General features: G+C 61.8%; 49 protein-coding genes, 1 tRNA gene and 1 pseudogene (1 of these 51 cut by a window edge). 30 read left to right on the top strand and 21 right to left on the bottom strand.

Translation table 11 applies throughout. From position 1 onward, the window contains the following. Nucleotides 1–135: 135 nt before the first annotated feature. Nucleotides 136–3,516, bottom strand: a complete 3,381-nt coding sequence (locus CO666_RS11655) for a DEAD/DEAH box helicase (protein WP_097612283.1) — start codon at nucleotides 3,514–3,516, stop codon at nucleotides 136–138. Nucleotides 3,517–4,036: 520 nt separating this feature from the next. On the opposite strand from CO666_RS11655, the gene CO666_RS11660 reads away from it, so the two are divergent. Then, nucleotides 4,037–4,819 (top strand): helix-turn-helix transcriptional regulator, encoded by a 783-nt coding sequence (locus CO666_RS11660; protein ID WP_097612284.1) that lies wholly within the window; start codon nucleotides 4,037–4,039, stop codon nucleotides 4,817–4,819. 117 nt (nucleotides 4,820–4,936) lie between these two features. Here the strand turns inward: CO666_RS11660 and CO666_RS11665 are convergent, their stop codons facing one another. Further along, the gene (locus tag CO666_RS11665; RefSeq protein ID WP_097612286.1) at nucleotides 4,937–5,251 is read right to left on the bottom strand and encodes a hypothetical protein; all 315 of its coding nucleotides are present in this window, start codon (nucleotides 5,249–5,251) and stop codon (nucleotides 4,937–4,939) included. A gap of 387 nt (nucleotides 5,252–5,638) precedes the next feature. On the opposite strand from CO666_RS11665, the gene CO666_RS11670 reads away from it, so the two are divergent. From CO666_RS11670 to CO666_RS11690, 5 genes and pseudogenes are all read left to right on the top strand, one after another. Continuing rightward, a complete protein-coding gene (locus tag CO666_RS11670) occupies nucleotides 5,639–6,661 on the top strand; it encodes a UDP-glucuronic acid decarboxylase family protein (RefSeq protein WP_097612288.1) in 1,023 nt (340 codons plus the stop codon). A gap of 1 nt (nucleotide 6,662) precedes the next feature. Then, nucleotides 6,663–7,646, top strand: coding sequence for a UDP-glucose 4-epimerase GalE (galE, locus tag CO666_RS11675; RefSeq protein WP_097612289.1), 984 nt, complete (start codon nucleotides 6,663–6,665; stop codon nucleotides 7,644–7,646). Next, entirely contained in the window at nucleotides 7,643–9,511 is a 1,869-nt protein-coding gene (locus CO666_RS11680) for a glycosyltransferase family 2 protein (protein ID WP_097612291.1), read from the top strand. The genes galE and CO666_RS11680 overlap by 4 nt, the downstream gene beginning before the upstream one ends. Nucleotides 9,512–9,548: 37 nt before the next feature. Further along, nucleotides 9,549–10,066: pseudogene (locus tag CO666_RS11685) on the top strand (DUF995 domain-containing protein); the annotation flags it as partial. 6 nt (nucleotides 10,067–10,072) lie between these two features. Next, nucleotides 10,073–11,044: a glycoside hydrolase family 26 protein gene (locus CO666_RS11690; protein ID WP_097612295.1), complete on the top strand. Its 972-nt coding sequence runs from the start codon at nucleotides 10,073–10,075 to the stop codon at nucleotides 11,042–11,044. A 154-nt stretch (nucleotides 11,045–11,198) separates the two neighbouring features. On the opposite strand, the gene CO666_RS11695 is transcribed toward CO666_RS11690, so the two are convergent. Then, nucleotides 11,199–12,485 carry an ABC transporter substrate-binding protein gene (locus CO666_RS11695; protein ID WP_097612297.1) on the bottom strand — a complete coding sequence of 429 codons (1,287 nt, stop codon included), beginning with the start codon at nucleotides 12,483–12,485 and terminating at the stop codon, nucleotides 11,199–11,201. A 143-nt stretch (nucleotides 12,486–12,628) separates the two neighbouring features. On the opposite strand from CO666_RS11695, the gene CO666_RS11700 reads away from it, so the two are divergent. Genes CO666_RS11700 through CO666_RS11710 form a run of 3 tightly spaced genes read left to right on the top strand, consistent with a single transcriptional unit; the run spans nucleotide 12,629 to nucleotide 16,529 of the window. Next, nucleotides 12,629–13,660, top strand: coding sequence for a LacI family DNA-binding transcriptional regulator (locus CO666_RS11700; protein WP_097612299.1), 1,032 nt, complete (start codon nucleotides 12,629–12,631; stop codon nucleotides 13,658–13,660). A 5-nt stretch (nucleotides 13,661–13,665) separates the two neighbouring features. After that, the gene (locus CO666_RS11705) at nucleotides 13,666–15,522 is read left to right on the top strand and encodes a DUF2264 domain-containing protein (protein ID WP_097612550.1); all 1,857 of its coding nucleotides are present in this window, start codon (nucleotides 13,666–13,668) and stop codon (nucleotides 15,520–15,522) included. Further along, a complete protein-coding gene (locus CO666_RS11710) occupies nucleotides 15,519–16,529 on the top strand; it encodes a hydroxyacid dehydrogenase (RefSeq protein ID WP_097612301.1) in 1,011 nt (336 codons plus the stop codon). The genes CO666_RS11705 and CO666_RS11710 overlap by 4 nt, the downstream gene beginning before the upstream one ends. 29 nt (nucleotides 16,530–16,558) lie before the next feature. On the opposite strand, the gene CO666_RS11715 is transcribed toward CO666_RS11710, so the two are convergent. The 5 genes from CO666_RS11715 to CO666_RS11735 form a co-directional block, all read right to left on the bottom strand. Further along, nucleotides 16,559–17,836, bottom strand: a complete 1,278-nt coding sequence (locus tag CO666_RS11715) for a Gfo/Idh/MocA family protein (RefSeq protein ID WP_097612302.1) — start codon at nucleotides 17,834–17,836, stop codon at nucleotides 16,559–16,561. 40 nt (nucleotides 17,837–17,876) lie between these two features. Next, entirely contained in the window at nucleotides 17,877–18,707 is an 831-nt protein-coding gene (locus CO666_RS11720; RefSeq protein ID WP_097612304.1) for a sugar phosphate isomerase/epimerase family protein, read from the bottom strand. A gap of 29 nt (nucleotides 18,708–18,736) precedes the next feature. Next, nucleotides 18,737–19,900 carry a dihydrodipicolinate synthase family protein gene (locus tag CO666_RS11725; RefSeq protein WP_097612306.1) on the bottom strand — a complete coding sequence of 388 codons (1,164 nt, stop codon included), beginning with the start codon at nucleotides 19,898–19,900 and terminating at the stop codon, nucleotides 18,737–18,739. Nucleotides 19,901–19,903: 3 nt separating this feature from the next. Further along, nucleotides 19,904–21,052: a Gfo/Idh/MocA family protein gene (locus tag CO666_RS11730; protein ID WP_097612307.1), complete on the bottom strand. Its 1,149-nt coding sequence runs from the start codon at nucleotides 21,050–21,052 to the stop codon at nucleotides 19,904–19,906. A gap of 131 nt (nucleotides 21,053–21,183) precedes the next feature. Next, entirely contained in the window at nucleotides 21,184–21,861 is a 678-nt protein-coding gene (locus CO666_RS11735; protein WP_097612308.1) for a TetR/AcrR family transcriptional regulator, read from the bottom strand. 203 nt (nucleotides 21,862–22,064) lie between these two features. On the opposite strand from CO666_RS11735, the gene CO666_RS11740 reads away from it, so the two are divergent. From CO666_RS11740 to CO666_RS11770, 7 genes are all read left to right on the top strand, one after another. Then, nucleotides 22,065–23,351, top strand: a complete 1,287-nt coding sequence (locus tag CO666_RS11740) for an ABC transporter substrate-binding protein (protein ID WP_097612310.1) — start codon at nucleotides 22,065–22,067, stop codon at nucleotides 23,349–23,351. 6 nt (nucleotides 23,352–23,357) lie between these two features. Further along, on the top strand, nucleotides 23,358–24,317 hold the full coding sequence (locus tag CO666_RS11745) for a carbohydrate ABC transporter permease (RefSeq protein WP_179869664.1): 960 nt from the start codon (nucleotides 23,358–23,360) through the stop codon (nucleotides 24,315–24,317). Beyond that, nucleotides 24,310–25,197 carry a carbohydrate ABC transporter permease gene (locus CO666_RS11750; protein WP_097612312.1) on the top strand — a complete coding sequence of 296 codons (888 nt, stop codon included), beginning with the start codon at nucleotides 24,310–24,312 and terminating at the stop codon, nucleotides 25,195–25,197. The genes CO666_RS11745 and CO666_RS11750 overlap by 8 nt, the downstream gene beginning before the upstream one ends. Further along, entirely contained in the window at nucleotides 25,197–26,294 is a 1,098-nt protein-coding gene (locus CO666_RS11755; protein WP_179869666.1) for a Gfo/Idh/MocA family protein, read from the top strand. The genes CO666_RS11750 and CO666_RS11755 overlap by 1 nt, the downstream gene beginning before the upstream one ends. Nucleotides 26,295–26,319: 25 nt before the next feature. Beyond that, on the top strand, nucleotides 26,320–27,396 hold the full coding sequence (locus CO666_RS11760; protein WP_097612315.1) for an ABC transporter ATP-binding protein: 1,077 nt from the start codon (nucleotides 26,320–26,322) through the stop codon (nucleotides 27,394–27,396). 62 nt (nucleotides 27,397–27,458) lie between these two features. Next, entirely contained in the window at nucleotides 27,459–28,334 is an 876-nt protein-coding gene (locus CO666_RS11765; RefSeq protein ID WP_097612316.1) for a phosphotransferase, read from the top strand. Beyond that, complete coding sequence (locus CO666_RS11770) at nucleotides 28,335–30,785, top strand: GcvT family protein (protein ID WP_097612317.1); 2,451 nt, start codon at nucleotides 28,335–28,337, stop codon at nucleotides 30,783–30,785. 234 nt (nucleotides 30,786–31,019) lie between these two features. Here CO666_RS11770 and CO666_RS11780 read toward each other — a convergent pair whose 3' ends face one another. Both CO666_RS11780 and uxaC read right to left on the bottom strand, forming a co-directional pair. Beyond that, nucleotides 31,020–32,477 (bottom strand): mannitol dehydrogenase family protein, encoded by a 1,458-nt coding sequence (locus CO666_RS11780; protein WP_097612318.1) that lies wholly within the window; start codon nucleotides 32,475–32,477, stop codon nucleotides 31,020–31,022. Then, a complete protein-coding gene (gene uxaC, locus CO666_RS11785; protein WP_097612319.1) occupies nucleotides 32,474–33,889 on the bottom strand; it encodes a glucuronate isomerase in 1,416 nt (471 codons plus the stop codon). Before uxaC ends, CO666_RS11780 begins: the two co-directional genes overlap by 4 nt. Before the next feature lie 180 nt (nucleotides 33,890–34,069). Here uxaC and CO666_RS11790 point away from each other — a divergent pair, with 180 nt between their 5' ends. Then, the gene (locus tag CO666_RS11790) at nucleotides 34,070–34,279 is read left to right on the top strand and encodes a SlyX family protein (RefSeq protein ID WP_097612320.1); all 210 of its coding nucleotides are present in this window, start codon (nucleotides 34,070–34,072) and stop codon (nucleotides 34,277–34,279) included. A gap of 45 nt (nucleotides 34,280–34,324) precedes the next feature. Here CO666_RS11790 and CO666_RS11795 read toward each other — a convergent pair whose 3' ends face one another. Then, nucleotides 34,325–35,806 (bottom strand): NAD-dependent succinate-semialdehyde dehydrogenase, encoded by a 1,482-nt coding sequence (locus CO666_RS11795; protein ID WP_097612321.1) that lies wholly within the window; start codon nucleotides 35,804–35,806, stop codon nucleotides 34,325–34,327. A gap of 64 nt (nucleotides 35,807–35,870) precedes the next feature. After that, nucleotides 35,871–37,151: a 4-aminobutyrate--2-oxoglutarate transaminase gene (locus tag CO666_RS11800; protein WP_097612322.1), complete on the bottom strand. Its 1,281-nt coding sequence runs from the start codon at nucleotides 37,149–37,151 to the stop codon at nucleotides 35,871–35,873. A gap of 164 nt (nucleotides 37,152–37,315) precedes the next feature. Between CO666_RS11800 and CO666_RS11805 the strand changes: the two genes are divergently transcribed. The 3 genes from CO666_RS11805 (at nucleotide 37,316) to CO666_RS11815 (ending at nucleotide 40,610) form a co-directional block, all read left to right on the top strand. After that, entirely contained in the window at nucleotides 37,316–38,125 is an 810-nt protein-coding gene (locus CO666_RS11805) for a MerR family transcriptional regulator (RefSeq protein WP_097612323.1), read from the top strand. Nucleotides 38,126–38,210: 85 nt separating this feature from the next. After that, the gene (locus tag CO666_RS11810; RefSeq protein ID WP_097612324.1) at nucleotides 38,211–38,837 is read left to right on the top strand and encodes a ribonuclease D; all 627 of its coding nucleotides are present in this window, start codon (nucleotides 38,211–38,213) and stop codon (nucleotides 38,835–38,837) included. A 228-nt stretch (nucleotides 38,838–39,065) separates the two neighbouring features. Beyond that, nucleotides 39,066–40,610 (top strand): hypothetical protein, encoded by a 1,545-nt coding sequence (locus CO666_RS11815; RefSeq protein WP_097612325.1) that lies wholly within the window; start codon nucleotides 39,066–39,068, stop codon nucleotides 40,608–40,610. Between the two features lie 93 nt (nucleotides 40,611–40,703). Here the strand turns inward: CO666_RS11815 and rpsA are convergent, their stop codons facing one another. After that, nucleotides 40,704–42,407 carry a 30S ribosomal protein S1 gene (gene rpsA, locus CO666_RS11820; protein ID WP_064681614.1) on the bottom strand — a complete coding sequence of 568 codons (1,704 nt, stop codon included), beginning with the start codon at nucleotides 42,405–42,407 and terminating at the stop codon, nucleotides 40,704–40,706. A 176-nt stretch (nucleotides 42,408–42,583) separates the two neighbouring features. Then, on the bottom strand, nucleotides 42,584–43,231 hold the full coding sequence (cmk, locus tag CO666_RS11825; protein WP_097612552.1) for a (d)CMP kinase: 648 nt from the start codon (nucleotides 43,229–43,231) through the stop codon (nucleotides 42,584–42,586). A 337-nt stretch (nucleotides 43,232–43,568) separates the two neighbouring features. Here cmk and CO666_RS11835 point away from each other — a divergent pair, with 337 nt between their 5' ends. The 5 genes from CO666_RS11835 (at nucleotide 43,569) to CO666_RS11855 (ending at nucleotide 46,338) form a co-directional block, all read left to right on the top strand. Next, complete coding sequence (locus CO666_RS11835; protein ID WP_097612326.1) at nucleotides 43,569–43,952, top strand: TIGR02300 family protein; 384 nt, start codon at nucleotides 43,569–43,571, stop codon at nucleotides 43,950–43,952. A 148-nt stretch (nucleotides 43,953–44,100) separates the two neighbouring features. Further along, nucleotides 44,101–44,176, top strand: a tRNA-Ala gene (locus CO666_RS11840). A gap of 101 nt (nucleotides 44,177–44,277) precedes the next feature. Next, the gene (locus tag CO666_RS11845) at nucleotides 44,278–44,577 is read left to right on the top strand and encodes a GIY-YIG nuclease family protein (protein ID WP_097612327.1); all 300 of its coding nucleotides are present in this window, start codon (nucleotides 44,278–44,280) and stop codon (nucleotides 44,575–44,577) included. Between the two features lie 181 nt (nucleotides 44,578–44,758). Further along, a complete protein-coding gene (locus CO666_RS11850; protein WP_097612328.1) occupies nucleotides 44,759–45,481 on the top strand; it encodes a YoaK family protein in 723 nt (240 codons plus the stop codon). Nucleotides 45,482–45,549: 68 nt separating this feature from the next. Beyond that, on the top strand, nucleotides 45,550–46,338 hold the full coding sequence (locus CO666_RS11855) for a YdcF family protein (RefSeq protein WP_097612329.1): 789 nt from the start codon (nucleotides 45,550–45,552) through the stop codon (nucleotides 46,336–46,338). Nucleotides 46,339–46,424: 86 nt separating this feature from the next. On the opposite strand, the gene CO666_RS11860 is transcribed toward CO666_RS11855, so the two are convergent. Beyond that, a complete protein-coding gene (locus CO666_RS11860) occupies nucleotides 46,425–46,898 on the bottom strand; it encodes a hypothetical protein (RefSeq protein ID WP_097612330.1) in 474 nt (157 codons plus the stop codon). Nucleotides 46,899–47,010: 112 nt separating this feature from the next. Between CO666_RS11860 and CO666_RS11865 the strand changes: the two genes are divergently transcribed. Next, a complete protein-coding gene (locus CO666_RS11865) occupies nucleotides 47,011–47,646 on the top strand; it encodes a trimeric intracellular cation channel family protein (protein WP_097612331.1) in 636 nt (211 codons plus the stop codon). A 24-nt stretch (nucleotides 47,647–47,670) separates the two neighbouring features. On the opposite strand, the gene irrA is transcribed toward CO666_RS11865, so the two are convergent. Next, on the bottom strand, nucleotides 47,671–48,090 hold the full coding sequence (gene irrA, locus CO666_RS11870; protein WP_097612553.1) for an iron response transcriptional regulator IrrA: 420 nt from the start codon (nucleotides 48,088–48,090) through the stop codon (nucleotides 47,671–47,673). A gap of 301 nt (nucleotides 48,091–48,391) precedes the next feature. Between irrA and fabA the strand changes: the two genes are divergently transcribed. From fabA to CO666_RS11890, 4 genes are all read left to right on the top strand, one after another. Further along, nucleotides 48,392–48,907 (top strand): 3-hydroxyacyl-[acyl-carrier-protein] dehydratase FabA, encoded by a 516-nt coding sequence (gene fabA, locus CO666_RS11875; RefSeq protein WP_085735514.1) that lies wholly within the window; start codon nucleotides 48,392–48,394, stop codon nucleotides 48,905–48,907. Between the two features lie 44 nt (nucleotides 48,908–48,951). Next, complete coding sequence (gene fabB / locus CO666_RS11880; protein ID WP_097612332.1) at nucleotides 48,952–50,184, top strand: beta-ketoacyl-ACP synthase I; 1,233 nt, start codon at nucleotides 48,952–48,954, stop codon at nucleotides 50,182–50,184. Between the two features lie 4 nt (nucleotides 50,185–50,188). Next, nucleotides 50,189–50,995 (top strand): enoyl-ACP reductase FabI, encoded by an 807-nt coding sequence (fabI, locus tag CO666_RS11885; RefSeq protein ID WP_097612333.1) that lies wholly within the window; start codon nucleotides 50,189–50,191, stop codon nucleotides 50,993–50,995. 108 nt (nucleotides 50,996–51,103) lie between these two features. Further along, a complete protein-coding gene (locus tag CO666_RS11890) occupies nucleotides 51,104–51,499 on the top strand; it encodes a type II toxin-antitoxin system HicB family antitoxin (RefSeq protein WP_097612334.1) in 396 nt (131 codons plus the stop codon). A 3-nt stretch (nucleotides 51,500–51,502) separates the two neighbouring features. On the opposite strand, the gene CO666_RS11895 is transcribed toward CO666_RS11890, so the two are convergent. The 5 genes from CO666_RS11895 to truB form a co-directional block, all read right to left on the bottom strand. Next, the gene (locus tag CO666_RS11895) at nucleotides 51,503–52,519 is read right to left on the bottom strand and encodes a class I SAM-dependent methyltransferase (protein ID WP_097612335.1); all 1,017 of its coding nucleotides are present in this window, start codon (nucleotides 52,517–52,519) and stop codon (nucleotides 51,503–51,505) included. A gap of 175 nt (nucleotides 52,520–52,694) precedes the next feature. Continuing rightward, nucleotides 52,695–54,833 (bottom strand): polyribonucleotide nucleotidyltransferase, encoded by a 2,139-nt coding sequence (gene pnp, locus CO666_RS11900; RefSeq protein WP_097612336.1) that lies wholly within the window; start codon nucleotides 54,831–54,833, stop codon nucleotides 52,695–52,697. Nucleotides 54,834–55,183: 350 nt separating this feature from the next. Further along, nucleotides 55,184–55,453: a 30S ribosomal protein S15 gene (gene rpsO / locus CO666_RS11905; protein ID WP_029531690.1), complete on the bottom strand. Its 270-nt coding sequence runs from the start codon at nucleotides 55,451–55,453 to the stop codon at nucleotides 55,184–55,186. Nucleotides 55,454–55,604: 151 nt separating this feature from the next. Continuing rightward, nucleotides 55,605–56,456 (bottom strand): alpha/beta fold hydrolase, encoded by an 852-nt coding sequence (locus tag CO666_RS11910; protein WP_097612337.1) that lies wholly within the window; start codon nucleotides 56,454–56,456, stop codon nucleotides 55,605–55,607. 82 nt (nucleotides 56,457–56,538) lie between these two features. Then, nucleotides 56,539–57,196 carry the 3' portion of a tRNA pseudouridine(55) synthase TruB gene (gene truB, locus CO666_RS11915; RefSeq protein WP_097612338.1) on the bottom strand. 275 nt of this gene lie beyond the right edge of the window, so only the last 658 of its 933 coding nucleotides appear in the window; the start codon falls outside the window, past its right edge; its stop codon occupies nucleotides 56,539–56,541.

The following is a 57,196-nucleotide window of genomic DNA, read 5'->3' on the forward strand; positions in this document are numbered from 1 at the left end:
TGAAGGCCGCAGGTTCAAATCCTGCCCCCGCAACCAAATTCCATTCACTATCTCAAAAGCCCCCGCGGGGGCTTTTTTGCGTTTTGGCCCTGGAGTCAAACTGCGGACGGACTGACCGTTCCTCAAAACGCCCTTTCAGTTCCAAGCAATTGCAGCAAGGAAATCCACCGCCTGAATCCTATCCAAGGCGTTCGCCGTCTCCCGGAAATAAGGCAGGGTTTCCCAGAGGGTCCGGTCGCCGACGATGTAGAATCGGCGCTTGGCGCGCGTCAGGGCCACGTTCAGGAGGTTTGGCTTCGATGCGGCCCAGGCTGCCGCTCCGCTGTGGTCGGCATCGGCGCCGAGCACCATGAAAACCATGTCCTCCTCCTTGCCCTGGAAAGTGTGCACCGTGCCGATCCGCTCCCGCAGCCACCTCGACAGTCTTGGCGGGGATGAACGCGGATTGCCGTCCGGGTCGATCCATCTTGCATGGGTCAGAGCCTCCCTCAGACGGTTCTTGATCTCTTTGAACGGCGAGATGAGATAGAGATCCGGCAGTGCGCCGTCGCGGTAATACGTAGCGGTGAGGAGATCGACGATGAAGTCCGTCTGCTCGGCAACAGCCTGTTTTCCGGATACCTTGCCCTTGATGTCGATCCAGGCGCTGTCGCCGTAAAACGGAGTCGCATCGCCGGCCGGCCGGCGCTCCTTCAGCCCGAATATCATCTTGTTCTGATAGGCGATCCGGTTGGCAAGACCGAACATCGGATCGATGCAGCGCCGATGCACCCTGAGAGGCGTGCCGATCCAGAGTCCGTCCGCTTCCTCGCCCTCGATTATCGTTCCGTAACGGTTGGCGGCGTCGGCCAGCATCTGCACCGAGGCCATGTTCGGTGAATATTGTCCTGTCGCCGTATGGGGTGAGAGGGCAGCGGTGGCGGTGATCAGCGCGCTCGGCAGAGTGAAGACCGGCTCGATCTGCTGGGGATCGCCGATCACCATAACGCGGCGTCCCCGCAGCAAGGCCCCGACAGCGGCCTGGGGCACGGCCTGACCGGCCTCATCGATGAAAACCCAGCCGATCGACCCGGCTTCGAGACCGTGGAACTGCCGGGAGAAGGATGCGAACGTCGTCGACACGATCGGAACGATCATGAATAGGCTCTGCCAGATCAATGCAATACGGTCGCTGTCGACAGGATTGTTGTTGGAAAGCAGTTTGCTGATAGCGACGATGTTGCCGCCGAAGCCTCCGCCCTTCCTGCCGACATCCGCCAGCCAGGCCTCATGCAGCGTCAACGCCGCTTCGAGCAATGCCGAACGCAAAGCCGCCAGTTCGTCCTGATGCCACAGGCCGTCGATCTGGACCTGCTCGGTCTCGAGATCAGCGAGACGCCCGGGTGCGGCGGGGTGACCGAGAATCTCCGCCAGCCGCTCGAATTCTTCTCTTTTCGCGGACCAGATTTTCTGTCGGGACCGCAGTGCCCGTTCAGCTCGCTCATGCTCCCGCAAAGCCCTTTCCAGCCCGGGGCCATCGGTTTTGGCAAGCTGATGCTCGCATTCTGCGAGCGCCTGGCGCAGTTCCAGTTGCCTCCGGGCATTGGCGACGACATCTTGCCGATGCTGTCGGGCGGGGTTGGTCGCCAGGACTCTCTTCCATCGCGCAGGAGCGCTGCGGTCGAGCAACCGTTCCTCGTCCTTCAGATCAGACAAACCTTTGCTGATGCGAAGCATTTCGGCGGCGATCCTGTCGCATCGGTCCTGCGCATCTCGACGTTCGCCTGCAGCCGCCGCCACCCTTTCAAGCGCCTCGCCGCAGAAGCTGTCCTGCGAAACGAGCGTGATCTCCTCATGGAGATCGGCATAACGTGCATATTGGCCGATCTTGTCGCGAACAGCGCCGTCGGCGGCATGAAAAGCCAGGGATGCTTCGGCAAAGGTCGGTCCTTCATAGCTCTTCAGCCATTCCCAAATGGTCTGTGGCTTGTCCGTGCCGGACCAGCCGGGCTTCGGCCGGTCGGTGATTTCCATGAAGGCGAAACGTTCCTTGAAGGCGCGGCGGTTCCTGGAATTCCCAAGCGCACAGGCGATCAGCCCCCATGGTCGGTCGCCATCGGAAAGCTTGACGGTGGCGCCATTGTCCTTCTGGCAGGCGATCTTGTGCGCGACCGTCTGCAGATATTGGAATGAAGACCCTCTGGCGATCGCGCTTCGCTTGGGAAGGTCACGCGAAATATTCTCCACGGCAGCGTTGTTGGAGGAGGCGACGACCATTTCGAAACCGGCAAGGGCCGGGATCAGCGCCGACAGGGTGGCGGTGCTCCGGTCTGCGAAAATGGCACGGTGCACCGATCCGTCAAAGGCATCGCGCGCCGTCTTCAACGAGGAGAGAACCCGGGCGCGCCGAACGATGTTATCCGCGAACATGTCACGAAGCAGGGTCGTCTTTCCCGTTCCCGGTGGACCATTGACCGAGAAAAGCCCGGTTTCCGCAAGGTCGCCGATGGCTGAATTGATCGCGAACTGCTGCATGAGGCTCATCGCCCGATGCGGTTCGCCGAGCCAGCGTCCGCGGTTGAGATTGCCAGGATGCAAGGCCCGGACGATCGCCCGGCGTCCATCCTCCGAGTAGAGGTCGGTCCGCTTCTCCCGGGCAAGCGCGGTGAGATATCGCCTGAGCGGCTCGGGAATATCGCCCTGCTTGACGCGCAACATCGCCCGCTCGATATCCTCGATGAAGAAGCTGTTCAGGATACCGATCTCTTCCTCAACATTTGCGCTCTCATCCTCCGCATCGTCGGCGTCGGGCGAAGGACTCTCCTGCTGCGGCGGCAGCGAGAGGACTTCCGGTTTTTCCACCTTGTCCTTGTAGCGGATTTCAACGGCGGCGATGGGCTTCTCCCGATGGGAGGCAAATTTGGCCCAATCGCAGAGCAATTCATGCAGCGTCAGGATCTCGCCGGCATTGATCGGCCGATCGTCCATGTCCCCGCAGGACGAAGATCTCAAATGCCGCTGCGCCCGAAAATTTTGCAGTAACTCCGATAGCTGCCGCTTACTGTCGGCAAATGCCTCGGAACTGAGCGAGGAGAGGCCGGATTTCCGCACGCGTCCCAGAGCCCATGGCAGCGTGGAAACGGAAAATGTTTCGAAAATCGGCTGCCCCAGGGGCGTAAGCTGCAGGCTGGCAAAGCAGGTATCGCCATCGAGATCGCTGCGCTCGGCATCCTCATATTCTGACATATCGGCCGCCACACTGTCGAAATGCCTGCGGATGCCGGTAATTTCGGATTTGTTGAAAACGCCGAGGAACAGGGTAAAACCGGTAATCTGTTTCTCTTCGGGGATCGCTGGACGACGGAGTGCGGCGCCGTCATCTTCGAGCGTCTTTCTATGCAGCCAGAAGACACTGCGCCCTTCACCTGTGACGATACGACTGGAGAGATCGTAGGGAATGAAGAACTCGATCTTGTGCCAGAAATCGAGAATGGCCAGAAGCCGTTCCCTTTCGGCGCGATCTGCATTGGTCTGCATGAGTTTCCACTGAGGAGTTGCAAAATTGGCTTGCGCCTCTTTTAACAACGATCGCAACGCAAAATCAAAGACCATGGCGACTGCACGCCCGGCATATCGTCAGTGCAGACGAGGCTGGCCCTTCGCCCGCCGAGCCGCGAGCATCCCGGATACCGGCATCCGCCGCTGGGTTGAGCGGCGCCGTTCGACGGTTGCCTGTCTCATATTCGACACTTCCCGACTGCAGAAAAATATAACAATCTGTACTGAATTATTACATCGAGCGCTCATCTATATTAAGAGCAGATATAACCTTGAAGTATCACCGACAGTAAAAATGCAACCAAAACTTTGTATATTATCGTTTTTTGCCCACTAAAACTAATCACTTTGGGCCATTTCCTTCCTTCTCAATCCGTATTAACATTATTAAGAAATGTCTAAAAAATAAAGCGGTGACATCAGGGGCCGGCATTTCATAATATTTAATACCCGCCATCGCTCCACGTTTGAGTAAAGTGTAACGCTAGGGGAGGCGTATATGTTCATGACAGGCTCAGGAATGGAGAATGCAGACCAGGGAAGGAAGTTAGGTTCTTCAGGAAATACTATCCTCGTGGTCGCCAAGGCGGATCTGTTTTCAGAATGCATGGTAGAAGCGCTGGCGAAGAAGTTTCCCAACTGCGAAGTAGCAAGCATAACGAGCACGAAGCCGATGCTGGAAAAAGATACCGGCGATTTGAAGCTCGTTTTATTCTATCATATACCTGCGCCGGAGCTTCATGAGGCGCTGCAGGCAGCCCGCGAAAATCACCCGGAAACCTCTGTCGGACTGGTCGTCGAAGCCATCGACATGCTTGAACCCTATGTCAGCCGGCTTGTGGAGGCAAGGATCATCGATGGGGTCCTGCCGCTCAACCTGCGGCTCGATGTCTTCATGGCCGCGGTGGATCTACTGATGAAGGGCGGCGAACATTTTCCGTCAGCGCTTCTCAATCGTCTGACCAACAACAACGCCCAGCTGGAGCCGTCACTCTATCAGACGAAGTCGGTCGACGTGGCGCGTACCAATGCGCTGAAGCTGAGGCGCGACAGCATTTCCGCTTTGACCACCCGCGAGGTTCAGATCCTCGATCTCATCTGCAAGGGCACGCAGAACAAGATCATCGCCGACAAGCTGCATCTTTCCGAAAACACGGTGAAGGTTCACGTCCGCAACATCTACAAGAAGATGAACGTCCGAAACCGCACGGAAGCGGCATCCCGTTTCTTCAACGAGCATCCTACCGGCGACGACGACATGTCCGGCCGGTGGCGCAATTGATTGACGGCGCCGCGTCTCCATCAGACGCGCTGAGGGCGCTGTCGCACTTGGAATCGCTGCATAATTTGGGCCCTGGACCGATTCCGATTTAAGGAATTATGCACCGGTGCTGTTGTTTCAGATCGAAGGGCGCGCAAAGCAGCGGGACTTCTGTCCGAAGCCGCTTGGAGAGCAGATGTAGGGCGCTGAACCGTGATAGGCGACGCGAACCGTTGCTGTGGCCGGGGGTTCGGGCCGATCTGCGGGATAGCCATAAGCCTTCGAGACGCGTGGCGTCTCGACCGCGTTGTTTTTCGCGATGGCGGCGATGTCTTCGTTAACGACCGTGCAGGCCGTCGCTCCGATCGCAAAAAACATCGTTCCCCATGCGAACATCGCAAAATGAATCAGGCGCCAACCCTTCGGCTGCCCTGCAGCTTGTTTTTTCAACATGGCCAAAACCCCTCGCATAGGGCGCTTCCGGATGCAAGCTCGGTGCGCAGTTCAGCGCGGCCGACCTTCCTGTTTCTTTTACCTCAACTTCATTGAGTGAAGCTTGAGCAAATGTCGGGATGCTCGCTGTAAGTGCAAAATAGATAGAAAGTGATTAATCACTCGTTAAAATTAAGAATAGTTGCGTAGTTATTTTGGATGGTTGTAATTTTTAAAGTTGACCTTGGCTGTTATCGTCATATCATTTGAATAGTAATTCTGTTATCAAAAGAATAACTAGAACGTTATTCGTGTTGTGATAGCCTGAAGGCGAATTATCGACAAGGATAATGGAGGAACGTAGCGCATTCAATAAATCAAAAGACTAAACATGGGAGGTAGTTTGTAATGCGTAGTATCGTTCCCAGCGAAGGCTATTCTGAAGCATCAGGCATAGCGGTGCCCCAGGGGGAGCGCACCGTCCTCGTCAACGGCGGGGCCGGTTTCCTCGGCTCGCATCTCTGCGAAAGACTTCTGCAGCGCGGCCATAAAGTCATCTGTCTCGACAATTTTTCCACCGGCCGCCGCGCCAATGTCGATCACCTCACCTCGAACACCCGCTTCCAGATCGTCGAGCATGATGTCCGCCAGCCCTTCGATATCCAGGCGTCGCTCATCTTCAACTTCGCTTCGCCCGCCTCTCCGCCCGATTATCAGCGGGATCCGGTCGGCACGCTCCTCACGAATGTGCTCGGCGCCGTCAATACATTGGACTGCGCGCGCAAGACCGGCGCGATCGTCGTCCAGTCGTCGACATCGGAGGTCTATGGCGACCCGAACCAGAGCCCGCAGCGCGAATCCTATTGCGGCAATGTCAACCCGATCGGACCGCGCGGCTGTTACGATGAAGGCAAGCGCAGCGCCGAAACCCTGTTTTTCGACTATCACAGAACCTACGGCGTCGACATCAAGGTCGGCCGCATCTTCAACACCTACGGGCCGCGCATGCGTCCGGACGACGGGCGGGTGGTTTCCAATTTCATCGTGCAGGCCCTGCGCAATGCCGATCTGACGATTTATGGCGATGGTGAGCAGACCCGCTCTTTCTGTTATGTCGACGATCTCGTCGACGGTTTCCTGCGGTTTTCGGCCGCCGGCAGCGCCTGCATCGGTCCGATCAACCTCGGCAACCCGGCCGAGTTCACCGTTCGCCGCCTGGCGGAAATCATCCGCGACCTGACGAATTCCCGTTCCCGGATCGTCCATCTGCCGCGGGTCGTCGACGACCCCCGCCAGCGGCGGCCGGATATTTCCAGGGCCGCGGCGGAGCTCGGCTGGCAGCCCTGCATCGGGCTCGAAACCGGCCTCACCCGCACCGTCGACTATTTCGACGGCGTGCTCGCCGGCACAGAGAAGGCGGAGGTCGTATGAGATGCCCCGCTACATCTTGGTCACCGGCGGCGCCGGTTTCATAGGCAGTCATATCTGCAAAGCGCTGGCGCGCGCCGGCATGGTCCCTGTTACCTACGACAATCTCTCGACCGGACACGCCGATAGTGTCCGCTGGGGACCGCTCATTCGGGCCGAGCTTGGCGACGCCGCCACGCTGCGCCGGACTCTCGCAGAATTTTCGCCCGATTGCGTCATCCATTGTGGTGCCCATGCCTATGTCGGCGAATCCGTCGAGATGCCGAGGAAATATTACCGGAACAACGTCGTCGGCAGCCTGACGCTGCTCGAGGCCTGCCTCGACCAGGATATCGGCCGGATCGTCTTTTCGAGCAGTTGCGCCACCTATGGCATTCCCGCCGCTCTGCCGATCCGCGAGGAAAGCCCGCAACTGCCGGTCAACCCCTATGGGCGCACCAAGCTGATATTCGAGATGGCGCTCGAGGATTTTGCCGCCGCCTATGGGATCCGCTTCGCCGCGCTGCGCTATTTCAACGCGGCCGGCGCCGATCCCGAGGGTGAGCTTGCCGAGCGCCATCAACCCGAGACCCATCTCATCCCTCGCGCCCTTCTCGCTGCCGCGGGCCGGCTGGAGTGGCTCGATGTCTTCGGCACAGACTATGCGACCGCGGATGGAACGTGCGTGCGCGATTATATTCATGTCAGCGATCTCGCCCAGGCGCATCTTGCCGCCGTCAATCATCTGATGGCGGATGGCGCCTCGCTCAGCGTCAATCTCGGCTCCGGCCGGGGCACCTCGGTGCGTGAGATTCTCGAAGCCATCCATCGCGCGACCGGCCATGAAGTCCCCGTGCGTTATCGCCCCCGCCGTACCGGCGATCCGCCGGTCCTCTTTGCCGACACAGCACGGGCCAAGGCGGAACTCGGCTTCACGCCGGCGCTTTCGGATATCGATACGATCATTCGCACCGCCAGCCCGACCTTCGGACTGGGGGTCATCGCATGAGTGACGTCTCGCGCCTTGGCTACGGCGCCAGGACGGCAAAAGCCGCCACCGCCGCGGATACGTTCGATCCTGTTTTCACCGGCTGGAACCGCGTTGCCTATGGCTTCGGCATTGTCTGCTGGCTGGCGTCGCTCGGCTACTTCTGGATCTGGTGGTGCCAGTCGGCCCATGTCATTTCCTGGGCCGCCTTCATCCTTATCACCCTGGTGCTTGCCTGGATCACGCTCGTGCCGGCCTATTTCATCCTCATCTTCCTCGATGCGCGGACGGTCAGTCCCGGCGCCCCGCTTCCGGAAGGCCGGGTGGCGATGGTGGTCACCAAGGCGCCGTCCGAACCTTTCGCCGTCGTCCGCGCCACGCTGCAGGCGATGCTCGACCAGGTCGGCGTCGATTTCGATGTGTGGCTGGCCGACGAGGATCCTTCGGAGGAAACCAGGCGCTGGTGCGCCGAGCACGGCGTGCTGATCTCGACCCGAAAAGGGGTGGCGGACTATCATCGCACCGTCTGGCCGCGCCGGACGCGGTGCAAGGAGGGTAATCTCGCTTATTTCTACGATCATTACGGCTATGCGCGCTACGACTTCGTCGCCCAGTTCGATGCCGATCACGTCCCGACGCCCACCTATCTCCGCGAGATCCTGCGCCCTTTTGCCGATCCCGGCATCGGCTATGTCTCGGCGCCCAGCATCTGCGATGCGAATGCAGCGGCAAGCTGGGCGGCACGCGGCAGGCTCTATGCGGAGGCGAGCCTGCACGGTTCGCTGCAGACCGGATATAACAATGGCTGGGCGCCGCTTTGCATCGGCTCGCATTATGCGGTTCGCACGTCGGCGCTGCGTGAGATCGGCGGCCTCGGCCCCGAGCTTGCCGAAGACCATTCGACGACGCTGATGATGAATGCCGGCGGCTGGCGTGGCGTGCATGCCGTCGATGCCATTGCCCATGGCGACGGCCCGGCGAATTTCGCCGATCTCGTCGTCCAGGAATTCCAGTGGTCGCGCAGCCTCGTCACCATTCTGCTGCAACATTCCCGCCGCTATATCGTGCGTCTGCCTTTGCGGCTGAGATTGCAGTTCGTGTTCTCGCAGCTGTGGTATCCGCTGTTTTCCGCCTTCATGGCGGTAATGTTCCTGCTGCCGGTTGCCGCCTTGCTGACGGGCCATGTCTTCGTCGCCGTCACCTATCCGGATTTCCTGCTGCATTTCGCGCCGATATCGATCGTGCTGACGCTGTTTGCCTTCTTCTGGCGGGCGACGAGAACCTTCAGGCCGCATAATGCCAAACTGTTCGGCTGGGAGGGGCTTGCCTTCATTTTCCTGCGCTGGCCATGGTCGCTCGCCGGCAGTCTGGCGGCCGTTCGCGACCACATCTCCGGTTCCTTCGTCGACTTTCGCATTACGCCGAAGGGAAGGCAGCAGCAGCAGTCTTTGCCGCTGCGCGTCGTCGCGCCCTATATCGGGCTGGCCGGGCTTTGCGCTGCCGCCATGGCTATTCCCAACGAGGCTGCATCGGCCCAGGGCTTTTATATTTTCGCCGCGATGAACCTTGCCATCTATCTGTCGCTGACGGTGCTGATCGTCATGCGCCATGCGATCGAAAACGGTCTGCCGCTGCGGCCGCAATCACGCGGGCTCTGGCTTGCGACGGCCACCGGATTGGCGATCTGCGTCACCGGCGGCATGCAGGCCGGCAACCACGGTCTGCGCAGCCTCGAAGCCCTTTCCCACGGCCAGACGATCGTCAGTTTCAGCCAATCGCAGTTTGCCGTTGCCGGCGCCGGTCTGGGCGGCAAGACCAGGACCGTGAAGTTCCGCATCAGATGGAATGGCTTTGGAAACACGGGGCGGGATCAACAAGGTGTCTGAGCCGGCGGAACCGGCAAGTATTGAGTAGGAGGACGTAATGAGTATCGGATCGAGACTGTATGGGGCAGCCCTCGCCCTCAGCCTGTGTCTGCCCGTGGCAGCGCTGGGTGCCGAGGCGGCGGGAACGAAGGCACCGACGCCGCTCAGCGCCTATGAGCTCTATCGGATGTATGGCGACAGAACCTGGACCTGGGACACCGGCGGCGGCCATTTCTTCGACGAGGGCCGGCGCTTCGTCGCCTGGACCAACAACAAGGGCAAGCAGTCTTTCGCCGAAGGCAGATGGGTGGTCGACGATCTCGGTCAGCTCTGCATGCGCGCCACCTGGACCAATGCCGAGGGTGCGGCCCGCGCCAGCACCTGTTTCGGTCACCAGAAGCTCGGCAACACGATCTATCAGCGGCGCCAGCCGGACGGCAACTGGTACGTCTTCCGCCATGCAAAGGCGCGTGATGACGACGAATTCCGCAAGCTCATTCCTGTGGATACCGTGAGCGCGAAGGCGCGCGACCTGAAGCAGGTCCTGCTGAGCCAGGAGTAGCCCGAAAAGGAGGGCGAGCCATGAAGAAGCCGATGAAAAAGAACCTCTCGACCGCAGCGATAGCGCTGCTGCTGCTGTCGGTCGCGGATCTGCCGAGCCGAAGCGAGATGCAATATGCAGGCATTGTCCCGAACCCGGCGGCGAGCGTGCGGACGATCATCGACAAACGTCCGGTCGTTCATGCCGACGGCATTAAGTTCGGCGCCTACGATCCGAACGGCGATTTCGGCGCGCAGACGAATGTCGCGACGGAACACCTGTTCCTGCCTTGGGAAGACGTCGATCTGGAGACGCTGCGCGTCGCCGATGCCTACGCACTGGCGAGAGGCCGCAACCTGCTGATTACCATCGAGCCCTGGTCTTGGGACGTCGACTGGCGGCTGAGCTCCGCCCAGCTTCGCGCAAAGGTTCTGCGCGGCGGCTACGATGTCAATATGCGGGCGATCGCGCAGATGATATCTCAGTTGAAAAGCCCGGTGATCGTCCGCTGGGGACAGGAGATGGAAGACAAATCCGGCCGGTTTTCCTGGGCCGGCTGGAACCCGCAGGACTATATCGCGGCCTATAGGCGGATGATGGACATCGTCCGCGAGGAGGCGCCCGGCACCCGGGTCATGTGGTCGCCGAAGGGCGAGCCGGGCCTGCAGGACTATTATCCCGGCGACGACTATGTCGATCTCGTCGGGCTCTCGGTCTTCGGGCTGGAGCGCTACGATGAGCTCGCCCACAACCAGCACCGGACATTCTCCGAAGCGCTGAAGCAGGGTTATGATCTCGTCGCTGGCTACGGAAAGCCCATCTGGGTGGCGGAACTCGGCTACCAGGGCGGCGACGCCTATATGAAGCCCTGGATGGAAACCGCGACGCTGAAGCAGAGCGCTTTCCCGAACCTGCAGGAAGTCGTCTATTTCAACGACCGCGATGTGCATGCCTGGCCGTTCGATCTCGGCCGGCCCGACTGGCGCGTGGTCGAGAGCCCGGCGGCCAACTGACGCCACGCAATTCCGGCCAAACTGTATAGCGTTTGCGTCCGGAATTGCGTGAAAACCAAGAGATAGAACGTTTTCGAGACTCTGGGAAAACGGAAACGCTCTATAGAGAGGCCCGCCGGGGTTGCGGGCCTCTCCTCTCATGTCAGGCGATCGATCATCCCTTGATCGTCGCCTTACCCTCTTCGATCAGCCGGGTCGCCGCATCGGCCGGCGAAATCCGTTCGAAGGCGAGTTCGTCGCAGATCGGCCGCAGCACGCGCTGGTCGAACTGGGTTGCGCCCATCGGCACCGGCGGCGGATATTCGCCGACCTGATCCTTGAGAAGATTGACGTATTTGACCGTTTCCTGCTCCGTCGGGTTGAGCTGCGGCAAGATGGCTTCGCGCACGGTCGGCGACATCGGCACGCCGCGCTCGACGCCGAGAATCTTGCCGGCTTCGACATCGTTGACGAAGAAATCGATGAATTTCGCGGCCGCTTCGCCGTTCTTCGTCGTGGCGCCGACGCTCCAGATCAGCGCCGGACGATAGTAGTGGCCGGAGGGGCCGCCCTTCTTTTCGCGCGGCAGCATGGTGATTCCGAGCTTGTTCTTGATGATCAGCTGGTAGCCGATCATCTGGTTGGAATAGGCCATGCCGATCACCGATTTGCCGAGACCGAGGCAATTGGTGTCGATCGTGTTCTGATCGAGCGTCTGCACGTCGGCAGCAACGGTGCCGCCCGCCTTGCGCAGCGTCTCCCAGTAGTCGAACCATTCCCTGGCATCGTCGGCGGTGAAACCGAACCCGACGCTTTCCTTGGAAAAGAGGCTCTTGCCGCGCTGGCGCAGCCAGGCATCGAACACATAGGCGTAACGCGCCGCATAGGGGCCGCCGCCCTTGCCCGAGGACTTGGCGAGTTCGACGGCGAGCTTGGCATACTCATCCCAGGTGAGGTCGGCCGTCGGCAGCGGGATGCCTGCTTTTTCGAATTCGACCGTGTCGAAGAACATCGAGAAGGAGTTGAGGCCGAGGCCGACACCATAGAGCTTGCCGTCGACGGTGGTCAGCTTCAGCATATCGGCGCCGAAGCTGTCGACCTTCAGTGTCGAAGGGACGAATTCATCGAGCGGCAGGCAGGCGCCGCGCTTGGAATAGTCGGAGATCGTTCCCGGTTCGAGCTGGAAGACGTCGGCGACAGAGCGGCCGGCCATTTGCGTTGCGAGTTTCGTCCAGTAACCGTCGCCCGAGAGCGATTCACCGACGATCGTGACGCCGGGCGTTTTCGATTGATAGAGCTTGGCGACGTCGAGTGTGCGCTTGGCGCGGTCGTTGGACCCCCACCACATGGCGCGCAGCGAAGCGTCCTCGGCAAAGGCCGGAAAGGCGCATCCCGCGCCGAAAGCGAGGCCGGCGGCGGCACCGGCCGAGCCCATCAGGAATGAACGGCGATTGACCTGCATGATATCCTCCTTGTCCCAATATGCCTGCTGCCATCCTCCAATGGCCGTGGCAGGCATTCGGCGAGAAGAGTACGCAAAAAAATAATTATTGCAAGAAATAACTATTATCTTGCAAATTTGCGTAATTTGCATAAGCTTTGCCTATGAACGATGAAAAAATCAGACGGCCGCGTCAGGCCGATATCGCCACATTGGCCGGCGTCTCCGTCTCCACGGTGTCGCGCGTGCTTGCCAACGAACCGGGTATCAGCGACACCGTGCGCCGTCAGATCTTGAAGGTGGCCGCCGAGCACGGCTATCCGGTCAAGCCGGCTTCGGAATCCGTGGCCGGAGCACTGGCGCTGATTGCCAGCGACGGTGTCACCGGCGGTCTCAGCGTCTTTTATGAAGCGATCGTCGACGGCCTGCGGGCCGGGGCCGCCGAAGCCGGCATGCCCTTCGAAATCCGGATGGTCCGCGAGGATCGCATCACCCCGGACTCGGTGCGCGACTATATGCAGGCCACAGCGGCCGAAGGTCTCTTTCTCGTCGGCATCGATCCGAACGAGATGCTGCGCGACTGGCTGCAGGCCAGTATGACGCCGGCCGTTCTCGTCAACGGCACCGATCCCAGGATGCAGTTCGACGGCGTTTCGCCGGCTAATTTCTTCGGCGCCTATGAGGCGACCACGCGCTTGACGCGGGCCGGCCATCGCCGAATTCTGCATCTGAGCGGCTCCCACCGCCATACGATCCGGGAGCGCATCCGCGGTTTCGAGGCGGCCATCGCCGCCGTCCCCGGCGCCGAGGGCCGCTTCGTGTCCTTGGCGCTAAAGGGCGGTGCCAGTCACGAGGCCCATGAACGCGCGGCCGCGATCCTTGCCGAGAATGCCGGCTTCACCGCCGCCTTCTGCATGAATGATTTCATCGCCGTCGGCGTGCTCGAGGCCGTCACCGAAGCCGGTCTGCGTGTGCCGGAGGATTTTGCGATCGTCGGCTTCGATGATCTGCCCTGTGCCTTGATGACCAATCCGCAGCTCTCCACCATGCGCGTCGACCGCGCCGCCCTCGGGCGCGAGGCTGTTTCGCTGATGCTGTCCCGTTTCCGCAACCGGACGGTGCCGGCGCGCCACATCTGTCAGGCCGTCGTTCCCGTTGCGGGAGGGACCGTTGTGAACGTCGAACCCCGTGAGTGATGCCGATGACCTATGATCCCGCCAGCGCCAATCCGCTTGCAGGCAATCCGCTCGAAACCCGCGCCGATATGAGCCGCGCTCTTCTGGCGCTCTTCGATCCGCTGCTTGCCTGTTTTTCGAAAGGCAATGCCCGCGTCAGGCTGAGTGGCGCCGCCGCCCATTTCGACCGGGCGGCGGCCGATCTCGAAGGCTTCGCCCGGCCGCTCTGGGGGTTGGCGCCGTTTGGCGCCGGCGGCGGCGACTTCGCCCATTGGCATCGTTTTGCCGAAGGTCTCGCCAACGGCACCGATCCCGCCCATCCCGAATATTGGGGAACGGTGAATGGCCGCGATCAACGGATGGTCGAGCTGGCCGCCCTCGGTTTTGCCCTGGCGCTGGTGCCGGAAAAGATCTGGGAGCCGCTCGACGCGCGCGCCCGCGGCAATGTCGTCGCCTATCTCAAACATGCCAGGCAGTTCGATTATGCCGACAACAACTGGAAATTCTTCCGGATTTTCGTCGATATCGCGCTCGATCGCCTCGGCGCCGATTTCGACCGCAGCCTGACGCGGCAATATCTGCAGGAGCTCGAAGGCTTCTATATCGGCGACGGCTGGTATCGCGACGGCAACGTGCGCCGCATCGACCACTACATTCCCTTCGCCATGCATTTCTACGGGCTGATCTATTCGAAGCTCGTCGACGACGACTATGCCAAGCGCTACCGTGAGCGCGCCATTCTCTTTGCCCGGGATTTCCGCCACTGGTTTGCCGCCGACGGTGCCACCATCCCCTTCGGCCGCAGCCTGACCTATCGTTTCGCCTGCGCCGGCTTCTGGTCGGCACTCGCCTTTGCCGATCTTGAGGCTCTGCCCTGGGGTGAGATCAAGCATCTCTGCCTGCAGCATCTGCGCTGGTGGAAGGACAAGCCGATTGCCGATCGCGACGGCGTGCTGTCGATCGGTTTCGGCTATCCGAACCTGCTGATGTCGGAGAGCTACAATTCCGCCGGCTCGCCCTACTGGGCGCTCAAAGCCTTTCTGCCGCTCGCAATCGCTGGGGATCATCCGTTCTGGACCGCCAGCGAGAAGGCACCGGAGCAGGCGTCCGACGTCGTTCCCCAGCGTCACCCCGGCATGGTGATCATGCGGGCGGGCGGCGATGTCGTGGCGCTGTCATCAGGCCAGGAAAACCTGCAGATGCGTTTCGGCACCGAGAAATACGCGAAATTCGCCTATTCCACTCATTACGGCTTCAGCGTCGAATCCGACGAACGTGCCTTCGGCCTCGCCGCCTTCGATTCAATGCTGGCCTTCAGCGATGACGGCCTGCACTACCGCGTGCGCGAAACCAATGAGGAAGCCCGGCTTGCGGGCGATGTGCTGTATTCGAAATGGTCGCCCTTCCCCGATGCCGACGTCGAAACTTGGCTCCTGCCCGCCGCCCCTTGGCATATCCGCCTCCACCGGATCAGGTCAGGCCGGCCGCTGCGGGTTGCCGAAGGCGGCTTTGCCATCGGCCGCCGCGACTTCGAGCAGGATAGGCTGTCGGCTTCGGAAGGGGCGGCCTATGCGATCGGCGAAGCCGATTTTACCGGCATTCTCGACCTCGGCTCTTCAGTCAAACGCGCCGGCCTGGCGCAGAAGGCGCAACCCAACACCAATGTGATCGTTGCCAAGACCATCGTGCCGCAGCTGCGCGGTCAGATTCCGGCCGGTGAAACCATTCTGATGACCGCGGTGCTGGCGCTCGACGATCCCGCCGCGGTCTCGTCCGCCTGGACGCGGCCGCCGCAAGCGCCTGATATCGCGGCGCTGGAGGCCCTGCTGCGGGAAAAGGGCGTCACCGTCAGCGCCATCGAAGCGCCCGGACAGATGCCATGAACCGTCCGGCCATTGTCCTTGCCATGGAGCCGTCGCGCACGGAGCATGTCCTGCCCGATCAGATCCTGCGCCGGCTCGATACCATCGGCCGCCTGTTGGACCCCGAGCCGCTGCAGCGCTTGGACGACGCGCGGGCAAGGCGCCTGCTCTCCGAAGCCGAAATCCTGATCACCGGCTGGGGCGCACCCTATGTCGGGCCTGAGATTCCCGCGGCCGCACCGCAGCTTCGTCTCATCGTCCATGCGGCGGGCACGGTGAAGGGCATCATCGACGACGCCATTTTCGAAGCCGGGATAACGGTCAGCCATTCGGCCGAGGCCAATGCCGTGCCGGTTGCCGAATTCACGCTTGCCGCGATCCTCTTCGCCGGCAAACGCGCCTTCCGTTTTCGCGATCTCTACGTCGCCGACCGCAACCGCGATCGGACCTATCCGATGCAGCGTGAAGCGATCGGAAATTATGGCCGCACCCTCGGCATCATCGGCGCCTCGCGCATCGGCCGGCGGGTGATCGAGCTCTTGAAACCCTTCGACTACAGGCTGCTGCTGTTCGATCCCATGCTCGATGCCGCCGAGGCAGCCGCACTGGGCGCGGAAAAGGTCGATCTCGACGCATTGATGCGACGAGCCGATATCGTCTCCCTGCACGCGCCGTCACTGCCGTCGACGCAGCATATGATCGATGCGCGAAAACTGTCGCTGATGAAGGATGGAGCAACGCTCATCAACACCGCGCGCGGCATTCTCATCGATGAGGCCGCCCTGCTTTCGGAGCTGAAGACCGGCCGCATCGACGCGGTCATCGACGTGACCGATCCGGAGATTCCAGACATGGGTTCCGCCTTCTACGATCTGCCCAACGTCTTCCTGACACCGCATATCGCCGGCGCCATCGGGCTGGAGCGGGGGCGCCTCGGCGAGATGGCGGCGGACGAGGTCGAGCGTTTCATGAGCGGCCGGCCGCTGCTCTACCAGATCCGCAGAGAGAATCTGGACAACATCGCCTGACGTTCATTCCCCCTCCAGCGGGGCCTGCGTCAGCGTGGTGTCCTTAGCGAATTCGGCGAACCGTCATTGGCAAGCTCGGGCATCAGCTCGGCGATATCGACCACCTTGCCGGTGCGCGAACTCGTCAGCGCGGCGATGCCGCAGAGCACCGACATGGCGCCGGCTCGCGTGCCGGCGCGCTGGCCGAGCCTGTCTTCCATATCGGGCTTGAAGATCATGTTGCGCATCCGGTCGTCGCCGCCGTAGTGCCCGCCCGTGAAATGCGGCACGACGATGCGCTCCACAGCCTCTTTGCCGTTCGGGAAATTGCGGATGAGCAGGATCGTATCCTGCTTCGGCTCTTCCCAGGGCTGCGCTTCGTACTGGCGGATTTCGATACGGCCTTTCGTTCCGTTGAAGGCGAGGTGATGGCCTTCGATCGGCTGGAAGGTGTTCAGTGAATAGGAGACATGGACGTTGTTGCGGTAGCGGATGGAAACGACCATCGTATCGGGAATGTCGATGTCTTCGCGGAAAACGCAGCCGTCCCGGAAATAGCCGTCAATCTCGGAGGGATCTTCATAGAGCTGATCGAGGAAGGGATCGGCTTCGAGATCGAGATAATAGTCGCATTCCCCCGTGTGCGGACAGAGCTTGCAGCGGGGTCCGCGGAACGGCCCCTTGCGGCCGTAGTTCTGCAGGTCGGCGAAGGAGGTGACGGATTCAGGATCACTGTCGAGATACCAGTTCAGCAGATCGAAATGGTGGGTGGCCTTATGGACGAACAGGCTGCCGGAATTTTCGGTATAGGCATGCCAGCGGCGGAAATAATCGGCGCCGTGCTTGGTGTTGAGATACCAATGGAAGTCGACCGAGGTCACCCGGCCGATCTCGCCGGCATTCAGCAATTCCTTGATCTTGGCCGCCGTCGGCGCATAGCGATAGTTGAAGGAGACGTCGACCCGGCGGCCGGTGCGCTTTTCGGCGTCGAGAATCCGGCGAATTTTCTCGACCGAGGTGGTCATCGGCTTCTCGGTGATGACGTCGATGCCGGATTCCAGCGCCCGCACGATGATATCGTCATGCGTATGATCGGGCGTGCAGACGATGGCGAGATCCGGCCTCTGCTCGGCCAGCATGGAATCGATATTGTCATAGAGCGGCGCATTGCTGCCGATCATGTTGCGGGCCCGCTCGCCGCGCAGCGAATTCTTCTCGACGATGGCGGTGAGGTCGACATGTTCGCGCCAGCCCGCAAGCAGGTCCTTGCCCCACATGGTGGTGCCGCGGTTTCCGGTGCCGATCAGGGCAAAACGGCGTTTCTCCATCGAATATCCTCCTGCATGCGTGATGAAACAAATAGTGAAATCAGATCTGGCAGCAGCTCCGGAAGCGCTCGACGCAGGTGGCGATCACCTCGTCGGCCGGGCGTTTCCACCAGTTTTCGGCCGAAAAGATCTCGACTTCCTGTGCGCCGAAGAAGCCGGCAGCCTCGATCATCCGTCTTATGCCTTTGAGGTCGATGACGCCATCGCCCATCATGCCGCGGTCGAGCAGCATGTCCTTGGTCGGCGCCAGCCAGTCGCAGATGTGATGGGCAAAGATGCGGTTCATCCGGCCGGCGCGGGCGATCTGGTGGGCAAGGTCGGGATCCCACCAGACATGGTAGACGTCGATCGCCACGCCGACATCCTCGCCGAGCGGCTCGCACATGTCGAGCGCCTGGCCGAGCGTGTTCACGCAGGCCCGGTCGGCGGCATACATCGGATGCAGCGGCTCGATCGCGAGCTTGACGCCGGCGGCCTGCGCATGCGGCAGCACGGCGGCGATGCCGTCGAACACCATCTGCCGTGCCGCGACGATATCCTTCGAACTGCCCGGCAGGCCGCCGACGACGAGCACCAGGCAATCGGCGGAAAACGCCGCCGCCTCGTCGATGGCGCGCCTGTTGTCGTCAAGGTTCTTCTGCCAGTCGGCCTCGTTCGCCGCCGGAAAGAAGCCGCCGCGGCAAAGGCCGGTCAGCTTGATGCCGTTCGATTTGACGATCCGCACCGCCTCGTCGAGACCGGCCTTGGCGACCTGGTCGCGCCAGGGCGCGATCGAGGTGATGCCGTGCTTCAGGCAGATATCGACGGCCTCGGCAAAGCCGCATTGCTCGCGGATCGTCGCGAGGTTGATCGAAAGTCCTTCGACCTGCATACCATTTCCTCCCATTGCCGCGCCGGCGTTTAGTGGACGCCGTGGACGGCAAGCACCTGTTTCATGCGGCTCGCCGCCAGTTCCGGATCGGCCAGGACCCGCGCCTTGTCGGCCAGCCGGAAGAGCTCAGCCAGATGCGTCAGCGAGCGGGTGCTCTGCTGGCCGCCGACCATGGTGAAATGATCCTGCAACCCGTTGAGATAGGCGAGGAAGACGACGCCGGTCTTGTAGAAGCGGGTCGGCGCCTTGAAGATATGGCGCGACAGTGGCACGGTCGGTTCGAGCAGGTCGAAGAACTCGTGGTTGCTCTTGCGGCCGAGCGCGTCGAGTGCGGCGGAGGCCGCCGGGGCGATCGCATCGAAAATGCCGAGCAGCGCATCCGAATGACCCTGTTCGTCACCGGCGATCAGTTCGGCATAGTTGAAGTCGTCGCCGGTATACATGCGCACCGCTTTCGGCAGCTGCCGGCGCATGGTCACTTCCTTCTCCTTGGAAAGCAGGGAGATCTTGATGCCGTCGACCTTGGCGGCATTGGCCTCGATCACCTCAAGGCAGGTTTCCATGGCCTTCAGGTGATCACCATTGCCCCAATAGCCCTCGAGCGCCGGGTCGAACATTTCTCCGAGCCAGTGGATGATGACGGGTTCCCTGACCTGGCGCAGGATGTGGTCATAGACCCTGACATAGTCGTCCGGCCCCTTGGCGGCGACGGCGAGCGCGCGGCTGGCCATCAGGATGATGCGGCCGCCGGCCGCCTCCACCGTTTCGATCTGCTCTTCATAGGCCCTGATAATCGTGTCGATGGTCACGTCGGGACCAGGCGACAGGTGGTCGGTGCCGGCGCCGCAGGCGATCAGCGCGTCCTTGCGGCCGGCCGCCTCGGCAAGCGCCCGGCGGATGAGGTCGCGCGCCTCCGGCCAGCCGAGGCCCATGCCGCGCTGCGCCGTATCCATCGCTTCGGCGACGCCGAGACCGAGATCCCAGAGGCGGTGACGGAAGGCGAGCGTCCGCTCCCAGTCGATCGCCGGCGTCAGCCAGGGATCATTGTCGGCGAGCGGATCGGCGACCACATGGGCGGCGGCGAAGGCGATGCGCGGAAAGCTCTTGGCGTCGCGCTTCTTCAGTTCGATCGGCGTGCCGGTCAGCGTATAGGGGACGATCTTGCCGTCGAGGGGGAGATTGATCGTGGTCACGGCTCAGAACTCCAGTGCGGGAACATCGAGCCAGCGGCGTTCGGCCCAGGATTTCAGCCCGAGTTCGGCGAGCTGCACGCCCTTGGCGCCGGCTTCCAGGCCGTAGGGCCATGGCGCATCCTCGACGACATGGCGGATGAACATCTCCCACTGCGCCTTGAAGCCGTTGTCGAAGGCCTGCGTATCCGGAACCTCGTCCCAGGTCTTGTAGAAGTCGATCGTCTGCGGCTGGTCGGGATTCCACACCGGCTTCGGCGTGTTGACGCGGTGCTGGCTCCAGCATTTCGTCAGGCCGGCGACGGCCGAACCATGCGTGCCGTCTACCTGGAAGGTGACGAGGTCGTCGCGGCGCACGCGCACCGCCCAGGACGAATTGATCTGGGCGATCGCCCCGCCTTCCAGTTCGAAGGTCGCATAGGCGGCATCGTCAGTATCGCAATCATAAGGCTTGCCCTGCTCGTCGATGCGGCGCGGAATATGCGTGGTGCCGAGGCAGGAGACCGCCTTGACCTCGCCGAACAGATTGTCGAGCACGTAGCGCCAGTGGCACAGCATATCGAGGATGATGCCGCCGCCGTCGCCCTTGCGGTAGTTCCAGGAGGGGCGCTGGGCCGGCACGCCCCAATCGCCTTCGAAGACCCAGTAGCCGAATTCGCCGCGCACCGAGAGGATCTTGCCGAAAAAGCCGGAATCCCTGAGCAGCGCCAGCTTGCGCAGGCCGGGCAGGAAGAGCTTGTCCTGCACGACGCCGTGCTTGAGCCCGGAGCGCCGCGCCTTGCGGGCGAGATCGATCGCCACCTGCAGGTCGTCGGAGATCGGCTTTTCGCAATAGACATGTTTGCCAGCGTCGAGCGCCTTGGACAGCAGCTCGGCGCGCATCAGCGTCGTGCCGGCGTCGAAGAAGATCGTGTCGTCGGGATTGGCAAGCGCGGCATTCAGATCGGTCGACCAGCGCTTGATGCCGTGCTTCTTCGCCAGCTCTTCCATCTTGGCGCCGTTGCGGCCGACGATGATCGGGTCGATCTCGAGTTTCTCGCCGGATTTCAGCGTGATGCCGCCCTGGTCGCGGAAGGCCAGAATCGAACGCACCAGGTGCTGGTTGTAGCCCATGCGGCCGGTAACGCCGTGCAAGATGATCCCCAAGCGTGCCATTTTTTCCTCCCTGGAATCTTTTGCGGCGGGGAGCGGGCATGCGGCCCGGCCCTCCCAAGCCGGTAACTAAACAGTTACTTGATGGCAGAAGAGCGCCAAGCCTGTCAAGAGTCGAATCCGACTTTTGAGTTTCAGCGCTTGATCGAGGCGAGCGTGACGTGGACGATATGCCTTTCCCAGGCATTGAGATGGGCCGGCTCGATCAGGTCTCGGCCGAAAATGGTCGAGAGCGTGTACTGGTTGGAAAGATAGAAATAGCCGAGCGAAGCGATCGTCAGATAGACATGCAACGGATCGGCGGTCTCGATGAAAACACCCTGTTTCTTTCCCTGCTCCAGCACTTGGGAAAGCTCGCCGATCAGATGTGAATGCAGCTCCTTGAGCCGGACGGACTGGCGCAGCCAGCGGGCGCGGTGCAGGTTTTCCGTGCCGAGCAGGCTCAGGAACTCCGGATGCTGGAGGAAGTAGCGCCAGGTGAAGAGCGCCAGTTCGCCAATGCCCTCCTCCGGGCTGCGGTCACCGATATGGAGCGCGCGCTCGGCGGTGCGGATGCCGACATAGGCCTCTTCGAGCACCTTGAGGTAAAGCTGCTCCTTGTCGCCGAAATAATGGTAGAGCATGCGCTTGTTGGTACCGGCGCGCTCGGCGATGGCGTCGACGCGGGCCCCGCCCATGCCGTTTTCGGCGAATTCCCGGGTGGCCGCTTCCAGGATTGCGGCGCGTGTCCGCTCCGGATCGCGTTGGCTCGTCCGCTCCTGCGACGGACGTCGAAGCCGTTTCCTTTCCGCATTCCCCCCGCTGTCGTTCATCGCTCCACCCTCCGTCTTCACGTGTTGCGCTCATAAGCCTTCGGTGCGAAATTGTAAAAACCGAATTTGAAGGCTGGCTCGCGAGCCGACACACCGCTTGACACGCTTGCCGCTTTGCCCGTAGCTTGTAACCAATTAGTTATTTGCGCAAGCGAAACTAGTTTGGAAGCGTGTGGAGGCGCTTCCCTTTGGAGGAGGAAAAAATGACTCTACGTGTAAGCAGACGTAATTTCGTTGCGGGAAGTGCGGCGCTTCTGTCGCTCTCGGCGCTCGGAACCAGCGCCATGGCACAGGAAACGCGCCTGCGTCTCCTGTGGTGGGGCTCGCAGCCGCGCGCCGACCGCACCAACAAGGTGTCGGAACTCTACAAGGCGAAGAATACCGGCACCGCCATCACCGGCGAGTTTCTCGGCTGGGCCGATTACTGGCCACGGCTTGCGACCCAGGTCGCCGGCCGCAACGCCCCCGACATCATCCAGATGGACTATCGCTATATCGTCGAATATGCCCGGCGCGGCGCCCTCGCCCCGTTGGAATCCTACATGCCGTCGAAGCTGCAGCTCGAGGATTTCGATCCGGCGCAGATCGAAGGCGGCAAGGTCGACGGCCATCTCTATGGCGTCAGTCTCGGCGCCAACTCGGCCGCAACAGTGTTGAACGCCGCCGCCTTCAAGGAAGCCGGCATCGATCTCCCGACGCAGAAGACGACCTGGGAAGAATTCGGCAAGATCGGCGCCGAGATGACCAAGGCCGGTAAGCGCAAGGGTTACTTCGGCTTTGCCGACGGCAGCGGTGTCGAACCGGCCCTTGAAAACTACCTCCGCCAACGCGGCAAGGCGCTCTATACGGCGGACTCGAAGATCGCGTTCGGTCCTGAAGAAGCGTCTGAATGGTTCGATATGTGGGCTAAGTTCCGCGCAGCCGGAGCTTGCGTCACACCCGATATCCAGGCTCTGTATAAAGACACGATCGATACCAGCCCGCTTACGCTTGGTAAGGCTGCCTGCGATTATGCGCACAGCAACCAGTTCGTCGGCTATCAGGCCATGGTCAAGGATAAGCTGGCTCTGACCAACTACATGCGCATCACCCCGGACTCGAAGGGCGGCCATTACCGCAAGCCGTCGATGTTCTTCTCTGTCTCGGCGCAGTCGAAGGTGATGGATCAGGCGGTCGACTACGTCAACTTCTTCGTCAAGAATCCGGAGGCCGCGGTGATCCTCGACGTCGAGCGCGGCATTCCGGAATCGAAGGCAATGCGTGATGTCGTTGCCGCCAAACTCGACGAAACCGGCAAGGTTCCGCTCGACTATGTTGCCGGCCTCGGTGATCTCGCCGGCCCGCTGCCGCCCCCGCCGCCGACCGGCGCAGGCGAAGGCACCCTTATTCTGCGAAACATCGCCGAACAGGTCGCCTTCGGACAGCTGTCTCCTGCCGATGGCGGCAAGCAGCTTGTCGATGAAATCACGCGAATTCTCGCACGAGGCTGATCCCGTATGAGCAATGCGATGCGCACGCCCGCAGGGGCCATAACCGTGGAAAGATATCAGGGGGCCGTAGCCGAAGGACGCTTCCGGCGTCTCTGGAATGCCAATGCCCCCGGCTATCTCTTCCTTCTGCCATGGCTTATCGGCTTTTTCGGGCTGACGCTCGGGCCGGCCCTGATTTCGCTCTACCTCTCCTTCACCGACTTCGACATGCTGCAGTCGCCGAGGTGGGTGGGGACCGCGAATTACGTGCGCATCGCCACGGCGGATCCGAAATTCTCGGCCGCCATGCACGTCACCTTGACCTACGTGGTCTTCTCGGTGCCGTTCAAACTGACCTTCGCCCTGCTGGTCGCCATGGCGTTGAACCGCGGCCTGCGTGGGCTGTCGATCTATCGCGCCATCTTCTATCTCCCGTCGCTGCTCGGCGGCAGCGTGGCGATCGCCGTGCTCTGGCGGCAGCTTTTCGCCAGCGATGGCCTCGTCAATGCCGCTCTCTCGCATTTCGGCATCGAAGGTCCGAGCTGGATCTCGCATCCGAGCTATTCGATTTACACGCTGGTGGCGCTGTCCGTCTGGCAGTTCGGCTCGCCGATGATCATCTTCCTGGCCGGCCTGCGCCAGATCCCGCAGGATATGTACGAGGCCGCGAGCCTGGACGGCGCCTCGAAATTCCGGCAATTCTACAAGATCACCCTGCCGCTTCTGACGCCGGTGATCTTCTTCAATGCCGTCGTCCAGACGATCGAAGCCTTCAAAGCCTTCACGCCGGCCTTCATCATATCGGGCGGCACCGGCGGGCCGATCAACTCGACGCTGTTCTACACGCTCTACCTCTATCAGGAAGCCTTCGGCAATTTCCGCATGGGCTATGCTTCGGCGCTCGCCTGGATCCTGGTGGTGATCATCGCGATCTTCACGGCCTTCTCCTTCCTGACCTCGCGTTATTGGGTGCACTACGATGACTGAGATGACCGCTTCCGTCACGGCGGCCAGGCCGCCATCCGATATCACCAAACGCAGCCTGCCGGCGTCGCTCGTCATCCACGCCCTGCTGATCGCCGCCTCGCTTTTGATGCTTTACCCGCTGTTGTGGATGGTTTCGGCATCGGTCAGGCCGGAAAACGAGATCTTTTCGTCGACCTCGCTGATCCCGTCGTCGATCGATATTTCCTCCTATGCGCGCGGCTGGAACGGCCTCGATATCAGCTTCGGCCGGTTCTTCTGGAATTCGCTCGTTATCTCGCTGCTTGTGGTGACCGGCAATGTCATCGCCTGTTCGCTGACGGCCTACGCCTTTGCGCGGCTGCGCTTTGCCGGCCGGAACTTCTGGTTCGCGATCATGCTCGGCACGCTGATGATCCCCTATCACGTGACGCTGATCCCGCAATATGTGCTCTTTCTCGATCTCGGCTGGGTGAACACCATCCTGCCGCTTGTTGTGCCGAAGTTCCTGGCAAGCGATGCCTTCTTCATCTTCCTGATGGTGCAGTTCTTCCGCGGTATCCCGCGCGAACTCGACGAGGCGGCGATGATGGATGGCTGCAGCGCCTGGCGCATCTATTGGAAGATCATGCTGCCGCTGTCGTTGCCGGTGCTGGCGACCGCCGCAATCTTCTCCTTCATCTGGACCTGGGACGATTTCTTCGGTCCGCTGATCTACCTGAACGACATGAACACCTATACGATCCAGCTCGGCCTGCGCACCTTCGTCGACTCCACCAGCGCATCCGATTGGGGCGGCCTGTTCGCCATGTCGACCCTGACGCTGGTGCCGGTGTTCTTCTTCTTCCTGTTCTTCCAGCGCCTGCTGATCGAAGGCATCGCCACGACGGGCATGAAGCGTTGATGGCGGCCATGAGAAAGAGTGACATGGGCGTGAAGACGGTCGCGATCGTCGGCTGCGGCATCGGCCGCTCGCATATCGTCGAGGGTTATCTGCCGCATGCCGACAAGTTCAAGGTCGTGGCGATCTGCGACCTGAACGTTGAGCGCCTGGCTTCGGTCGGCGACGAGTTCGGCATCGAACGCCGCACCACCTCCTTTGCCGAGTTGTTGGCCGACGAGACGATCGACATCATCGATATCTGCACCCCGCCCGGCATCCATCTCGAACAGGTGGTCGCAGCACTCGCCGCCGGTAAGCATGTGGTTTGCGAAAAGCCGCTGACCGGCTCGCTTGCCGGCGTCGATACGATCATGGAAGCGGAAAAAGCGGCCCCGGGCGTGTTGATGCCGATTTTCCAATATCGCTACGGCGACGGTATCCAGAAGGCCAAGCGGATTATCGACGCCGGTATTGCCGGCAAAGCCTATACGGCTTCGGTCGAAACCTTCTGGCTGCGCAAGCCGGAATATTATGCCGTGCCCTGGCGCGGCAAATGGGCGACGGAACTCGGCGGCGTGCTCGTCACCCATGCGCTGCATCTGCATGACATGATGATGCATCTGATGGGCCCGGCGGCCAGGGTCTTCGGCCGCGTCGCCACCCGCGTCAACGACATCGAGGTCGAGGATTGCGCCTCCGCCAGCCTGCTGATGGAAAACGGCGCCTTTGTTTCGCTGTCCTGCACGCTGGGTTCGCAGGAACAATTGAGCCGGCTGAGGCTGCACTTCGAGAACGTCACTTTCGAAAGCAGCCACGAGCCCTACACGCCCGGCAAGGATCCCTGGAAGATCATCGCCGCCAATGACGACGTGCGGCAGAAGATCGACCGGGTGATTGCCGACTGGCAGCCGGTCGCGCCGCGTTTCACCACCCAGATGGGCCAGTTCCATGCCTTCCTCAGCGGCCATGGCCCGCTGCCGGTGACGACGGTGGATGCGCGGCGCGCGCTGGAACTCGTCACCGCCATCTATCAGTCTTCCGACAGCGGCGCTGAAGTGCCGCTGCCGGTCGGTCCGGACAGTCCGAAATACGCCGATTGGCGCGCAAGAACGAAGTAACCGCAAAAGAGAGGGTTTTGAGAAGATGGCAACCAGTGTCGTTCTTCAGAAGGTCGAGAAGCGCTACGGCGCGATGGATGTGATCCATGGCATCGACCTGACGATCGATCCCGGCGAATTCGTCGTTTTCGTCGGCCCCTCCGGCTGCGGAAAATCGACCCTTCTGCGCATGATTGCCGGTCTCGAGGAGATTTCGGGCGGCGCGCTCTTGCTCGACAGCGAGCGCATGAACGAGGTGGCGCCGGCCAAGCGCGGCATCGCCATGGTCTTCCAGTCCTATGCGCTCTATCCGCATATGTCGGTCTACAAGAACCTCGCCTTCGGCCTGGAGACGGCGGGTTACAAGAAGGCCGAGATCCAGCCGAAGGTCAAACGCGCTGCCGAAATCCTGCAGATCGAGAAGCTTCTGGAGCGCAAGCCGAAGGCGCTCTCCGGCGGCCAGCGCCAGCGTGTCGCGATCGGCCGCGCCATCGTGCGCGAACCGCGCATCTTCCTGTTCGACGAGCCGCTGTCCAATCTCGATGCGGAACTGCGCGTACAGATGCGCGTCGAGATCTCCCGCCTGCACCGGCAGCTCGGCAACACGATGATCTACGTTACCCATGACCAGGTCGAAGCCATGACGATGGCCGACAAGATCGTGGTGCTGAATTCGGGCCGCATCGAGCAGGTCGGCGCGCCGCTCGATCTTTACAACAATCCCGCCAACCGCTTCGTCGCCGGCTTCATCGGCAGCCCGAAGATGAACTTTCTGAAGGCGCGCATCGAGCAGGTCGGCGCGGTCGAAACCAGCATCCATGTCTGCGGCAATTCCGTTCACCTGCCGCGCCGGCTGAACGGCGAGGCCGGCCAGGAGGTCACCTTCGGCATCCGCCCCGAGCATCTGTCGCTGGCCGGCGGCGCCATCACGCTTTCGACCGTCAATGTCGATCTCGTCGAAAATCTCGGCGGCGCCACCATGCTCTATACGACGACGCCGGATGGCCAGCTCCTGACCATCGCGCTCGACGGTCAGCAGAAGGTCGAGCGCGGCACCAACGTCACCACCTTCTTCGATCCGGTCCGCTGCCACGTCTTCGATGCCGCGGGCAAGACGATCTAATCCCGCTGCTTGACATCGGATCCCCCTCTGCCCCATCATTTCCCGAGGGCAAGGGGGATAGCATGACGCCTGAAGATAGGATTCATGCGCTCGGCATCTGGCAGGGCCCGATCGAAATTTCGCCGATCTCGGGTGGCATCACCAATCGGAACTATCTGGTCAGCGATGCCGTTGCGCGTTGCGTGGTCAGGCTCGGCACCGATATCCCGATCCATCATATCAGCCGGCAAAACGAGCTTGCCGCAAGTTATGCCGCCCATGCCGCCGGCATATCGCCTGCCGTCATCCACCATTCGCCCGGCGTGCTTGTGCTCGACTATATCGAAGCGAGGGCGCTTTCGCCGGAGGATATCAGGACGCCGGATATGCTGGCCCGGGTCGTTCCGCTGGTGCGTGCCTGCCACCATGATATCGCGCGGCATTTCCGCGGCCAGGCGATGATCTTCTGGGTCTTCCACGTCATCCGCGATTATGCCGCCAGTCTGAAGGAGTCGGGCAGCGCCTATCTGCCGCTGCTGCCGGGACTGATGGCCAGAGCGGAAATACTGGAACAAGCGGCAGGGCCTTTCGAGATCGCCTTCGGCCACAACGATCTGCTCGCCGCCAATTTTCTCGACGACGGCAAGCGGCTCTGGCTGATCGACTGGGATTATGCCGGCTTCAACACGCCGCTGTTCGATCTCGGCGGATTGGCCTCCAACAACGAGCTCTCGCAAGCGGCCGAGCAAATGATGCTGGAGAGCTATTTCGACCGGCCGCTCACCGATGATCTCAGCCGCCGCTATAGCGCGATGAAATGCGCCTCGCTGCTGCGCGAGACGCTGTGGAGCATGATTTCGCAAATCCATTCCACCATCGATTTCGATTATTCCGCCTATACGGCCGAAAATCTCGGGCGCTTCGAACGCGCCTATCAAGCCTTTGAACAGGATCGATAAATGACGAGACAATTACCGAAGACGGCGAAAGCCGTGGTCATCGGCGGCGGCATTATCGGCTGCTCGACAGCCTATCATCTCGGCAAGCTCGGCTGGACCGATACCGTCCTGCTGGAGCGCAAGAAGCTCACCTCGGGCACGACATTCCACGCCGCCGGCCTGGTCGGCCAGCTGCGCACCAGCGCCAACATCACCCAGCTGCTCGGTTATTCCGTCGATCTCTACAAGCGGCTGGAGGAGGAAACCGGCCTCGGCACCGGCTGGAAGATGAATGGCGGTCTGCGCCTGGCCTGCAACGAGGAGCGCTGGACGGAGGTCAAACGCCAGGCGACCACGGCTCAATCCTTCGGTCTCGAAATGCAATTGCTGACACCGCAGGAGGCCTTCGATCTCTGGCCGTTGATGACGATTGACGATCTCGTCGGCGCCGCCTTCCTGCCCACGGACGGCCAGGCCAACCCCTCCGACATCACCCAGGCGCTGGCGAAGGGCGCCCGCATGTCCGGCGTTTCGATCTTCGAGGATACCGAAGTCCTCGACCTCGACATCGACAAGGGCAAGATCCGCGCGGTGATCACCGCCGAGGGCCGCATCGAATGCGAACGCGTCGTCGTCTGCGCCGGCCAATGGACGCGCGCCTTTGCCGCCCGCTTCGGCGTCAACGTGCCGCTGGTCTCGGTCGAGCATCAATATATCATCACCGAATCCTTCGGCGTGCCCTCCAACCTGCCGACCCTGCGCGATCCCGATCGACTGACCTATTACAAGGAGGAGGTCGGCGGTATCGTCATGGGTGGTTACGAGCCGAACCCGATTGCCTGGGCGGAGAAAGGCATCCCCGAGGGTTTCCACTACACGCTGCTCGACAGCAATTTCGACCATTTCGAGCAGATCATGGAACAGGCGCTCGGCCGCGTTCCGGCGCTGGAGAATGTCGGCGTCAAGCAACTGCTGAACGGCCCTGAAAGCTTCACGCCCGATGGCAACTTCATTCTCGGCGAGGCGCCGGAACTGAAGAATTTCTTCGTCGGCGCCGGCTTCAACGCCTTCGGCATTGCCTCTGCCGGCGGCGCCGGCATGGCGCTTGCCGAATGGGTGACGAAGGGCGAGCCGCCCTATGATCTCTGGCCGGTCGATATCCGCCGTTTCGGCCGTCCGCATTTCGATACCGACTGGGTGCGCACCCGCACGCTGGAAGCCTATGGCAAACACTACACACTGGCCTTCCCCTTCGAGGAATATGCGAGCGGCCGCCCCTGCCGCAAATCGCCGCTCTACGACCGGCTGAAGGCGCAGGGCGCCTGTTTCGGCGAAAAGCTCGGCTGGGAGCGGCCGAACTGGTTTGCCGATCTCTTCGCCAACGAGGAGCCGAAGGATGTCTACAGCTACACCAGACAAAACTGGTTCGACGCCGTCGGCCGCGAGCACAAGGCGGTGCGCGAGGCGGCCGTCATCTTCGATCAGACCTCATTCGCCAAATTCGTGCTGAAGGGCAGGGATGCCGAGGCAGCGCTCTCCTGGATCGCTTCCAACGATGTCGCAAGGCCGGTGGGATCGCTCGTCTATACCCAGATGCTGAACGACAAGGGTGGCATCGAATGCGACGTGACGGTCGCCCGGATCGCCGAGGATGAATATTACATCGTCACCGGCACCGGTTTCGCCACCCATGACTTCGACTGGATCGCCCGCAATATTCCGGCGGGCATGCATGCCGAACTGGTCGACGTCACCTCAGCCTATTGCGTGCTGTCGCTGATGGGACCGAATGCGCGCACTGTTTTGGAAAAGGTGACGGGCAGCGACGTCTCGAATGCGGCCCTTCCCTTCGGCCAGGTCAGAACCATCGGCATCTCAGGCTGCCCGGTGCGGGCGCTGCGCATCACCTATGTCGGCGAGCTTGGCTACGAACTGCATATCCCCATCGAATATGCGACCACCGTCTATGACGCGCTGATGGCATCAGGCGGCGAACTCGGCCTCGTCAATGCCGGCTACCGCGCCATCGAAAGCTGCCGCCTGGAAAAGGGCTATCGCGCCTGGGGCTCCGATATCGGTCCCGACCATACGCCTGTAGAAGCCGGCCTCGGCTGGGCGGTGAAGATGCGGAAGAACATCCCCTTCCGCGGCCGCGAGGCGATCGAGCGGCAGCTTTCGGGCGGCGTGAAGAAGCGCCTTGCCTGCTTCGTCCCCGAGGATGCTGATACCGTACTGCTCGGCCGCGAAACGATCTATCGCGACGGCAAGCGCGTCGGCTGGCTGTCGAGCGGCGGCTTCGGCTACACATTGGGCAAGCCGATCGGCTACGGCTATGTCCGCAGCCCCGAGGGGGTGACCGAGGATTTTGTGCTCTCCGGCACCTATGAGCTCGATGTCGCGCGGGAGCGCATTCCCTGCAAAGTGTCGCTGGCGCCGCTCTACGATCCCGATATGGTGCGGGTGAAGGCGTGATATCCGGTATGGCTGAGACGAGCCGGTAACCCCAAACTCCCTCATTCCTGTGCCCGTCACAGGAATCCAGCCACCGCGCGTCGGCGCGGTGAAAGGCTCCCTACAAACTGGATAGAGTTTCCCGCGCCCAAGGACTTGGGCGCACTGGATCCCTGTGACGAGCACAGGGATGACGGAGGAGAGGATATGTCGTGTGGCACGCCCTCTCTTCTGCTGAAGAAAAGATTTCAAGCCTCAAAACAGCGGCAATCGATCGTCCTGAATCAGGATCTCCAGCTTATCCGACACATCCTGCGTCCAGGCCCGATGTCCCGTCAAAGCCGTCGGGAAAAGGCCGGGAAGGGTGAAGAGAGCCGCCGAAATCGCCGGGCCGGTGCGCGGGACATCGGCGATCAGCGCGGCGATTTCGCCGGCGCGGGGGTCGCGCAGCTCGTAGCGTTCGCCGTTGCCGCGCTCGCCGAGCGTATAGCGCATCCAGGCCGCGACGGCGATCGCATAGGTCTCCGCCCTGTCGCCATGTGCCAGCGCCTCGCATGCCGGTTCCAGCAGCCGCTGCGGCAGTTTCTGGGTGCCGTCCATGGCGATCTGATAGGTGCGATGGGCGATCGCCTTGTTTGCAAAGCGTGCTATCAATTCATTGGCGTAATCATCGAGATCGATGCCGGGCACCGCATCGAGCGTCCGCGCCGCCGCATGCATGTGGCGGTAGGCGAGCGCCGCCAAGCCGGCATCGTCCATGACGTCGCGGATGAATTCATAGCCGCCGATATAACCGAGATAGGCGAGCAGCGAATGCGCGCCGTTCAGCATCCTGAGCTTCATCTTCTCATAGGCCGAGACCTCCTCGACCATCAGCGCGCCGCGCACCTTATCCCAGGCCGGCCGGCCATTGGCGAAATGGTCTTCGATGACCCATTGCGTAAAGGGCTCCGTCTCGATCGCTGCCATATCCGTGCGGCCCATCAGCCGCTCGGCATCGGCATAGGTCGCCTCGGTGCTGGCCGGCGTGATGCGGTCGACCATCGTCGACGGGAAGGGCACATTCGCCTCGATCCAGCGATGCAGGTCGGCATCGATACGGGAGGTGAATTCCAGTACCAGGCGCTTCAGCACGGCGCCGTTGCTCGGCAGGTTGTCGCAGCTCAGCGGCGTGAAGGGCGCGATGCCCTTCTGCCGGCGGCGGGCAAGGCCTTCGACGAGATAGCCGATGACGCCGCGCGGCGCATGCCGGTTGGCAAGGTCGGCGACGATATCGGGGTGTTTCAGGTCGAGGCCGCCGGTTGCGGGGTCGAAACCATAGGCCTTTTCCGTCACCGTCATGCTGACGATGCGGATAGCGGGGTCTTCGAGCCGCGCCAGCAGGCCGGCCGGATCGCGCGGCGCCACATGCGCTTTCAGGATCGAGCCGATGACCTCGGCCGTCGTGCCCGAGGTATCGCGGATCAGCACCGTATAGAGCCCGTTCTGGGCGGAGAGATTGTCGGCGACATCGGGCGTGCGCAGGCTTGCCACCTCGATGCCCCAATCGCCGCCTGCAGCGGCGAGCGCGCCGTCGGTGAAGGGTGCGAAATGGGCACGGAAGAAAGCGCCCGGGCCGAGATGCAGGATGCCGGCCTTCAGCGTATTCCTGTCATAGGCGGGAAGTTTCGCCGTCGGCGCAAGGCCGGTCAGGTTTTGTAGTCTATCGCTCACAGCTTGTAGGCCTTCTTCGCATTGTCATAGGAGAGTTCGCGCGCGACGATCTCGGCGTCTTTCTTGGAAATCCGGTGTTCGGCGGCGAGCCCGGCGAGGAAACGGCAGACTTCGCGGCGCCAGACGTCATGGCGCGCCGGGATCGACAGCAGCGCCCGCGTATCGTCGTTGAAGCCCGCCATATTGGCGAAGCCGGCCGTTTCCACCACCTGGTCGAGATAGCGGCGAATGCCGAGCGGGCTGTCGTGGAACCACCAGGGCGGGCCGATCATCAGGCAGGGCCAATGGCCGACCATCGGCGCCATCTCGCGCGCATAGGTCGTCTCGTCGAGGGTGAAGAGCAGCACCCTGAGCCCCGGCGCATGGCCGTATCTGGAAAGCAGTGCATTCAGGCCGCCGACCCAGTCGGTGCGGGTCGGGATATCGGCGCCCATATTGGGGCCGCGCGTCGCAAACAGCCCGCTGTCGGTATTGCGTCGGGAACCGGCGTGAATCTGCATCACCATGCCGTCCTCGGCCGAAAGCCCGGCCATCTCGGTCATCATCTGGCCGCGGAAAAGCTCCGCATCGGCAGCCGAAAGCGGACCCCTCAGCGCCCTGTCGAGCAGCGCCTGTTTTTCCGCAAGCGGCAGATCAGCGGTGAAGGCTGTCGGCACGCCGTGATCGGTCGCGGTGGCGCCGAACTGGCGGAAATAGGCGCGCCGGCGCCGATGCGCCTCGATCAGGCCGTCCCAGCGCGTGACATCGGCGCCGGTGATCTCGCCGAACTTGATCAGATTGTCGCGGAAGCCGACGGCGTCCGGATCGGTGACGCTGTCCGGCCGGTAGGTGGTACGCACCTTGCCGATCCAGCCGTCGGCCGCCATTTTCTGGTGGTGGACCAGCGGGTCGAGCGCGCCCTCCGTCGTTGCGATCGTTTCGATGCCGAATCGCTGATGCAGCGCCCGCGGGCGGAATTCGGGACGGGCAAGCTGAGCATTGATATGGTCGTAAAGCGCATCGGCATTGTCCGGTGCCAGCGGCTCGGTGCAGCCGAGCACCGCCGACATCGCATGATCGACCCAGAGGCTCGACGGCGTTCCGCGGAAGAGGTGATAATGCGCGGCAAAGGCCCGCCAGATCGCCCGCCCCTCGGCCACCGGCTTGCTGTCGAGCCTGGGCACGCCGAGCTCGTCCAGGGTGACGCCGACGCTGTGCAGCATCCGGAAGAGATAGTGATCGGGAATGACCAGCAGCGAGGCCGCGTCTTCGAAGGGCTTGTCGTCGGCGAACCAGGACGGTTCGGTATGCCCGTGCGGGCTGACGATCGGAAGATTGCGCAACGTCTCATAGAGGTCGCGCGCGATTGTCCGTGTTGCCGGATCGGCCGGAAAGAGCCGGTCCGGATGAAGAAAGCCGTTTCCTACATCCATCAGTATTCCTCCCTGATGGATAAGGCCCTACCCCACAACATCAGGCGCGGCAAGGTCTTTTAGTAACCAAACGGTTCAGTTTTGCGCATAGCGGCATCAGCCATCGAAAGCATTGACGCGATGACCTATTTCCGCTTTGGGAGAGCCATCTGTACCGCCGGTTTCGGCAAAGGAGGATCGATGTCCGACGAGACGAACCGCATCACCCGGCTGGAGGAAATGCTGGCCCATCAGGCAAAGACGATCGAAGAGCTTTCCGATCAGCTCGCCGAGCAATGGAAGACGGTGGAGCAGATGCGCACCAGGCTCGACCGGCTGACGGAACGCTTCCTATCGCTGGAGGAGCAGTCGCTGGACGCGCCCGCGATCACCCGCCCGCCGCATTATTGAAAGCACGCGGCTGAATGCCGCGTACTTTCCCCATGAGAAGGCGGATCAGACGCCGCCGATGCAGAGATATTTCATTTCCAGATAGTCGTCGGCGCCGTGGCGCGAGCCTTCGCGGCCGAGGCCGGATTGCTTGATGCCGCCGAAAGGCGCGGTCTCGGACGACATCAGGCCGGTATTGATGCCGATCATGCCGTACTCAAGCGCTTCCGCCACCCGCCAGACCTTCTTCAGGTCGCCGGCATAGAAATAGGCGGCAAGCCCGAATTCCGTATCGTTGGCCTCAGCGATGACATCCTCGACCGTCTCGAAACGGAAGAGCGGCGCCACCGGCCCGAAGGTTTCCTCGCGCGCCACCGTCATGCCGCGCGTCACGCCGGTCAGCACCGTCGGCGCAAAGAAGGTGCCGGCGCCGTCGATGCGCTTGCCGCCGGTCAGCACTTTGGCGCCCTTGGCAAGCGCGTCGCCGACATGGTCTTCCACCTTGGCAAGGCCCTGCTCGTCGATCAGCGGCCCGATCTCGACACCCGCCGTAAAGCCGTCGCCGACCGACATTGCGGCGACCCTGGCGGCAAGCTTGGCCGCGAAGGCGTCATAGACGTTCGACTGGATGTAGAGACGGTTGGCGCAAACGCAGGTCTGGCCGGCATTGCGATATTTGGAGGCGATCGCGCCTTCGACGGCGGCGTCGAGATCGGCATCGTCGAAGACAATGAAGGGCGCGTTGCCGCCGAGCTCCAGGCTCACCTTCTTGATCTGGTCGGCGCATTGCCGCATCAGGATGCGGCCGACTTCGGTCGAGCCGGTGAAGCTGATCTTGCGCACCTTTTCATTGCCGCAGAGCTCGCGGCCGATCGCCGGGCCGTCGGTGCCGACGATCACGTTGAAGACGCCTGCGGGAATGCCGGCCTGTTCGGCGAGCACGGCAAGGGCGATCGCCGTCAGCGGCGTCTGTTCGGCAGGCTTCGACACGACGGTGCAGCCGACGGCAAGCGCCGGAGCAATCTTGCGGGCAATCATCGCCGCTGGGAAATTCCACGGCGTGATCGTGCCGACGACGCCGACGGGCTGCTTGATGACGATCATGCGCTTATCGTTGGAAGGCGCGGGGATCGTCTCGCCGTAAATGCGCTTGGCCTCTTCCGCATACCATTCGATATAGGCGGCGGCATAAAGGATCTCGCCGCGCGCTTCTGCGAACGGCTTGCCCATTTCAGCCGTCAGGATCGCGGCGAGCTCGTCGGCATTGGCGACCATCAGGTCGAACCATTTGCGTAAGGTCACACTGCGCTCCTTGGCCGGGCGGGCAGCCCAGGCCGGCTGGGCGGCATGAGCCGCATCGATCGCGCTCCGCGTCTCGGCAGCGCCCATATCGGGCAGCGAGGCGAGCAGCTCTCCCGTTGCCGGGTTGAGCACGTCGAAAGTCCCAGTGGCATTGCCTGAGGTCCAGGCGCCGTTGATGTAACCGGCGTCGCGCAGCAGGGGAGAAGAGAAGGGAACGTGTTTCGTCAGTGCGGTGGTGAAGGCCATGTCATATCCTCATTGGGAATGCGGCTGCCGGCACCGGCAGCCGTGGAATGCGATTTCGATGCGGTCACTTGCCCGCGCTTGCTTCCAGCATCGAGGCCTCGAGGATATTGAGCGCCTCGCCGAGCACCTCGTCCTGGATGGTGATCGGCGCGAGGAAGCGGATGACGTTGCCGTGGACGCCGCAGGTGAGCAGGATCAGGCCCTTGTCGAGCGCGATCAGCCGCACCCGGTTGGCGAAGTCGGCGCTCGGCAATCCGCTCGTCCGGTCGTTGAACTCGACGGCATTCATGAAGCCCGGTCCGCGAATATCGACGATCTCCGGCACCGCCTCGCGCAGCGATTCCAGCCGCTGCTTCAGCCGCCCGCCGAGCTGGTTGGCGCGGTTGCAGAGGTCCTCGTCCGCAATGACGTCGAGCACGGCATGGGCGGCGGCGATCCCGAGCGGATTGCCGCCATAGGTGCCGCCGAGCCCGCCCGGTCCCGGCGCATCCATGATTTCGGCGCGGCCGGTGACGGCGGCGAGCGGAAAGCCGCCGGCAAGGCTCTTTGCCATCGTCGTCAGGTCGGCCGCCACCTCGTGGTGATCCATTGCGAACATCCTGCCGGTGCGGGCAAAACCGGTCTGCACCTCGTCGGCGATCAGCAGGATGCCGTGCTGGTCGCAGAGTTCGCGCAGCGCCTTCATGAAGGCGGCGGGCGCCGGATAAAAACCGCCCTCGCCCTGCACCGGCTCGAGGATGATGGCTGCGACCCGCTGCGGATCGACATCGGCGGCGAACAGTTTTTTCAGCGCTGCAAGCGACTGATCGGCAGTGACGCCGTGCAGTTCGACCGGGAAGGGAACATGGAAGACATCGCCCGGCATCGCGCCGAAGCCGACCTTGTAGGGCACGACCTTACCCGTCAGCGCCATGCCCATGAAGGTGCGGCCATGGAAGCCGCCGCCAAAGGCGATGACGGCCGAGCGGCCGGTCGCGGCACGCGCGATTTTCACGGCATTTTCGACTGCTTCGGCCCCCGTGGTGACGAAGATCGTCTTCTTGGCGAAATCACCAGGCACCAGCGCGTTCAGCCGTTCGGCAAGATGCACGTAGCTTTCATAGGGCACCACCTGATGGCAGGTATGGGTGAAGTGATCGAGCTGCTCCTTGACGGCTGCGATCACCCGGGGATGGCGGTGGCCGGTGTTGAGAACGGCGATGCCGGCGGCGAAATCGATATAGCGGCGGCCTTCCTTATCCCAGATCTCGGCATTCTCTGCGCGATCGGCATAAATCTGGGTCGTCATGCCGACGCCGCGGGAAATAGCGGCGTTCTTCCGGTCGGTAAGGCTGGTCGCGGTCATCGATGCGCTCCTGTTTTGAAAGGTCGAGAACTATCTTGCATAAATTCTGCAAGGCATGTAGAAAACTCCTACATTTTTCCTGCAAGAAAACAAGCGGGATTTTTTGCTTCAAACATCACGCGTTTTGATGAATGCTCGCGGGCGATTGGAATCGGGGATATGGGATGAATGAGAACGGGCCGGTACGCTATAAGGTGGCCGAGGCCGCACGGCTGGCAGGCGTTTCGGCCTCGACGCTGCGGCTCTGGGAAAGCCAGGGCCTACTCGTTCCCGGCCGTTCGCAAACCGGCCATCGGCAATACAGCGCCGATGATGTGGCGCGCCTGAAGCGCATCTCCTGGTATCGCGTCGAGCGTGGCCTCAATCCCGCAGCCATCCGCGAGGCGTTGGAGGGCGAGGAGCCCTCGGCCGATGGCGCCGAGGCGGGCCAGGGCAGCGGCCTCGGCCGCAAGTTGCGCAGCCTGCGCCATGCGAGCGGCAAGACGCTGGATCAGGTGGCCGGCGATATCGGCATTACCGCTTCGACGCTCTCGACGCTGGAACGCACCTCGCAGGGCGTCAGCTTCAAGACGCTGCACGATCTTGCCGAATATTACGGCACCACCGTCTCCCGCCTTTCCGGCGAGGAAAGCGAGGAGGTGCCGGCAATGATCCGCACCGGCGAATGGCGCACCTGGCCGGAAACGACGCCTGGTGTCACGGTGCAGCTTCTCGCCGAAGGCCGCAGGATGATGGATTGCCATCGTTTCGTGCTGGCGCCGGGCGCCGCCAGCGAGGGCGCCTATCGCCACGAGGGCGAGGAATTCATGCATGTTCTCTCCGGCCGGCTCGAACTGGTGCTCGACAGCGATCAGTTCTTCGATCTCGGCCCGGGCGATTCACTGTATTTCGAGAGCCGCCGCTATCATTCCTGGCGCAACCGCCACGACGGCGAAACCGTGCTTCTCTGGATCAACACGCCGCCGACCTTCTGAGCCACCTGCGAGAGGAAAGCGGTTTCGCGCTCTGCGCCTTTGCGCTATAGCGCGAGTGGAAAATATCCGAAGGAAAGATTGTCTCATGGCGGCCACCATACGTTATCACGAAGGCGATATTTCCGCGGCCGATGCCGCCCGTTACACCGGCGCGATTGCCATCGACACCGAAACGCTCGGCCTGGTGCCGCGGCGGGACCGTCTCTGCGTCGTCCAGCTTTCACCGGGTGACGGCACCGCCGACGTCATCCGCATCGCCGCCGGCCAGAAAGACGCCCCCAATCTCGTCGCCCTGCTCGAAGATCCGACCCACCAGAAGATCTTTCATTACGGCCGCTTCGATATTGCCGTGCTCTTCCATACGTTCGGCGTCACCGCAACCCCGGTCTTCTGCACCAAGATCGCTTCGCGCCTTTGCCGGACCTATACCGATCGCCACGGTCTCAAGGACAATCTCAAGGAGATGCTCGACGTCGATATCTCCAAGGCGCAGCAGTCTTCCGACTGGGCGGCCGAGACGCTGTCTCCGGCCCAGCTCGAATATGCCGCCTCCGACGTGCTTTATCTCCACGCGCTTCGCGACAAGCTGACGGCGCGCCTGATCCGCGACGGCCGCTTCGAGCATGCGACGGCCTGCTTCGCATTCCTGCCGACCCGCGCCAAGCTCGATCTGCTCGGCTGGGAAGAGGCCGATATTTTCGCCCATAGCTGATCAAATTGCCTGCGATATGCATGAACCCGGGACCATGGACAGACCTGTCCGTGGCCGTTAGCGATTCGTTAACGCCTCTTTCCTAAAATTCCTCTTAATATTTATGCATTCGATGACGCTGGAATTGCGTCATGCGGACGGGAGGATCTGCTGGATGCAAGGGGGCCGGATGAGCGCGGTCCTTTTATAGAGCCTGCTTTCATCGTCACTTTACGAAAGGAGCATGCCATGTTGACTCCCGTTCGTGCAGCGTCCAATGCGAGCTTTTCGTCTCAAGGCCAGACTGCGGCGATCGTCGCCGGCAGCATCGGCCGTTCCGTCATTGCTCCCGCGCCCGTCAACCCCGTCGAAGCTGCCGACCTGAATTCCGCCATTGCCGGCAAGCTGAATATCCTGCTCCTTGCGGCGCGCGAGCGCATGGTCGAGGCCCTTTTCGATGTCATCGATGCGGCAGGCCGGTCGATCTCGCTGGATCGCGGCGAGGACGAGACCAATCTTGCTTTTGCGTCCCGGCTCGCCGACGCCATCCGGGAGCTGCCGGCTGCCAGGATCGACGAGATCGAGCGCCAGCTAGCCGGAGAAGGCCATAGCCTGCCGCTCAGGATGATTGCCGAAGCCCTGAAAAACCCGGCGGGCCCGCAAGCGGCCCGGATCGTCGCCTATCTGGAAATCGTCCGCTACAAGGATCGCGATCTCGCCGCCCGCGCTGTCGTGCGTTCCTATGGCCAGAACGACGCTTCGCCGATGCGCGCCGAGGCCCGCCCCGAGATAGAGCTGCATGAGGCCAGCCTGCCTGCGGCCATCCGCCCATCGGCAGAAAAGCCCCCCGTGCCGGCCGATGCGCCGGTGGAGGCTGCGGTGTTTGCCGCCGCCGAGGAAGCGGTCATCGCCGAAGCCGTGGAAGCTGCCGATCCCGCGCCGCAGCTCGAAAACCGGGCTCAGTCCGCTTCGGCAAGGAAGGCCGTCTCCGAAAAATCCGCATTGCAGGAGATCGAGGCTGGGCAAGCTCCATCGACGGAGACAGCCGCAGCCGACGACCTGATGGAGACGACGGAGCCGCCTGCCGCCCAGCCGCGCGCGACGTCGGAAAAGGCCGATCCCGTCATTCCGAGGAACTGGACGGGCATTGTCGCCTCGATGACCGAAGAAGCCTCCGAGATGATCGCCACCATCATCCGCGAGCAGGACATCGAAACCGTGCTGGAGGATGTTGCAGTCGAAGCGGCGGTGGAGATCGATACGATCCTCGATGAAGCCGTCATCAGCGACGCGACCGAGACCTTGACCCGGCAGCCGGCGGAAGTCGCGGTGCCGGATGCTCGCCCGTCGGCAGCACCCCGCCCGTCTGAGATGAATGGCGAGATCGTGGCTCCGGCTGCCCGGCAGCCGAAGGACATTGCCGCGGAGCCGCAAGCGATGCCGATGCAAGAGACGGTCGAGGCTGCCTATGTGCCGCTCGCGGCGCGGATGCCGGATGGCTTTGCCTATACCCAGCTGCCTTATCAGTTCGCCAAGGATACGCTGTCGAACGAGACGGCAGGCGAAACGAGCCACCAGCATCATCATGGCGGTGCGCCGCAGGATCAGCAGCAGGAGGATGAGCAGCAGGCTCAGTCCGGTGGCGAGGAGGCCAAGCCCGACGCCGAAGCAGCCGATGCGGCGCCCGCACGCCGGGCGCCGAGGATGATCGATGCCGAGCCGACGCCGCATCAGCCGGGCGCGCCCACCGATCCTGTCTATGCGCTCTATCAGCGGATGGTCGGCTGGGAATAGTCGAGGCCCACCTTAAAACTTTTCACCGCCTGAAAATGAAGAACCCGCCGGATCGCTCCGGCGGGTTCTTCAATTCAGAAGCGGATGCGAGGCTTATTCGCCGCCGCGGTTCTTCAGGGCTGCGCCCAGGATGTCGCCGAGCGAAGCACCCGAGTCGGACGAACCGAACTGAGCAACGGCTTCCTTCTCTTCCGCAATCTCCAGAGCCTTGATGGACAGCATGATCTTGCGGTCCTTCTTGGAGAAGTTGGTGACGCGGGCGTCGAACACCTGGCCGACCGAGAAGCGCTCGGGGCGCTGCTCGTCGCGGTCGCGGGCGAGGTCGGCACGGCGGATGAAGGAAGTGATGTCCTCGTGGTTGACGAGCTTCACTTCGACGCCGCCGTCGTTGACCGCGATCACTTCGCAGGAAACGACTGCATTCTTGCGCAGGTCGCCCGATGCAGCGGCGTCGCCGACTGCATCCTTGCCGAGCTGCTTGATGCCGAGCGAGATGCGTTCCTTCTCGACATCGACGTCGAGAACGACGGCCTTGACGACGTCACCCTTGTTGAACTCCTCGATGACCTGTTCGCCCGGACGGTTCCAGTCGAGGTCGGAGAGGTGAACCATGCCGTCGACATCGCCGTCGAGGCCGATGAACAGGCCGAATTCGGTCTTGTTCTTGACTTCGCCTTCGACTTCAGTGCCGGCCGGATGGCTGCGGGCGAATGCTGCCCACGGGTTTTCCAGCGTCTGCTTGAGGCCGAGCGAAATGCGGCGCTTGGACGGATCGACTTCGAGAACGACGACTTCGACTTCCTGGCTCGTGGACAGGATCTTGCCGGGGTGAACGTTCTTCTTGGTCCAGGACATTTCCGAGATGTGGATCAGGCCTTCGATGCCCGGCTCCAGCTCGACGAATGCACCGTAGTCGGTGATGTTGGTGACGGTACCGGAAATCTTCTTGCCTTCCGGATACTTGGCCTGGATGCCATCCCACGGATCCGACTCGAGCTGCTTCATGCCGAGCGAGATGCGGTGGGTTTCCTGGTTGATGCGGATGATCTGAACCTTGACCTGCTGGCCGATGTTCAGGATTTCCGACGGATGGTTCACACGGCGCCATGCCATGTCGGTGACATGCAGCAGGCCGTCGATGCCGCCGAGGTCAACGAACGCACCGTAATCGGTGATGTTCTTGACGACGCCGTCGACTACCTGGCCTTCTTCGAGGTTCTGAACGATTTCAGAACGCTGCTCGGCACGGGACTCTTCCAGAACCGTACGGCGAGATACGACGATGTTGCCGCGGCGCTTGTCCATCTTGAGGATTTCGAAGGGCTGCGGGTTGTGCATCAGCGGGGTGACGTCGCGGATCGGGCGGATGTCGACCTGAGAACGCGGCAGGAAGGCGATCGCACCGTCGAGGTCGACCGTGAAGCCGCCCTTGACCTGGTTGAAGATCACGCCTTCGACGCGCTCGCCGGCTTCGAACTTGGCTTCGAGCTTGATCCAGCTTTCTTCGCGGCGAGCCTTCTCGCGCGACAGAACGGCTTCGCCAAGAGCGTTTTCGATGCGCTCGACATAGACTTCGACTTCGTCGCCGACCTTCAGCGAGCCGTCCTTGGCGCGCGCGCCGAATTCCTTGAGCGCGATGCGGCCTTCGACCTTCAGGCCGACGTCAACAACGGCGACATCCTTTTCGATGCCCGTGACGATACCCTTGGTAACATAGCCTTCAGCCAGATCGTTCTTGGCAAAGGACTCTTCGAGAAGGGCCGCGAAATCCTCGCGAGAGGGAGTTGCTACTGACATAAAATCTCCTGCGTGGCCTTCGATAGCTTCAAGGCCCACGTATGCGCCGGTTGGTTCGAGTTGAATGGGCCTGAACCCAGTCCGCCCTCTTTCACGAAGGCAATCCGGCGCTTGGACGGAATTTCAGGCTTGCTTTGCATGAGCGTCCCGCACACGAAGCGCGGAAAATCGCTTATTTAGGCATTTCGGTTCAAGGCGGCGTCGATGATCGACTTTGCGGCTTGAAACGCGGCCTCTATACTCATTTCCGACGTATCAAGCAAGTGCGCATCATCAGCTGGTTTCAAAGGGCTGTCGGCCCGTCCCATGTCGCGTTCGTCGCGTCGCTTGACGTCCTCGAAAATCGCCTCGAAATCCGCTGTCGCGCCCTTGCCGAGGATCTCGTCGAAACGGCGTCTGGCGCGCACCTCCGGCGACGCCGTCACATAGAGTTTCACCGGCGCATCCGGGCAGACGACCGTGCCGATGTCGCGCCCGTCAATCACCGTTCCCGGCGCCTTGCCGGAAAACCGCCGCTGCGCTTCGACCAGCGCCCGGCGCACCGCCGGCATGACGGCGATCTTCGAAGCGGCTTCGCCGATCTCGTGTTGCGAAAGTATATCGCGATTGAGCCCTGCGAGTTCAACCTCCCGCGCGATCTTTTCGGCCACCGCCTCGTCGTTAAGCGGCAGGCCGGCGTCGAGCAGCGCCTTGGCGGTGGCGCGATAGGTTAGGCCGGTATCGAGATGGTGAAAGCCGTATCGCTCGGCGATAAGGCGCGACAGCGTGCCCTTGCCGGCCGCCGCTGGGCCATCGATGGCGATGGTGAACGTCTTGGTTGTCATATGATCCATCCTGCGGCAGGGGGCTTGCGGGCGGCGGCAGGCCTCGGGCGAAGCTGTGCGTGGCGCAATCCCTTGTAAAGGCTTAGCATTTCATTCGCAACGCCGTCCTTTTCGGCGGCAATCTTCGCCCGCTTCCGCGGCCGCTGCGGCTCGTTACCATATCCGTGCCGGGGGGTCATCCGCCGGTGCCGGAAAAACCCGGCGCCGCGATGACAAAGTTTGGCTTTGACATGGGAAGCCACAGCGATTAAGGGGACCGGCTTATAAATTCCGATGGAACGCCGGCTTGAACGGCATTTGCCGAATCTCGGATTCGGCCATTCTCACGAGGCTTATAGTGGCGAAAGCGGAACTTGGAACCAAGCGTACCGATCCGGAAACCGGCAAGAAGTTTTATGATCTGAACCGGGATCCGATCGTCTCTCCTTATACCGGCAAGTCCTACCCCCTGTCCTTCTTCGAAGAAACCTCGGCGATCGCTGATGTGGCCGAGGAAGACGAGGTTGCGGAAGTCGATACCGAAAACACCGAAGTCGAACTGGTTTCGCTTGAGGATGCCGATGACGGCGCCGCCGGCGACGACATCCCCGATATGGGCGACGACGATGTCGAAATCGAAGGCGATGACGACGACGATACCTTCCTCACACCCGACGAAGACGATGACGACGACGACATGAGCGACATTATCGGCGTGACCGGCGACGAAGACGAAGTCTGACGACTGCATTTCGGCCCGGTGAGGAAAAAATTCTCCGGGCCGGATTTTTTAGGCTTGCTATCTCCGAAAACCGGAAGTAATAAGCCGCCACCCCAGAGGGAACGCCCTCTGGAGTATCCCAGGGCCGGCCAGACCGGACCACCTTGATGGGGCTATAGCTCAGCTGGGAGAGCGCTTGCATGGCATGCAAGAGGTCAGCGGTTCGATCCCGCTTAGCTCCACCACGCTTCGCCCTTACGGGCTTCGCGTGGCGCAGCCGCGAGAAACCGTTAGGCCGAAGCAGTGCCCGGCATAGCCCGAAGGGCGACGACGGGCTGAAGCGCTGATGTGGTATGTCTATATTCTCCGCAGCATCGATTTTCCCGACCAGGAATATACCGGGTCTACCGCAGATCTGAAACAGCGGCTTGCCGCTCACAATGCCGGAAAATCCACCCACACTGCCAAATTCGCACCATGGAATTTGATCTGGTATTGCGCCTTTCCCGACAAGCACAAAGCTCTGGAATTCGAAACCTATCTGAAATCGCATTCCGGCAGGGCTTTTGCCGGCAAGAGATTGGTCCAGCCGAATCTGGATCCGGGTCGCCCGGCCAATGGGAAAACCGATTCTGATTCTCGCTAAGCTTTAACCACGCCACCTCAACTCCGGCAGGCCGCCCTCATAGCCCGCCGGCGACCTCCCACCTCCCATCCTGACGATAAAGCCGTCCCCACCCATTCCAATCGCCTTTGCCAATTCCTCAACGAAAGGAATTATCCTTGTTGCCGCAATCTCAGCGATTCGGCTTCAGGACCCTCCGCCCATGACCAGAGCAAGACGCCGCCGTCTCATCCGCACCCGGCGAACCATGACCGGGGTCGCCCTCGTCGGCTCGATCTCGTTTCTGGCCGGCATGACCGATGCGACCGGTCTTCTGCTCACCGGCGATTTCGTTTCCTTCATGACGGGGAATACGACGCGGGCGGCACTCGCCTTGAGCCAGGGCAATCTTTATCACGCGGCGGTGCTGATCTCCGCCATCATCATTTTCGTGCTCGGCAATGCGGCCGGCATCGTCATCGCCCATATCTCGCAGCGTCGTATCTTCGTGGTGCTCGGCTGCGTCGGCCTCGCCCTGGCGCTCGCCTCGATGATGACGCTGCAGGACTTATTGCTTGCCCGCTTCTCCATGATCGTTTTTTCCATGGGCATGGTGAACGCTGCCGTCGAGCATATCGAAGGCCTGCCGATCGGGCTGACCTATGTCACCGGTGCGCTGTCGCGCTTCGGCCGCGGCATCGGCCGCTGGATCATCGGCGACCGCCATCTCGAATGGACGATCCAGATCGTCCCCTGGGGCGGCATGGTGCTCGGCGCCGTTGCCGGTGCGGTGCTGACGCGGCTGACCGGCGCCCATGCGCTGTGGCTGGTCTCGCTCTTCGCCATGGCGCTGGCGCTGGCCGCTATGTTTATTCCCCGGCCGTTGCAGCGGCGCTTCAACCAGAAGCTCGCGCCGCACCAATCGGCCGTCCGGCGCGCGAGATAGGATCGTCGCATTCCTGTTACCGTCGAATCGGATAGGAAGGATCGCCGCCCATCCTCGAGGAGTAGGTCTTGTTCGTCATTTCGAAGCTTGTCTGGATTTTCGCGCAGCCGCTGTCGCTGGCATTTTTCCTCGTCTTCCTTGCCCTCATTGCCGGCCTTCTGCGCTGGCGGGCCTTCAGTATCCTCGGCGCCGCGGGGGCGGCCCTCATCCTCTTCGTCACGCTCTACACCACGGCCGGCAATCTGATGATGCAGGGTCTCGAGCAGCGCTTCGCAAAGCCCGCCGCTGATCCGGAAAACCTGCAATGCATGATCGTGCTCGGCGGCGCCTTCGAAAACGAGGTGAACACGGCGCGTCACGGCATCGAGTTCAATGCCGCGGCCGACCGCTTCGTCGAAGCCCTGCGGCTCGCGCAGAAATTTCCGCAGTCGCGCATTCTTGTATCGGGTGGCGATGGCTCCATCTCGGGCATCTATGAAGGCGATGCGGCGGCATCCCAGCGCTTCTTCCCGCTTTTCGGCATCGGCAAGGATCGCCTGATCGAGGAGACGCAATCGCGCACCACCTTCGAAAACGCCGTCAACACCAAGGAATTCCTGGCAAGCCAGGGGCTGTCCCATTGCCTGCTGATCACCTCGGGTTTCCATATGCCGCGCTCCGTCGGCATCTTCCGCAAGCTCGGCATCGATATCGTGCCCTGGCCGACCGATTATCGCACCGACGGGCAGGTGAGGCCGGGCTTCGATTTCACCCAGCCGAACCTCAATGCGCAGAACATGGCGACGGCGATCCGTGAATGGTACGGCCTGGTCGGCTATTATCTCGCCGGCCGCACCTCGGAGCTTTATCCGCAATAGAACGCCGCGCGTCCGTGAGGACGCGCAAAGGCGCTCTATCACTTTGAATCCACGTATCCCGAAATTCTTTCGGGATACGTGGTGAGTTATTTCTTCGAGATGGTGACGAATTTCGTGCCGCGGACGCGGGCCGTGACGATGCAGGGATCACCTTCGGTGCGGTCGCAGAAACGCGGATGCATCTTCATTGCCAGCACCATATTGCCGAAGCGCTGGACGAAGTCGTAGCCATAGATCTGCGCCGTGGCGATCATGAAATAACCGCCTTCGGCGACCTGCAGATAGAAATTATAGGTGCAGCCGTCATCATTGCATTGCGGCCCCTTCTGCCCGTCGCAGGTCAGCAGGCCCTCGTTGACCACCGCATCGATCAGGCCGTCATTGTTGATGTCCTGGCGGGTGACGAAGCCGTCGGCGAATTCGGCCGTCTTGCACTGCTCCTGGAAATGTTTCTTCTCGTAGATCTCCGGATCGGAAATCAGCGATTGCTGGGCAAGCGCGACAGCCGGCATGACAAGCAGCAGGACGATATTCAGAACGGCGAGCACCAGCGTTTTCACGGCTTTCCTCTTTTGGACAAAGGCTCTATCAGCTGGCTTTATGGCCGCGCCGCCTTGCGCCGCCCTTGCCGCCGTGGTTTTTGGTGGAACATTCCGCGGTTCCGGGGCTCGCATGTCTCTGCTCGTCTATCTCGATTATGCCGGCATTGCGCTGTTTGCCGCGACAGGCGCGCTTGCCGCCTCGCGCAAGCAGCTGGATCTGATCGGCTTTCTGTTCTTCGCCATGGTGACGGGAACGGGCGGCGGCACCGTGCGCGATATCGTGCTCGGCCGCGTGCCGGTCTTCTGGGTGCTGAACCCCGCCTATATCCTCGTCTGCTGCATCGTGGGCGTCATCGTTTTCTTCACCGCGCATCTGTTGGAATCGCGCTATCGCCTGCTGATCTGGCTGGATGCGATCGGCCTTGCCGCCTATTGCGTAATCGGCGCTGCCAAGGGCCTCGCCGCCACCGGTTCGCCGACGATCGCGATCGTCACCGGCACGCTGACGGCGACTTTCGGCGGCATCCTGCGCGATCTGATGGCAAACGAGCCTTCGGTGCTCTTGCGGCCGGAAATCTACGTGACCGCAGCCCTCGTCGGCGCTGGCGTCTTCACATTCGCCAATGCGCTCGGAATGCCGCTCTATCTGGCGTCTGCCTGCGGTGTCGTCGCAGCCTTTGCCGTGCGCGGCGGCGCCCTGTGGTTCGGCTGGACTTTCCCGACGTACAGGCACAAGCCCGGCCGGCATCCCGACGATGTCATGTGAAGACTTGGGCGGCCTTGGCTGACGTCAGCCCTGCTTTGCCCGCAGGCGGATCACCACGTCGACATGGGCGATCTCCATGCCGTCAGGCGGCTCGGGCAGATTGCCGATCGTCAGGTTGCTGACGGGAATGTCGAGCACCTCGTTCTGACCTTCGATGAAGAAATGGTGATGGTCGGAAACATTGGTGTCGAAATAGGTCTTGGCGCTCTCGACGGCGAGAACGCGAATGAGGCCAGCTTCGGTGAACTGGTGCAGCGTGTTGTAGACGGTTGCCAGCGAAACCGGCACGCCGGCGGCAACCGCCTCTTCGTGCAGTTCCTCGACGGTCAAATGCCGGTCGCCCTTGGCAAACAGGAGGTCGCCGAGCGCGACGCGCTGGCGGGTGGGGCGAAGGCCCGCGCCGCGCAGTCTCACCTCTATTGCGATCGGGAGTGTACCCGTCATCAAGACCAACTCCGGTTATTCCTGCATAAAGCAATCATGTTTCTTCAAGCGGTATAACTTTTGCATCGGAGCCTTTCAATAGTTCAATGGGGACAAGAGCCTGATAAACGCGGCAAAAACGGGCTTTTGGCGTAAATAGGTCTGGTCGCGGCCCTGGCCTTCCTGTATTCGACCACCAAATAATGGCGTAAGCCTGGTCCGGGACGATGAAGGAAGCCGCCTTGCTCGTGCTTCATTTTCTGAGGAACTTGGACTAAATGTTGACATCCATCGGCTTCACGCGGGGGGAAAAAGAAACTTTATGACGACCAGACAGTCCAGCTTCTCATACGACGAACTCATTGCCTGCGCCCATGGCGAGCTGTTCGGCCCCGGCAATGCGCAGCTTCCCCTGCCGCCCATGCTGATGGTTCACCGTATCACCGATATTTCCGAAACCGGCGGGGCCTTCGACAAGGGCTACCTCAGGGCCGAATACGACGTACGTCCCGACGACTGGTATTTCCCTTGCCATTTCGAAGGCAATCCGATCATGCCGGGCTGCCTCGGCCTCGACGGCATGTGGCAGCTGACCGGGTTCTTCCTCGGCTGGCTCGGCGAGGAAGGCCGCGGCATGGCGCTTTCGACCGGCGAAGTGAAATTCAAGGGCATGGTCAAGCCACATACGAAGCTGATCGAATATGGCATCGACTTCAAGCGTGTCATGCGCGGCCGCCTGGTCCTCGGCACCGCCGACGGCTGGCTGAAGGCGGACGGCGAGACCATATATCAGGCGGCCGACCTTCGCGTCGGTCTCTCGAAAGACAAGACGGCCTGAAACCGCACTTCAAGCGGTTCACGAAACAAAAAAGGTTTGATCAGATGAGACGGGTAGTTGTCACGGGTCTGGGTGTCGTGTCCTCGATCGGAAACGACGCCGCCGAAGTCACCGAGTCCTTGCGCCAGGCAAAGTCGGGTATTTCCTTCTCCAGCGATTTCGCCGAGCACGGCTTCAAGTGCCAGGTTTGGGGCAGCCCCAAGCTCGGCGCGGCGGAGCTGGCCGAACTGGTCGATCGCCGCGCCATGCGCTTCCTGTCGCAGGGCGGCGCCTGGAACCATGTGGCCATGAAGCAGGCGCTCGCCGATTCCGGCCTGGAAGAGAAGGACTACGCGCAGAATGAGCGCGCCGGCATCATCATGGGCTCCGGCGGTCCGTCGACCCGCACGCTGATCGAGGCGGCCGAGATCACCATGAAGAACAACAGCCCGAAGCGCATCGGCCCCTTCGCCGTGCCGAAGGCGATGTCTTCGACCGCATCGGCCACACTCGCCACCTGGTTCAAGATCCACGGCGTCAATTATTCGATCTCGTCGGCCTGCTCGACCTCGGCCCATTGCATCGGCAACGCTGCCGAGATGATCCAGTGGGGCAAGCAGGACGTGATGTTTGCCGGCGGCCACGAGGATCTCGACTGGACGATGTCCAACCTCTTCGACGCCATGGGCGCCATGTCCTCCAAGTACAATGATACGCCCGACACCGCCTCGCGCGCCTATGACGCCAACCGCGACGGTTTCGTCATCGCCGGTGGCGCCGGCGTGCTGGTGCTCGAGGAGCTGGAGCACGCCAAGGCCCGCGGCGCCAAGATCTACGCCGAAATCGTCGGCTACGGCGCCACCTCGGATGGTTACGACATGGTCGCCCCCTCGGGCGAAGGCGCCATCCGCTGCATGCGCCAGGCGCTCGCCACCGTCAAAGGCGACGTCGACTACATCAACACCCACGGCACCTCGACGCCGGTCGGCGACAGCAAGGAAATCGGCGCCATCCGCGAGGTCTTCGGCTCCAAAATCCCGCATATCCAGTCGACCAAGTCGCTGACCGGCCACTCGCTGGGTGCAGCCGGCGTGCAGGAATCGATCTATTCGCTGCTGATGATGCAGCAAGGCTTCATCGGCGAAAGCGCTCACATTTCCGAGCTCGATCCCGAATTCGAAGGCGTGCCGATTGTGCGCAAGCGTATCGACGATGCGAAGATCGATATCGCCCTCTCCAACTCCTTCGGCTTCGGCGGCACCAACGCCACGCTGGTCTTCCAGCGTTATAACGGATAACAAAATGACGGGAATCATGCAGGGTAAGCGCGGCCTCATCATGGGCGTCGCCAATAACCACTCGATCGCCTGGGGGATTTCAAAAGCTCTCGCCGCACAGGGTGCGGACCTCGCCTTCACCTATCAGGGCGACGCGCTCGGCAAACGCGTCAAGCCGCTGGCAGCCGAAGTCGGCTCGGATTTCGTGCTGCCCTGCGATGTCGAAGACGTCGCCTCGGTCGATGCGTTGGTCGATTCGATCGAGCAGCGCTGGGGCAAGCTCGATTTCATCGTCCATGCCATCGGCTTCTCCGACAAGAACGAACTGAAGGGTCTCTACGCCGATACGACGCGGGAGAATTTCAGCCGCACCATGGTCATTTCCTGTTTCTCCTTCACCGAGATCGCCAAGCGCTGTGCGCCGCTGATGGAAGACGGCGGTGCGATGCTGACGCTGACCTATAACGGCTCGACGCGCGTCATCCCGAATTACAACGTCATGGGCGTCGCCAAGGCAGCGCTCGAGGCTTCGGTGCGTTATCTCGCCGCCGACTACGGTCCGCGCGGCATCCGCGTCAACGCCATCTCCGCCGGCCCGATCCGCACGCTGGCCGGCGCCGGCATCTCGGATGCGCGCGCGATCCTCTCCTGGAACCAGCGCAATGCGCCGCTGCGCAAGACCGTGACCATCGACCAGGTCGGCAACTCGGCGCTTTACTTGCTCTCCGACCTGTCCGCCGGCGTCACCGGCGAAATCCACTTCGTCGACGCCGGCTTCAACGTCACCTCGATGCCGACACTGGAAACGCTGCGCAGGGCAGACGTCGAATAAGAATCTTATTCCGATAGCTCTGAAAGGCCATGCGCACTATAATGCGCATGGCCTTGTTGCTTTTGTCTGGGAGAGTTATCAGGCCGGATGGAACGCGAGTGACAAATCATGAAATATTTCATTGCCCTCGTGCATAAGGATAGCGACAGCGCTTTCGGGATCAGCTTTCCAGATCTGCCGTCGATCTTCTCCGCTGCCGATGAGGAAGAGGACCTGACGGCAAACGCCATCGAAGCGTTGCGTCTCTGGGCGGAGGATGAACCTCTGCCGATGCCCTCCTCATACGACGAGATCAGTTCCAGACAGGATATCCGCGACCAACTGGCCGCCGGTGCTTTTCTGACGCGTATTCCCTTTATCGAGGATACGACGCGCACCGTCCGAGCCAATGTCACCTTCGACAAAGGCATGTTGGATGCAATCGACAAGGCCGCGAAAGAGCGCGGCCTGACCCGTTCGGCTTTCCTTGCGAGCGCTGCCCGCAAGGAAATCGAAGCTGCGTAAAGCTTATTTCTTCGCCCAGAGAACCTTGAATCGGGCGTTGCGGCAAGTTTCGCCGCTTTCGCGGAAATTCGCCGCCAGAACCGGCTCGTAGGGCAGGCCGCGATTGGCGACCAGCATCAGCCGGCCGCCGCCGCGCAGAGCGGATGCGGCGGTCTTGATCATGGCCTGGCCGAGCGCCGGCTCGGCGGCGTGGCCTTCATGAAAGGGCGGGTTCATGATGACGAGGTCGTATTTGTCCTTGACCGGCTCGCCTGCGAGATCGTGCCAGAAGAAGCGCGCAGGCGCGTTCGGGCAGTTTTCCGCCAGATTGTCCCTTGCGGCCTCAAGAGCGGCGTGATCAGCCTCGTAGAGGTCGAGACGGGTCAGTCCACGCGATCTCTGTGCCAGCTCGACGGAGAGATAACCCCATCCGGCGCCGAAATCGGCAACATCGCCGCTGAAATCCTGCGGCAGGCGCGAGGCGAGCAGTTCCGATCCAGCATCGATCCGATCATGCGAGAACATGCCGGCGGTGGCATTGAAACGGCCGTCGACGCGCACCGGCGCCTTTGCCAGTTTGGAGATGATCTCGTTGGCATCGGCAGGGCGGCCGAACCAGAAGGCGACGCCGTGATATTTCGGCATGTGGTCGATCGCGAGCCCGAACCCTTCGAGGCGCTTGCGCAGCGGCTGGATGCCGTCTTCCTTGGCTCCGGCGACGACGATCAGGCCGCCGAGCCGCGTGCGGGCGATAGCGGCGGCGAGATTGGCCTCGTTCTCGCCCTTGTGCTTGGTGCAGAGCACCAGGGCGGCATCATAGTCTTCGCCGTCGATCTCGGGCTTTGCTTCGATCCGCTGTGCCAGCAGCTGCCGGTAGAGCGGCCGGAAGCCCTGGACGGCGCTGAGCGAGGCGGCAAAACCGTCAGGCAGGGCAAAGCCTGCTTCGGCGCCGAGAAAGAGCACGCGCTCGCCCTCGCCGGGCGCCTCGACCGTGCCGCTGGCAAAGGGATGGAACAGGGTCTTCAGCGTCTCGCGGCTCATGGATCTCGTCTCGTTAATCATGTCGCGCAAAAGTGTTCAGCGGTTTTGCGATCACGACATGCGGAAAATCAAGGACCTAAAGCGTGGCAGCGAAACCGAAAAATCGCGCCGCGCTTTAGAATACAAAAAGGGCGCGGAAGCATTCCCGCGCCCCGATTCAAATCTGGAAGGCGGCTTATTCGGCCGCTTCTTCCTTCTTCTTCTCGTTCGCGATTTCCTGGCCGGTGGCCTGGTCGACGACCTTCATCGACAGGCGAACCTTGCCGCGTTCGTCGAAGCCGAGCAGCTTGACCCAGACCTTGTCGCCTTCCTTGACGACGTCCTGGGTCTTGGCGACACGCTCGGCAGCAAGCTGCGAGATGTGGACGAGGCCGTCGCGGGCGCCGAAGAAGTTGACGAAGGCGCCGAAGTCGGCGGTCTTGACAACAGTGCCTTCGTAGATCTGGCCGATCTCGGGCTCGGCGACGATCGAGTGGATCCACTTGCGGGCCGCTTCGATCTCCTTGCCGGAGGAGGAGGCGATCTTGACGGTGCCGTCGTCCTCGATGTTGATCTTCGCACCGGTCTTTTCGACGATTTCGCGAATGACCTTGCCGCCGGAGCCGATGACTTCACGGATCTTGTCGACCGGGATGTTCATGACTTCGATGCGCGGAGCGAATTCGCCGAGCTGGCCACGGCTTTCGGTGATGGCCTTGGCCATTTCGCCGAGAATGTGGGCGCGGCCGCCCTGCGCCTGGCCGAGCGCGACCTTCATGATCTCTTCGGTGATGCCGGCGATCTTGATGTCCATCTGCAGCGAGGTGATGCCGTCGGCGGTACCGGCGACCTTGAAGTCCATGTCGCCGAGGTGGTCTTCGTCACCGAGAATGTCGGAGAGGACGGCGAAGCGATCGCCTTCGAGGATCAGGCCCATGGCGATGCCGGCCACCGGCTTTGCCAGCGGAACGCCGGCGTCCATCAGGGCGAGCGAGGTGCCGCAGACGGTCGCCATCGAGGACGAGCCGTTCGACTCGGTGATCTCCGAGACGACGCGCAGCGTGTAGGGGAACTGCTCAGGCGTCGGCAGCATCGGACGGATCGCCCGCCATGCGAGCTTGCCGTGGCCGATTTCGCGGCGGCCCGGGGAGCCCATGCGGCCGGTCTCGCCAACCGAGTAGGGGGGGAAGTTGTAATGGAGCAGGAAGCGCTCCTTGTACATGCCCGTCAGGCTGTCGACATATTGCTCGTCTTCGCCGGTGCCGAGCGTGGCAACCACGATCGCCTGGGTTTCGCCGCGGGTGAACAGCGCCGAACCATGGGTGCGCGGCAGGAGGCCGACTTCCGAAACGATCGGACGAACGGTTTCGAGATCGCGGCCATCGATGCGGCTCTTGGTGTCGAGGATGTTCCAGCGGACGATTTTCGCCTGCAGATGCTTGAAGATCGCGCCGACTTCCTCGGCCGTGTACTTGGCTTCGCCTTCCTCGGGCAGGAAGTGTGCCTTCACCTTCGCCTTGACGGCGTCGACGGCGGCGTAGCGGTCGGCCTTCTGGGTGATCTTGTAGGCCTGGCGAAGCTCGCCTTCGGCAAGGCCGAGCATTTCGGTTTCGAGAGCGGAGTAGTCTTCCGGCTGGAAGTCGCGCGGCTCCTTGGCGGCCACTTCGGCGAGCTTGATGATCGCGTCGAGAACCGGTTGGAAGCCCTTGTGGCCGAACATGACCGCGCCGAGCATGACCTCTTCGTTGAGTTCCTTGGCTTCGGATTCAACCATCAGCACGGCGTCGTAGGTGCCGGCGACGACGAGGTCGAGGCTCGATTCGTCCATCTCGTCGAGATGCGGGTTGAGAACATATTCGCCGTTGATGTAGCCGACGCGGGCACCGCCGACCGGGCCCATGAAGGGAACGCCGGAGAGCGTCAGTGCCGCCGAGGTGGCGACCATCGACAGGATATCGGGGTTGTTTTCAAGGTCGTGCTGGATGACGGTGACGACGACCTGCGTGTCGTTCTTGTAGCCTTCCGGGAAGAGCGGGCGGATCGGGCGGTCGATCAGGCGGGAAACGAGGGTCTCGTTTTCGCTCGGTCGTCCCTCGCGCTTGAAGTAGCCGCCGGGGATCTTGCCGGCTGCGTAGGTCTTTTCCTGGTAGTTGACGGTGAGCGGGAAGAAGTCCTGGCCGGGCTTCGGCGCCTTGGCCGAAACGACGGTGGCGAGAACGACGGTTTCACCGTAGGTGGCGAGAACCGCGCCGTCGGCCTGACGGGCGATCTTGCCGGTTTCGAGCTTCAGCGGGCGGCCGGCCCACTCGATTTCGACTGTGTGTGTATCAAACATGACTTGTCCTTCAGTGCGGGAGCACGCGCCATCGCCGATATCAAGGCGCAGCGCACAGTCGACCGCAAGCAATGTGACGTATCACGGGCAAGACAACGAGAGGCTTTTATCTCAGCTTCCCCAGGGAACCCAGTTCCCGGGAAACTGGGCCAAAGCTCTGAGAAGCCCTGGCCGAAAGCATCCGGCAATCCTGCCCCATGACAGGTCAGCGGTTGGTTTGGCAGAACCGGCCCATCCGGGTCTGCCGATCGTTCCACCGCTTGGAGATAGGGCGCGGATGGAACATTTCATCGGGAACCGTGTCCCGAAACAGATCCGGCGGACGCTCGGAAAGCGCCCGCCGGTCAATCTTAGCGGCGGATACCCAGGCTGGAGATCAGCTTGGAATAGCGGCCCTCATCCTTCTTCTTGAGATAGTCAAGAAGCGAGCGGCGGCTCGAAACCATCGTCAGCAGGCCACGGCGGGAATGGTTATCCTTCTTGTGGTCCTTGAAGTGTTCGGTCAGGTTGTTGATGCGTTCGGTCAGGATCGCGACCTGGACTTCCGGAGAACCGGTATCGCCTTCGGCGGTTGCGTATTCCTTGATCAGCGCAGCCTTACGCTCAGCAGTAATCGACATCGGGTGATCCTTTCTAAGAGAGGAGATTAAGGTCGCCAAAAGCCGGGATGCCGTCCAGCTTTGGCCGTGAATGCAAACGGGCGTACCCGATGCTGGCGCTGCCTATAAACCAAATATGGATCGATGGAAAGAGGGATCGTCCCTGGCGGCTTCAGCGGCCCGCCATGGCGCCCCGGATCATCCCGTCATAGGCTGACGGATCCTGCAGCATGGCGAAATGGCTCACATCTTTCAGGATGACGAGTTTGGCGCCCGGAATCTGCTTTGCCATCATTTCCGTATGGTCGAGTTTTACGGCTTCATCGTGATCGCCGATCGCAAGCGTGACCGGCACCGAGATCTTGGCAAGATCGGCGGCCGTCCAGGCCGGCTGGGTCGCCCACATTTCGGAGATCTGCTTGACGAAGGCGTCGTATTCGTTCGGCGTCGGCGAAAGCTTGCGGTACTGTTCGCCGGCGACGTTGATGTAGTTGTTGAAGGTCGCGTTGTCCATGACGTCGGCCTTGACGCCGTCGGTCGTGACATTGGCCGCCTGGGCAATGACGCGGGTCAATTTTTCCGGATGTTTCATCGCCATGTCGATGCCGATGATGCCGCCGTCCGACCATCCCACAAGCGTCACCTTGTCGATCTTCAGATAGTCGAGAAGGGCGACATAATCCGATGTCATCAGGTCGTAGCCGAAGGGCTGCTGGCTGCGCGTCGACCGTCCATGGCCGCGGCTGTCGGCAACGATGACCAGATGATCCCTCGCAAAATCGGCGACCTGATGACCCCAGACCTCGGCATTTCCAAGTCCGCCGTGAATGAAGAGGATCGGCTCGCCTTCACCATATTCGGCGTAATACATCTTGATGTCGTTCACATCGGCCATGCCACTTGTCTTGGCCGCCGGCATCGAAGGAAAGGCCGGAAGCTCGGCCCAGCGCTCGGCCGATTGAGCGCCTGTAAAAGTCAGGAACATCGAAAAGAACGCCAATGTGGCGATCGCAGTTACGCGCATATTCTTCCCCCTATCGGGCCGCCATAGCCCAATAGGGAAGATATCGCATCGCTGCCGGCTGACAACCGCTATCGTTGCAGGCTCAGCCGAAAACGCGCTTGGGGCGAAACTCGCCCTGGCCGATCTCGCCGATCGCAATCAGCCTGCCGCGGGCCGTGGCATAGGCTTCGCTTTCGGCAACCGGTGCATCGCGGCCACGCACCAGGATCGGGTTGCCCATCTTCAGCCGGTGCGCCTGATCGTCGTTGATGACGAGATGGGGCAGGGCCGAGAGCGCCTCGCAGGTGTCGATCAGCAGCGCGTCGAGAGCTGCCAGCCGCTCGTCCATATCTTCGATCGCCTCCAGCGCCACGAGATTGGCGAGCGGCACCATGGCCTCTTCCGAAAAGGGCGCGACGAAGGTGCGCCGCAGCCCGGATACATGGCCGTAGCAGCCGAGCTCCCGGCCGAAATCGCGCGCGAGCGCCCTGACATAGGTGCCCTTGCCGCATTCCACCTCGAAATGCGCGGTATTGGCATCCGGGCAGGCGAGCAAGGTCAGCCGGAAGATATCGACTTCGCGCGAGGGGATTTCGACGACTTCGCCTTCACGCGCCAGATCATAGGCGCGTTCACCCGATATCTTGATGGCCGAAAACTGCGGCGGCACCTGGCTGATGGTGCCGATATATCCAGGCAGGATATCGCGGATCTGCTGTTCGCTGGGGCGCTTGTCCGAGCTTTCGGTCACTTCGCCCTCG

Source organism: Rhizobium chutanense (genome assembly GCF_002531935.1).
GTDB classification, from domain to species: Bacteria; Pseudomonadota; Alphaproteobacteria; order Rhizobiales; family Rhizobiaceae; genus Rhizobium; species Rhizobium chutanense.

What these genes read in the sequence shown, in the direction of transcription:
- CO666_RS11760 (WP_097612315.1), top strand. Translation starts at nt 26,320, where the DNA reads ATGGCAACCAGTGTCGTTCTTCAGAAGGTCGAGAAGCGCTACGGCGCG.
- pnp (WP_097612336.1), bottom strand. Translation starts at nt 54,833, where the DNA reads ATGTTTGATACACACACAGTCGAAATCGAGTGGGCCGGCCGCCCGCTG.
- fabI (WP_097612333.1), top strand. Translation starts at nt 50,189, where the DNA reads ATGACGGGAATCATGCAGGGTAAGCGCGGCCTCATCATGGGCGTCGCC.
- CO666_RS11700 (WP_097612299.1), top strand. Translation starts at nt 12,629, where the DNA reads ATGAACGATGAAAAAATCAGACGGCCGCGTCAGGCCGATATCGCCACA.
- CO666_RS11690 (WP_097612295.1), top strand. Translation starts at nt 10,073, where the DNA reads ATGAAGAAGCCGATGAAAAAGAACCTCTCGACCGCAGCGATAGCGCTG.
- CO666_RS11655 (WP_097612283.1), bottom strand. Translation starts at nt 3,516, where the DNA reads ATGCAGACCAATGCAGATCGCGCCGAAAGGGAACGGCTTCTGGCCATT.
- CO666_RS11800 (WP_097612322.1), bottom strand. Translation starts at nt 37,151, where the DNA reads ATGACCGCGACCAGCCTTACCGACCGGAAGAACGCCGCTATTTCCCGC.
- CO666_RS11795 (WP_097612321.1), bottom strand. Translation starts at nt 35,806, where the DNA reads ATGGCCTTCACCACCGCACTGACGAAACACGTTCCCTTCTCTTCTCCC.
- irrA (WP_097612553.1), bottom strand. Translation starts at nt 48,090, where the DNA reads ATGACGGGTACACTCCCGATCGCAATAGAGGTGAGACTGCGCGGCGCG.
- CO666_RS11695 (WP_097612297.1), bottom strand. Translation starts at nt 12,485, where the DNA reads ATGCAGGTCAATCGCCGTTCATTCCTGATGGGCTCGGCCGGTGCCGCC.
- rpsO (WP_029531690.1), bottom strand. Translation starts at nt 55,453, where the DNA reads ATGTCGATTACTGCTGAGCGTAAGGCTGCGCTGATCAAGGAATACGCA.
- CO666_RS11815 (WP_097612325.1), top strand. Translation starts at nt 39,066, where the DNA reads ATGTTGACTCCCGTTCGTGCAGCGTCCAATGCGAGCTTTTCGTCTCAA.
- CO666_RS11715 (WP_097612302.1), bottom strand. Translation starts at nt 17,836, where the DNA reads ATGGAGAAACGCCGTTTTGCCCTGATCGGCACCGGAAACCGCGGCACC.
- CO666_RS11755 (WP_179869666.1), top strand. Translation starts at nt 25,197, where the DNA reads ATGGCGGCCATGAGAAAGAGTGACATGGGCGTGAAGACGGTCGCGATC.
- CO666_RS11890 (WP_097612334.1), top strand. Translation starts at nt 51,104, where the DNA reads ATGAAATATTTCATTGCCCTCGTGCATAAGGATAGCGACAGCGCTTTC.
- CO666_RS11660 (WP_097612284.1), top strand. Translation starts at nt 4,037, where the DNA reads ATGTTCATGACAGGCTCAGGAATGGAGAATGCAGACCAGGGAAGGAAG.
- CO666_RS11735 (WP_097612308.1), bottom strand. Translation starts at nt 21,861, where the DNA reads ATGAACGACAGCGGGGGGAATGCGGAAAGGAAACGGCTTCGACGTCCG.
- fabA (WP_085735514.1), top strand. Translation starts at nt 48,392, where the DNA reads ATGACGACCAGACAGTCCAGCTTCTCATACGACGAACTCATTGCCTGC.
- CO666_RS11720 (WP_097612304.1), bottom strand. Translation starts at nt 18,707, where the DNA reads ATGCAGGTCGAAGGACTTTCGATCAACCTCGCGACGATCCGCGAGCAA.
- CO666_RS11665 (WP_097612286.1), bottom strand. Translation starts at nt 5,251, where the DNA reads ATGTTGAAAAAACAAGCTGCAGGGCAGCCGAAGGGTTGGCGCCTGATT.
- CO666_RS11845 (WP_097612327.1), top strand. Translation starts at nt 44,278, where the DNA reads ATGTGGTATGTCTATATTCTCCGCAGCATCGATTTTCCCGACCAGGAA.
- CO666_RS11750 (WP_097612312.1), top strand. Translation starts at nt 24,310, where the DNA reads ATGACTGAGATGACCGCTTCCGTCACGGCGGCCAGGCCGCCATCCGAT.
- CO666_RS11745 (WP_179869664.1), top strand. Translation starts at nt 23,358, where the DNA reads ATGAGCAATGCGATGCGCACGCCCGCAGGGGCCATAACCGTGGAAAGA.
- CO666_RS11740 (WP_097612310.1), top strand. Translation starts at nt 22,065, where the DNA reads ATGACTCTACGTGTAAGCAGACGTAATTTCGTTGCGGGAAGTGCGGCG.
- rpsA (WP_064681614.1), bottom strand. Translation starts at nt 42,407, where the DNA reads ATGTCAGTAGCAACTCCCTCTCGCGAGGATTTCGCGGCCCTTCTCGAA.
- CO666_RS11730 (WP_097612307.1), bottom strand. Translation starts at nt 21,052, where the DNA reads ATGGCACGCTTGGGGATCATCTTGCACGGCGTTACCGGCCGCATGGGC.
- uxaC (WP_097612319.1), bottom strand. Translation starts at nt 33,889, where the DNA reads ATGGATGTAGGAAACGGCTTTCTTCATCCGGACCGGCTCTTTCCGGCC.
- CO666_RS11865 (WP_097612331.1), top strand. Translation starts at nt 47,011, where the DNA reads ATGTCTCTGCTCGTCTATCTCGATTATGCCGGCATTGCGCTGTTTGCC.
- CO666_RS11680 (WP_097612291.1), top strand. Translation starts at nt 7,643, where the DNA reads ATGAGTGACGTCTCGCGCCTTGGCTACGGCGCCAGGACGGCAAAAGCC.
- cmk (WP_097612552.1), bottom strand. Translation starts at nt 43,231, where the DNA reads ATGACAACCAAGACGTTCACCATCGCCATCGATGGCCCAGCGGCGGCC.
- CO666_RS11805 (WP_097612323.1), top strand. Translation starts at nt 37,316, where the DNA reads ATGAATGAGAACGGGCCGGTACGCTATAAGGTGGCCGAGGCCGCACGG.
- CO666_RS11790 (WP_097612320.1), top strand. Translation starts at nt 34,070, where the DNA reads ATGTCCGACGAGACGAACCGCATCACCCGGCTGGAGGAAATGCTGGCC.
- CO666_RS11710 (WP_097612301.1), top strand. Translation starts at nt 15,519, where the DNA reads ATGAACCGTCCGGCCATTGTCCTTGCCATGGAGCCGTCGCGCACGGAG.
- CO666_RS11770 (WP_097612317.1), top strand. Translation starts at nt 28,335, where the DNA reads ATGACGAGACAATTACCGAAGACGGCGAAAGCCGTGGTCATCGGCGGC.
- CO666_RS11895 (WP_097612335.1), bottom strand. Translation starts at nt 52,519, where the DNA reads ATGAGCCGCGAGACGCTGAAGACCCTGTTCCATCCCTTTGCCAGCGGC.
- CO666_RS11910 (WP_097612337.1), bottom strand. Translation starts at nt 56,456, where the DNA reads ATGCGCGTAACTGCGATCGCCACATTGGCGTTCTTTTCGATGTTCCTG.
- CO666_RS11670 (WP_097612288.1), top strand. Translation starts at nt 5,639, where the DNA reads ATGCGTAGTATCGTTCCCAGCGAAGGCTATTCTGAAGCATCAGGCATA.
- CO666_RS11705 (WP_097612550.1), top strand. Translation starts at nt 13,666, where the DNA reads ATGACCTATGATCCCGCCAGCGCCAATCCGCTTGCAGGCAATCCGCTC.
- CO666_RS11850 (WP_097612328.1), top strand. Translation starts at nt 44,759, where the DNA reads ATGACCAGAGCAAGACGCCGCCGTCTCATCCGCACCCGGCGAACCATG.
- fabB (WP_097612332.1), top strand. Translation starts at nt 48,952, where the DNA reads ATGAGACGGGTAGTTGTCACGGGTCTGGGTGTCGTGTCCTCGATCGGA.
- galE (WP_097612289.1), top strand. Translation starts at nt 6,663, where the DNA reads ATGCCCCGCTACATCTTGGTCACCGGCGGCGCCGGTTTCATAGGCAGT.
- CO666_RS11765 (WP_097612316.1), top strand. Translation starts at nt 27,459, where the DNA reads ATGACGCCTGAAGATAGGATTCATGCGCTCGGCATCTGGCAGGGCCCG.
- CO666_RS11810 (WP_097612324.1), top strand. Translation starts at nt 38,211, where the DNA reads ATGGCGGCCACCATACGTTATCACGAAGGCGATATTTCCGCGGCCGAT.